The sequence below is a fragment of the Microbacterium sp. NPDC087868 genome (assembly GCF_044900755.1).
GTDB classification, from domain to species: domain Bacteria; phylum Actinomycetota; class Actinomycetes; order Actinomycetales; family Microbacteriaceae; genus Microbacterium; species Microbacterium galbinum.
Genome location: NZ_JBJDNO010000001.1, coordinates 892,813 through 949,893, shown reverse-complemented (window position 1 = coordinate 949,893; position 57,081 = coordinate 892,813). Strand labels below are relative to the sequence as shown.

The following is a 57,081-nucleotide window of genomic DNA, read 5'->3' as shown; positions in this document are numbered from 1 at the left end:
CGTCGAGCGAGGACGCCCCGCAGGAACAGGCGCCCGAGGACGGTCAGCAGGACGGCCAGCAGGGTCCGTTCCAGTTCGATCTGCCCGGCAACGGCCAGCAGCAGACGTCGGAGTCGATCTCGATCGCCGTGATCCAGACCGACGCCGCGATCAACCACGGAAACTCCGGCGGTGCCCTCGTCAACAGCAAGGGCGAACTGATCGGCATCAACGTCGCGATCGCCAGCTCCGGATCGTCGGAGGAGTCCGGGTCGATCGGCCTCGGCTTCTCGATCCCGTCGAACATCGCCCAGCGGGTCTCCGAAGAGATCATCGCCGACGGTGCGGCCACGCACGGCCTGCTCGGGGCGTCGGTGCAGGATGCGGCCTCCGTGCAGGGCGCGGATGTCGCAGGGGCGTACATCGCCGACGTGACCAGCGGGGGAGCGGCGGCAGCCGGCGGTCTCAAGGCCGACGACATCGTCACCGCCTTCAACGGCGTGCCGATCACCAGCGCAAGCGACCTCACGGCCCAGGTGCGCGCCGCGGCCGGGGGCAGCGACGCGAAGGTGACCTACATCCGCGGCGGCAAGGAGTACCAGATCGAGGTGACGCTCGGCGAACTCGCCGGCTGATCCCACCGCCCGGAGAAGGACGCCACCTCCGCGATAGGCTCGCGGGGTGGCGTCCTTCTCTTTCGGGTCCGGCAATGCGGCCAAGCTGCTGAGGATCCCGCTCTCCCTCGCAGGGCGTCTCGGCACGCTCGTCGTACCGCGCGGCGATCGTTGGGTGTTCGGATGCGGTGCCGGGATCGGTGACGGCGCGCTCGCCCTCCACCGTTACGCGACCGCGCAGGGCCACGAGGCGGTCTGGCTGACCCGATCGCAGCGGGAGGACGACGAGGCGGCGGCGCTCGGCATCCGCACGCTCCGACGATCGAGCATCCGGGGCTGGTGGGCGACCGCACGCGCCGGGGTCCTCGTCGTCACGCACGGTCTCGGCGACATCAACCGGTACGCCGACGGGGGCGGGTTCATCGTCCAGCTCTGGCACGGCATCCCCCTCAAGCGCATCGGACTCGACTCGCCGGCGACGACCCAGGTTCCGAACGTCCCGGGGTCCGCGATCCTGCGGCGGGCCATCGCGATCCTGTACCGGGCCGCCGCGCAGAGGATCCGCGTGCTCCCGGCCGCCTCCGACCGCTCCCGCGGGCGCCTGGAGTCGGCCTTCGGGCTGCCGAGCGACCGCGTCGTCGTCACCGGGGAGCCGCGTGTGGACGTGCTCTCGGAGGGATCGCCGGAGGAGCGTCGCGCACGAGCATCCGCCCGACTGCGCACGGCGCTCGATGGCTTGGCCGAAACGTCTCGCGTGGTGCTGTACGCGCCCACCTGGCGCGACGGTGCAGCGGACCCCGCCGTCCCCTCGGCCGACGACTGGGTGCGGATCGTCCGAGTGCTCGAAGAGCGCGATGCGACCCTGGTCATCCGATCGCATCCGCTCGGCGAAGGAGGCTACGTCCCGCCTCTGCCGAGCCGTCGGGTGCGGACGCTCGGCTCCTCCGTGCTCGCGGACGTGACCCCGGTGCTGCCGGCGGTCGACGTGCTGATCACCGACTATTCGTCGCTCGCCTACGACGTCGGACTCCTGGCGATGCCCGTCCTCTTCCTCGCGCCCGACGCGGAGGAGTACGCGCACTCACGCGGCTTCTACGGTCGCTTCCGTGACGTCGCGGGTGCGGATGCCGCGTCCTCCTGGCCGGACGTGCTGGAGCAGCTCGAGGGGCTGCTGTCCGACGAGGCCGCGTTCACCGAGCGGGCCGCCCGTTCCGCTACGCTCAGCGCGGAGATGCACGCCTTCCGCGACGGCCGAAACACCGAGCGGGTCTATGGTGCGATCCGCGCGCGGGGAATCCGCGCACCGAAGGGAGCAGTATGACAACGGCCCGGATCGATGAGTCGGCGCAGACGCTGGTCATCGCAGGAACCGGACCGCGCCCGGCGCACGCCGAGCTGGTCGGCCCGCGCGCGCGGGTCGACGCCCGCCTGTCGGGTGCGGGGAAGACCTGGAAGGCGGTGTTCGCGCTGCAGGCCGCCCGATGGGGCGGTCCCGCACTCCCGCTTCCCGCCGGCGAGTACCGCTTGACGGTCGCCGACACCGCGTTCGACGACATCGACGTCGCTCCGGTGCTGCTGCCCGGGCTCCGCGTCGAGGTGGCCGGGGACACCGTGCGCATCGCCGCACCGATCGATCCCATCTACGAGACCGCCGAGGGGCAGGCCACGCTCGAGGAGCGCTACGTCGCCCAGGCGGGCGGCACGGAGAATGCGGTGTTCTTCGAGAGCTTCTACGGCCGGAGCGTCGGGTGCAATCCGCAGGCGATCGACCGCGAGATCGCGAAGCGCGCCCCCGACGTGCGTCGCTACTGGAGCGTGGTGGACTTCTCGGTCCCCGTGCCGGAGGGGGCGATCGCCGTCGTCGAGGGAAGCCCGGAGTGGTGGCACGCTCGGGGAGCGGCGCGCCTGCTCGTCGTGAACGACTGGCTGCGCCGGAGATTCGCCCGCAAGCCCGGCCAGAAGGTGCTGCAGACCTGGCACGGGACTCCGCTCAAGCGGCTCGCGCTGCATCGTCCGGGATTCGACCCGCGACGAATGGCGGCCGTCGTCAAGGAATCACGGCGGTGGGACGTGCTGCTCGCGCAGAACACCTACGCCGAGCGCATTCTCAAGAAGGCGTATGCGTTCTTCGGGCGTCCGATCTGGGTCGAGGGATATCCACGCAACGACGCGCTCGCGACCACCGATCCGGCCGTGATCCGCGCGGCGCTCGGCATCGGAGCCGACGAGCGCGTGCTGCTGTACGCACCGACGTGGCGCGACGACCGCACCGAGATGGTCGACTTCGTCGACGCCGAGCGGTTGGCCGAGCAGACCGATGCGGTCGTGCTCGTGCGCGGGCACTCCCGCACGCTCGACGCCGGACGCGACCATGCCGGCGCGCGCGTGATCGATGTGACCGGCTATCCCGAGACGGCCCAGCTGCTGCTCGCGGCCGACGCCCTCATCACCGACTACTCCTCGGTGATGTTCGACTTCAGTGTCACCGGCAAGCCGATGTACTTCCTCGTGCCCGACATCGAGCACTACCGCGGAACCCTGCGCGGGTTCTACTTCGATCTCGGCGCCCGGGCTCCCGGGCCGCTCGTGGGGAGTCAGGACGAGCTCGTGCGCGCGCTCGCCGCGCCCGACCACGAGCAGGTGTACGCCGAGCGCTACGACGCATGGCGGCGTCAGTTCAACGCTCGCGATGACGGGCGAGCGGCCGAGCGCGTCGTCGACCGCATCCTCGACCAGGGCTTCCTGACGGCCTGACCCGCGGCCGCAGGTCCTCGGCCCGCCATGGCCGGGGCAGGTCAGGGCAGCGGAGTGTTGCGGGTGCCCAGGCGGGAGGCATCGACGGTGTCGCCGGCTCCACGCAGAACGCCGCCCAGGAAACCCCAGCCCCAGGCCAGGTGCATGGTCGGCAGCACGAGCAACGTCCACAACCGCTGTCGGATGCCGCCACCGCCCGGTGCGGCGGCGACGGCGACGACGAGCAGCGCGTAGGCCGCGAGCGGGGCGTAGACGATCGAGGCGATGAGTGAGGCGAGGCCGCTGAGCACCCCGGTGAGCTGCAGGATGCCGACGATCACCGCGACGATCGTGAGCAGCACCAGAACCGGCGGGGCGAAGAAGCGGATGCCGTTGCGCCGCCCGAATCGCCGCACGAGCTCTCCGCGCCAGGCGCCGGTCGCGCGGAACTGGCGCGCCAGGCGCACCCAGCTCTCGCGGGGCCAGTACGTGACGGCGAGAGTGGGGTCGAACCAGACACGATGACCGGCCTGGCGGATGCGGAGGTTGAGCTCCCAGTCCTCGCCGCGTCGGATCGTCTCGTCGAAGAGACCGACCTCGTCGAGGACCTCGCGGCGCATCACGCCGAGGTACGCGGATTCCGCTTCCCCCTCGTGCGCGCCGCCGTGGTACGCGCCGCCTCCGAGGCCGACGGGGGAGTTGTAGAGGCGCGCGACGGCCTTCTGGAACGGTGCGCGCCCCTCGGCGTGCATCACACCGCCGACGTTGGACGCGCCCGTGCGCTCGAGGGTCTGCATGGCACGGGCGGCATAGCCGGAGGAGAGCTCCGAGTGCGCGTCGACGCGGATCACGGTCGAGTACCGGCCCGCGCGGATCGCCGCGTTCAGGCCCACCGGGATGTGCGCGGCGGGGTTGTCGACGAGGCGGATGCGCTCGTCGTCGGCGGCCAGTCGGTTCGCGATCTCGGTCGTTCCGTCGGTCGAGGGCCCGAGGGCGAGGATCAGCTCGACGGGAACGTCGAGATCCTGGGCGAGGACGGACTGCACAGCGTGCTCCAGATACCCGCGTTCGTTCAGCACGGGCATGACGAAGGAGACCCCGACGGGCGGCGCGTGCGAATCGTCATGCTGCATTCGTCGATCATGTCATGGGGCGTCGGACGTTCGCTGATCGAGATCTCGGCCCTGCTCCCGGCTCGGTATCCTGGAAGGATGGGTGCAATCTCCGACGCGAAGAAGGCGTACCGACTGTTGAAGCGGGCGGTCGCGTCGAGGACGGCCGTGCAGCGCGTGCGCCGCAGCCTCGCGGTCAGTGAGCAGTTCCCCGAAGGGCACTTCAAGATCGCCGTCTACTTCGCCGACGGTGCGGTGAACATGTACCAGATGCGGCAGTGGTACCGGCCGCTCGCCGAGCTGTCGAAGCGCTGGCCGGTCGTCGTGCTCGCGCGGCAGGCGACGGGCGCCGAGAAGCTGCTCGCCGAGGACGCCCCTCCGGTCGCGTTCGTGCCGACCGTGCGCAATCTCGAGAAGTTCGTCGCGCAGCACGACATCCGCATCGTGCTGTACGTCAACCAGAACACCCGCAACTTCCAGATGTTCCGGTACGGACGCCGGTGGCACGTGTTCATCAACCACGGCGAGTCCGACAAGATGTACATGACCACCAACCAGTACAAGGCGTACGACTACGCGATGGTGGCGGGTCAGGCGGCGCGTGACCGTCTCTCGCGCACTCTCTGGGCCTACGACGTCGATCGGCGCACCATCGAGATCGGCCGTCCGCAGGCCGATCACTATTCGGGTGAGCTCCCCTTCACGCCGGACGACCGCACCGTGGTGCTCTATGCGCCCACCTGGGAGGGGGACCGACCGAGCGCGCACTACGGGTCGATCTCCACGCACGGCGAGCGGCTGGTGTCGACACTGCTGGCGACCGGATCTCACCGCGTCATCTACCGGCCGCACCCGCGCAGCGGTGTCGTCGACCACGAGTACGGGGCGGCGCACCGTCGGATCATCGCCGCGATCGCCGCGGCGAACGCCACCGACCCGCGCGCTCAGCACGTGTACGACGACGGCCCCGAGCTCGGGTGGCAGCTGTCGGCCGCCGACGTGGCGGTCGTCGACATCTCCGCGATGGTCTACGACCGACTCGCCTCGGGCAAGCCCCTGATGATCACGCGTCCGGTCGACGAGCGCGCCTCGATCGACACCACGGGCTACCTCTCGGACTGCGAGTGGCTGACCGCGGATGCCGCCGCCGACATCGTGTCGGAGGTCGAGCGGGTCCGCGCCGACGATGCGGCGATCGCGCGTCTGCGCATGTGGGTGCAGCACTACTTCGGCGACACGACTCCGGGCGCCGCGACGGCCAAGTTCCACGCGGGCATCGAACAGCTCATGGCCAAGTGGGACGACTGGGAAGCGCACGAGATGGGTGCCGTCCGGCCGGATCTCGACGACGATGACGAAGAGGGCGACGAGGAGGAGATCTGATCATGGATCTCCCGCTCGCGCGAGACGTCGCCCCCCGGATCGAGTACGTGCCGGCGTCGGCATCCACGAACGCCGATCTGCGGCTGCTGGCCGAGGATCCGCTCCGCTGGCCGCACCTGTCGACCCTGATCACACGGAACCAGACCGCCGGTCGCGGACGGCTGGATCGCGTCTGGACGGCTCCCGACGGGGCCGCGCTGGCGATCTCGGTCGTCGTGCGCGTCTCGGTGGAACCGGCGCTCCGCGGTTGGATCCCCCTGATCGCGGGGATCGCGATGGCGGATGCCGTCGCCGCACAGCTGCCCGCGCGTGCGGTGGGCGTGAAATGGCCGAACGACGTGCTCGTCGACGAGCGGAAGATCTGCGGCATCCTCGCCGAGGCGACGTCGGATGCGATCATCGTCGGCGCCGGCGTCAACACGGCCATGACGGCGGAGCAGCTGCCCGTGCCCACCGCGACATCGTTCGCCGTGGAGGGGGCCGCCGCCGATGAGGATCGGCTGCTCGCCGACTACCTCCGAGGATTCGACGCGCACCTCGCGGCTCTCGCCGAGGCCGACGACGCGGTCTCCAGCGGCCTGCACGCCGCGGCGACGGAGCGGATCACGACCCTCGGTCGCACCGTGCGGGTGTCTTTGCCGGGGGAGCGGACGCTCGACGGCATCGCGCGCGAGCTCGACGACGAGGGGCGTCTCGTGGTGCGTCACGGCGGGGTGGATCATCCGATCTCCGCCGGTGACGTCGTGCACGTGCGCCCTCTCGCGGACTGACACGCCGCCCGCCCGCGCGTCGATGTCGGAGATCACGGGCACAATGGTGGGGTGACGCAGCCTGTGACGCTCAGCGGTCGGCCGATGATGCCGCCGCCCGGTGCGCCGTCCGAGGAGCGTCTGATCGCACGCTTCCGCGGTCACGCCCGTCGCCTCTTCTGGTCCGCGCTCGTGCTGGTGGCCACCTTCGGGGCGACCGCCTACTTCTACGACAACCTTCCGGCGCCGTTCGAGAACTGGATGCTGCTGTCCGCCGCCGGCGGCGTGGTGCTGCTGCTCGTCGTGATTCCGTTCACGGTGTGGCTCGCACGTTCGACGACGGTGACGACCCGGCGGGTGATCGTCCACGGCGGTGTGGGCGCGCGCAACCGCCGCGAGATGTCGCACGCGCGCGGGTACACGATCGGAGTGCGCCGCGGACCGCTGCAGCGGATGTGGGGCACGGGGACGATCACGCTCTCCAACGGTGTCGACGCTCCGCTGCGATTGGTCAACGTGCCGAACGTCACTCTCGTGCACGAGACCCTGGCCGATCAGATCGAGGTCAGTCAGATCCTCGCCCACCGCGACGCCCAGACCGGCACCGAGGGCTTCGCATCCTCGTGACGCGGGCCCGCACTGCCGTGCGCCCGCGATCTCGAGATGTCATCCGCACCGATGACGATGCGCGAGAATGGTCGAGACGAAAGGGAGGCGGCACATGGCTTTGCGTGTGGGCGTGATCGGCGGCGGACAGCTGGCTCGGATGATGATCGCTCCGGCGGTCGAACTGGGGCTCGATCTCCGAGTGCTCGCCGAGGGCGAGGGGATGTCGGCCCAGCTCGCCGCGACCGCCGTCGGCGATTATCACGATCTCGAGACCGTGCGCGCCTTCGTCGCCGACGTCGACGTCGTCACCTTCGACCACGAGCACGTGCCGCAGGACATCCTGCGCGCCCTCGTCGCCGACGGCGTGGCCGTGCACCCGGGCCCCGACGCCCTCCAGTTCGCCCAGGACAAGCTGGTCATGCGCGCGCGCCTGGCGGACCTCGGAGTGCCCCAGCCCGACTGGGCTGCGGTCGCCTCCGAGCAGGAGCTGCAGTCCTTCCTCGACGCCCACGACGGCCAGGGCGTCGTCAAGACGCCGCGCGGCGGGTACGACGGCAAGGGTGTGCGCGTCGTCCGTGCCGCGAGCGATGCCCGCGACTGGTTCGCCGCCGTGCCCGCGGGCGAAGCTCTGCTGGTCGAGGAGCTGGTGCCCTTCGTGCGCGAACTCGCGCAGCAGGTGGCGCGCCGCCCGAGCGGTGAGATCGCGGCCTATCCGGTCGTCGAGACCGTGCAGCGCGATGGCGTCTGCGCCGAGGTGATCGCGCCGGCACCGGCGGCCGCCGAGCGCCTCGTCGAGGTGGCCGAGAGCATCGGCGTCCGCATCGCCGAGGGCCTCGGGGTGACGGGGATGCTCGCGGTCGAGCTGTTCGAGACCGACGACGAGCGCATCCTCGTGAACGAGCTGGCCATGCGCCCCCACAACAGCGGTCATTGGAGCCAGGACGGCGCCGTCACCGGGCAGTTCGAGCAGCATCTGCGCGCCGTGGCCGACCTCCCCCTCGGCAGCACCGCCCCGCGCGCACCGTGGTCGGTCATGGTCAACATCCTCGGCGGTCCCGCCGAGGGAGGGCTCGGGGAGCGCTTCGCGAGCGCGATGGTCGCCCACCCCGAGGCGAAGATTCACACCTATGGCAAGGATCCGCGGCCCGGGCGCAAGGTCGGCCACGTGAACGTGTCGTCGGGCGATCTCGACGACGCGGTCTACGTCGCGCGCGCCGCGGCCGCGCATTTCGCCTGATTCGCCGGACGAGGGTGCCGCTCGGCCGCGTGCCGTGGGGGCAATCTCCAGCACCAGACCGTAGCCTGTTCTGGTGACCGAGCCACTGCACTCCTCCGCCGCGCCCCTGGTCGGCGTCGTCATGGGATCCGACTCCGATTGGCGCGTCATGAGCGACGCGTCCCAGGCGCTCACCGACTTCGGCATCGCGCACGAGGTCGAGGTGGTGTCGGCGCACCGCACGCCGGACAAGCTGATGAGCTACGCCCGCGAGGCTCGTGCCCGTGGCATCCGTGTCATCATCGCCGGCGCCGGCGGCGCGGCCCATCTGCCGGGCATGCTCGCCTCGATGACGCCGTTGCCCGTGGTCGGTGTGCCCGTGCCGCTCGCCTACCTCGACGGAATGGATTCGCTGCTGTCGATCGTGCAGATGCCCGCGGGCATCCCCGTCGCCACGGTATCGATCGGGGGAGCGCGCAACGCCGGTCTGCTCGCCGCTCGGATCCTCGGGACCGCTGATGAGGCTCTCGCCGACCGCGTCGAGGACTACGCCCGCGAGCTCGAGTCCCAGGTCGAGGCCAAGAACGAACGGCTGAAGGACTCCCTGTGACCCTCGCGCCACCGCGGGCGGGTGGGCGGCCGCTGATCGAGACCCGGCCCATGCGGCACCCGGACTCCACCGATGAGGGGGCGATGGCGAAGCGCGGCTGGTGGCTGGTCGCGCTGAACGTGCTGATCCCCGGTTCCGCTCAGATCGTCGCGGGCAACCGTCGACTGGGACGCATCGGTCTGCGGGCGACCCTGCTCGCCTGGCTCCTCGTGATCGTCGCGGCGGGTCTGGCGCTCTTCGCGCGCCCCGTGCTGCTGTGGCTGACCGTAGGCGCGGGATGGTTCTCCGCTCTCATTCTCACGCTCGTGCAGATCCTCCTCGTCGTGTACGTGGTGCTCTGGGCCGTGCTCACCTTCGACGTGCTCCGCATGGTGCGATTGGTGAAGGTGCCGACGGCATCGCGGTTCGCGATCCCGGTCGTCGCACTGATCCTGCTGGGTCTCGTCGGCGGGGGAGCGGCCTATGCGGCGACGGTCGTGGGATCGACCCGCAACACGATCAGCTCGATCTTCGGGCAGAGCGGACCGAGCCTCCCGCCCGACGACGGCTACTACAACATCCTGCTGCTCGGCGCCGACAGCGGTGACGGCCGCGACTCCATGCGCTTCGACAGCATCTCGGTGGTCTCGGTCAATGCCGACACCGGAGCGGTGACGATCACCGGAATCCCGCGCGAGCTGCCGAATGCACCGTTCAGCGAGGGCAGCCCGATGCAGGAGCTCTACCCGAACGGATTCGAGGGTCACGGTTCGTCCAGCTGCGGGTGGAACGGATGGATGAACCACGTCCGCAACGCCGCCGAGGTGTGCCGCGATGACAACGGCACGGGTCTGTACCCGAATGCGCAAGCTCAGGGATCCGAGCCCGGCATCGAAGCGACGAAGGATGCCGCGGAGGGTGTGCTGGGGATCAAGATCCCCTATTACGTCTTCGTCGACATGCACGGCTTCGCCGATCTGGTCGACGCACTCGGCGGTGTCGACATCACCGTGACGGAGCGTCTGCCGAAGGGCGGACCGCCCGAGGGCTGGCACGGGACGGACGTGAACGAGTGGGCGATCGGGTGGATCGAGCCCGGCGCGCAGCACATGGACGGCGACACGGCGCAGTGGTACGCGCGCTCGCGGTACACGACCAGCGACTGGGATCGTATGAAGCGCCAGCGCGAGCTGCAGGCGGCGATCCTCGCGCAGTTCACCCCGCAGACCGTCCTGACCCGGTTCAATGAGGTGGCGGCGGCCGGTACGGCGCTGATCAGTACGGACCTTCCGCAGGACAAGCTTCCGGAGTTCTTCGACCTGATGATGAAGGCCAAGGAGCTTCCGGTGAACACGATCGAGCTCACCCCGGAGCAGGGTGTCGACGAGTTCCAGCCGGACTACGCCTACATCCACGAGATGATCCAGCAGGCGCTTCACCCGCCGACGCCGACGCCGACTCCCGCTCCCTGACGCGGAGGGTGACGGCGGAAGTTCGGCTCCGGGCATGAATGTGCCCACGGCCTCCTCGGGAGAGTGTGGAGGAGGCCGTGGGCTTCCGGTGTATCACCGGATTCGCCAGACGACGGTGATCGGAGGGGGAGGGATCACCGTCGTCCAGTCGACCGCCGCACGAGGCGGCGATCAGATCTAGGCGCGCTTGCGGCGGGCGGCTCCGATGACCACGAGGCCACCGCCGACCGCGAGTGCCGCAGCACCGCCGCCGATCACCCAGGGCGAGATGCTTCCACCGGTGAGCGCGAGTTCGATGGAGCCGTCACCCGTGAGCGGCAGTTCGGTGCCTGCAGCCGCGATGCTCGGGTCGTGGGCACAGCTCGACGTGCCGCTGACCGTGATGACGGCGGTGTACTGGCCGATGCCGGCGACCGATGCCGCTCGAGCCGCGGCATTGGCACCCGCGCCCGTGAACGTGATCGCATACGCGCCGGAGCCGCCGGACGGCGGGCGGAACGAGACCGTGAGGCTACCGTCGGCAGCGGCGGTGTTGCCCGAGATCTCGGACTCTTCGGCGCGGAGGCCGGAGACGGAGACGCCGACGACCTCGGAGGGCTGGAACGATCCGGCCCCGAAGACGATGGTCGAGACGTCGCAGATGTCGATGATCGGGTCGTTGACCGTCACACTCGGCTTGTCGGCATAGGAGTCGGACGGCGCCGCGGAGGCGGCGGTCGGCGCGGCGAGAATGATGACGCCAGCGGCAAGGCTGATAGCAGCCAGTTTCTTCAGCATGATGTTTCCCCAGAATTTCACGCGGAATCACACCCGGATACACCCCTGCATCCGACTGCGTGGACCCTCCCTGCCCCCACGGCAGGTTCTTAGAGCCCAGATATTCCCCAGTGAGATGACGGTACCCCATCCCGGGGAGAAAGTCACGAGGTGCAGCGCAGTTCTTCGCGTGTCGCCGTCGGCGCATCGATCGTGGGCGTCTGCACGACCGAGTCGATGCGCTCTCCTGCGCCGTCTCCTTGGAATTGCACGGTGACGGTGGTGGACTCGCCCGGAGCCAGGAGGACGTTGTGCTGCACGACCGAGCGCGTCCCGAGGAGCGCGGTCTGCACGGGTTCCTCGTCGCCGTCGCGATCGGCGCGCGACAACGTCGCCCCCTCCGGGCCGTAGATCGCGAGCAGGGTGCGGGTGCTGCCCGGGTCGACGCCGAAGTTCCCACCGCCCGTGACGTACGGGGGAAGAGCGGTCGCGGCATCCGCCGGCGCGTCGTTCGTCCACGTCACGCTCACCTGCGTCGTCGGCATGCCCGCGCAGCTGCCGATCGCCGTGGAGACCGTGGCGTGCGCGTAGAAGTCCATCTTTCCGCCGGTGGTGTCGTTGATCAGGACGCCGACGTGCGTCCCGGCATCCGTGTCGACCGGGAGCGTGCCTCCGACCGTCGAGGCGGCGAGAACGCTCTGCTCGTCCTCGTGCGCGCTCCAGATGCGGATACGTCCCTCGTCCGCCGAGGTGGCGAGGGCACCGAGCAGCGCGCGCGGATCACCTCCGGCGAGTGCCGCGCCGAAGAGGCCGGTGGCGGCTTGGGCGAACACCTGGTCCTGGACGACCGGATCCGGGATCGCCGCATAGATCTCCGAGAGCAGGATGCTCACCACGTTCTCCGAGGTCGCGGTGAACGGACCGAAGCTCAGCTCACCGATCGCATCGAGCAGATGCTTCACGACGACCGTGTCGACCGCGATCACCCCGTCGACGGGGCCGCCGAACACGCCTTCCCAGCGGGTGGCGATCGCGGGGCCCGCCTCGGCGAAGTCCGGGATGCTCGTCAGATTCTGCAGATATCGGCCGGGCCCGTCCTCGAAGAGGGCGATCGTGCTGTCGCTCAGGGGGAGAGGATCCGTCAGCGGCGGGAAGTCCAGAGTGGACGCCTGCCGCTCCAGGGAGATCCTGCCGTTCTCGGCCCGCAACAGGGCGATCGAACCGATGATGCCGCCGGACGAGCGGAGTTCGGCGTTGTTCTGCATCGCGAGGACGTAGGTGCGGGGGCCTTCGCCGCCGAGCATCGTGGGGAGCAGGATCGCGGCGCCGTTCAGCGTGCCGACCACGGTCGCCGCCTCGGTGACGTTGGTACGCACTTCTCGCACGGCATCCGCCAGTGGAGGGAGCGTGGCATCGGCATCGATGCCCTCCGCTCGTGCGAGCGCCTCATCGAGCACGTTCGAGGCCTCCGCGAGCGGCTCCCGGATCGTGGCGAACGGGGCCAGGTCGATCGCGCCCCCGGAGAGGCCGAGGCTCGCCAGATCGACCTCGGCGGCGACGTCGAGCAGCGGTGTGAGCGCGTCCGTCCCTACGCTGTCGGCGATGGCGGCGATGTCGCTCACCGCGCGGAAGTTGGGGCCGACGAACGGCACGGCGGCGAAACCCTGCCACACGAAGTCGGAGGTGAGGTCGTTCGCGGATGCCGCGTGCCGGGCGATGCTGCCGGACACGTCCGCGGCCCTGTCGAGGTCACCCTCCGCGATCGCCGCTTTCAGATCCGAGGACTGCTCGGCGACGTGCGTCAGGTTGTCGACCGCCCCGATCCCTCGAATCGTCACCCAGCCGAGGGCGAGGACGAGGAGCGTCAGCACGATGCCGACGGTCCACCCCACCCATCGGCGCCGTCGTGGAAGTCGCCCGTCGCTCACGTGAGCATTCAAGCATGAACGGGGGGTGCGGGCGAGGATGCTGAGCGAACGCTGTCAGTCCGTGCGACGCGTCGGCGTCCTCCGGGCCGGAAGCGGTCGACGGAGATACTCTGAGCGCATGGGTGCTCGACTGCGTGTGGTTCTGGATCAGCTCGTGCAGGTGGTCGACCCGGATCACGCTGCCGCCGCGATCGAACTCACACGCGGACTCGTCGCGACAGCCCCCTCGGGGTGCGATGTCGAAGCGATCGTCGCCGCGGGTAGCGAGGTGTCGATCCCCGGCGTCACCGAGGTGCGGACCCTCGGACTGGCCCGCCGGGAACTGGCGGCGTCGTGGCAGCTCGGGATCGCCGCCGGCGCCGGTGGAGGACTGATCCATTCGCCGACGCTGATGGCACCGCTGGTGCGGCACGACCGTACCCACGACAACGATCAGACGACCGTGACGGTCTGGGGTCTCGAGGCGTGGGACGCGCCGGACAGCCTGTCCCGCGCCGCGGTCGCGTGGCAGAAGGCGATGCTGCGCCGAGCCGCGAAACATGCGGATGCGGTCGTCGTGCCGACGCACACGATCGCGCAACGGCTCCAGGAGATCGCCCGTGTCGGAGATCGCGTGCGCGTGATCGCGGGGGCGGCGCCCGAAGGCTTCGTTCCGCCGTTCGACGCCGCCGAGCGGCGCGGCGGGCTCTCCCTGCCCGAACGTTACGTCGTCGTGCACGGCACCTGGGACTCGGTCTCCGACGGATTCCGCGGCGCGCTGGCGGCCGGGGCGCACGCCGTGGTGCTGGATGCGGCGGAGGGGACGGAGCCCCGCTACTCCGACATCGCGTCCTCCGCGGGACTGGCCGAGTCCCGCGTGCACGTCCGGGGTGCCCTCGACACGTCCGACCGCGCCGCCGTGCTCGCCGGAGCCGCTGCCTACGTCGCGAGCAGTCCGACCGCCGCCTGGCCCTGGCGTGCGGTGGAGGCGATGCGTCTCGGTGTACCGGTGGTGGGCGTCGACTCGGGAACGCACCGGGACGTGCTCGCCGACGGGGGACTGCTCGTCGACCCGGGTGACCTGGCCGAAGCGGTCGAGAGCGCGACCGGGGGCGAAGGAGCGCGACTCTCGGTGCTCGCGGCGGACCGCTCGCGCGCGTTCTCGTGGGCCGGATCGGCCGAGCGCGTGTGGGGTCTGCACGCGGATCTGTGAGATGTGCTGTCCGAGCATCTCGGCAGTCACATAAGATTGGCCATCGTGTCCCAGAACGTTCCGGTTCCTGACCGCGTGAGTCGTGGTCACATTCCTCGCCTGACGTCGCTGGATGGCCTGCGGGGCATCGCTGCCGTCGCAGTTGTGGTCTACCACGCGTTGCTCGCGAGCACGTTGGGCGATGAATTCCTCGACCGGCTGCACGGTGAATCGGGCGCCAACACTGCGCTCGACATAGTCGTCGACACGCCTCTGCGCCTGTTGACCATGGGGCCCGAGGCCGTCGTCATCTTCTTCGTCCTCAGCGGTTTCGTTCTGACCCTCCCGATGCTCGGAGGAAAAGGGCTCGATCTCTGGGCCTACTATCCGAGGCGGATCGCACGGCTGTGGATTCCAGCGGCGGCCTCGATCGCACTGGCGATCGTGCTGATCCTCCTCAGCACTCAGAACGCCGACGATGCCGTGAGCGAATGGGGCGCCCGTTATTCCTTCAGTCTCGATCGCCTGACTGCGCACGAGGTGTTGAAGAGTCTTTTCTTCGTAACGAACTTCCCGGGGCTCAACAACCCGATGTGGACGTTGCAGTGGGAGATGCTGTTCTCGCTCACGCTTCCGGTGGCTTTCCTCTTCGTCGCGCGCATGCGACGCGGATATGTCGCGACCATCATCGGTTCCGCAGTCGTGTCCGGTGGAGGAGTCGTGGTCGATATCCCGTCGCTGGTGTACGGACCCATGTTCGTCGCCGGGTGCGCAGCGGCGAAGATGATTCATGACCGAGGGGATCGTCGGACGTCACCGCTCGCATCCTGGGGTCTCTTCGTCTGCGGGCTCGCACTGATAAGCGTTCCGGATATTCTCCGAGTCGGCTTCGGCTGGCCCGTGAGCACGGGTGCTCAGGGGTTCGTCACGCTCGGCGCGACCGTACTGGTCCTCAGCCTGGTGCTCCCGTCCGCCCTCACCCGGTTCTTCGGGAGCGCGCCGATGAGGTTCCTCGGCCGGATCTCGTTCAGCTTGTATCTGGTTCACGTCCCGGTACTCCTTGCCGCACAGCACTTCGCACCTCGGTATCCGAATCTGTCCCTGGCAGTGGGTGCGATCGCGTCGGTGGCGATCGCGTGGGGCTTCGCACGTTGGGTCGAAGAACCGTCGGCGCGCATCGCCCGCAGGCTCGGTAAGAGGAGCAGTGAACTGCGAATGTCCATCACCGCGTCGTAGCCAACAAATGCGGCCGGGCGAGTGCTCGGTCGTCGCAACGACACGCCGAGAACCAAGCGATATTCCGTAACAGTGGCATGATTCTTGAACTTCCGTCACACTGGTCACATGTCTCGACGTGCCCCACGCTCGCGAAACAATCGAGGGATCGCCCGTCTCCTCACTTGTTTCCTCGCTGTCACCGCTGTCGTCGCCGGAACCGTGCTTCCGGCCGGCGCCGCCTCCGCAGTCGCCCCAGCGAGTGCGACGGTGTCGAGCGCCGTCTCCCAGGCGGTCGGTGACCCCGCGGCATCCGGCGTTGTGAAGAGCACGCTCGTGGGCTTCAATCCGGGAAACATCATCAGCGACGCCGTGTTCACCAATAAGAGCACGATGACCGAGGCGCAGATCCAGGCGTTCTTCAACAGCAAGGTGTCGAGATGCCTGGGCGGCACCGACGAGAACGGCAAGCCGATCGTCTGCCTCAAGGACTTCAAGATCACGTCGGTCACGCGCCCGGCTGATCAGTACTGCAGCGGTTACTCGGGAGCTGCGAACGAGTCGGCGGCGCGGATCATCTATCGCGTCTCGCAGGCGTGCAACATCAACCCGCAGGTTCTGATCGTCATGCTCCAGAAGGAGCAGGGCCTCATCACCCACACGTGGCCGAGCGCATGGCGATACAACATCGCGCTGGGCCAGGGCTGCCCCGACACCGCTCCGTGCGACCCCAACTACATCGGCTTCTTCCACCAGATCTACGGCGCCGCGCGTCAGATGCAGATCTACATGGAGGGGCGCTGGTTCCAGTGGTACGCCCCGGGCAAGACCTGGAACATCCTCTACAACCCCAACGCCAACTGCGGATCCTCTCCGGTGTACGTCGCGAACAAGGCGACGTCGGCGCTCTACTACTACACGCCCTACCAGCCGAACGCGGCTGCGCTCCGTGCCGGATACGGCACCGGCGACGGATGCTCCGCCTACGGCAATCGCAACTTCTACAACTACTTCACCGACTGGTTCGGATCGACGCAGAGTGCGTCCGCCCCCCAGGGGCTCGTGAAAGTCGGGACCGCGGTCTGGCTCGTGTCCGGCCAGAACCGCTACCACATCACCGCCGAAGCATACCCGGAGTACAAGGCCGTTCTCGGGGCGCCGAAGGTCACCACCGCATCGGCGCTCACGCCGTACACGGTCGGCGCGCGCGGTTCGTTCTATGTGAAGAACGCGTCGACCGGTGTCGTAGCCATGCTGCAGGGCAGTCAGACCCATCGTTTCGCGAGCTGCGCGCTGGTTGCTTCCTGGGGTGGCTCGTGCGGTGCACCTCTCGTGACCATGTCGAACGCCCACTTCTCGAAGTTCAAGGTCGGTTCGGAGATGACGAGTTTCGCCCGGGTGGCGAGTGGCGGACGGATCCATCAGTTGTCCGGCAACTCGCTCGTTCCGCTCTTCGATGCGGCCACGGCGAAGGCGAGAAACGCCGGGGTGACTCCGTACGCCGCAGTGATGCCGGCCGCCGCAGTGACTCAGCGAAAGGTTGAGACGCGTATCCGATTCACGCCGGGAACGTTCATCAAGGAATCCGGGAAGGCCTCCGTCTGGCTGCCGGATGACGCAGGGGTGCTCCACCACCTTCCGTCCTGGCCTCAGGCGGCGGAGCTGGGTCTGCCATCCAAGGTCGGCGCGACCGTTTCCGCTGCGGACATAAAGGGCTACAGTGCGACGGACCCGCTGTCCCCCTTCGTCCAGTGCGGCGGGGTGAACTATGCGGCTGCGGGAGGCACCCTGCATGCTCTCGGTGGTGCGGTCCCATCGGGATTCACCGCGACCCGGTTGGACGCGATTACCTGCGGAAAGCTGAAGCTGACCGGGACGAAGCTCAGCGGCACCGCGGTGTTCGTCCAGTTCGGCGGCGTCGGAGAGGTGTTCCACCTCATCAACGGGCAGTATCGCGCCGTCCCGACCGCCGACCAGCAGAAGTCCATCAACGGTGAGGTTGCACCGTCCGTGCTGAAGACGGGCGCGGCCTGGAAGGCTGCAGTCAAGATCGGGGCCCCGTACCCCGGCGGTGGCACGCTCATCCGCGCGAACGGGACGTCGGCAGTGTGGCTCGTCGACGGTGCCTCGCTCGTCCATCTCCCGAACTGGGCGATCGCGGCCGAATACGGTCTTCCCTCGAAGTCGACCGTCGTTGCGCCCGAAGCGATTTCCGGCATGGCACAACGATCGGCGCTCACGCCGTTCGCGACGTGCGCTGGGGGTACCTATGTCGCGGCCGACGGGAAGCTTCGCGCGGTGGCACCCGGACAGCTCGGCGGTCACAGCACAACGGCGCTGAGTGCGCAGGTGTGCGCGGGACGGACGACCGGCACTGCAGTCGACACCCCCGTCATCATCAGCGACGGATCGCAGACCGCGGTCGCGGTCGCCGGTGGCTTCTTGATCCTCCCCGATGCCGCGAGCGTCACTCGCGCCGCTGCCGGGGCCCCGGTGGTCACGCACACCGTGAATGCCGGATACATCAACACGCTCGCGCGGGCGGTCGTACCCGGCGAGGGCGCGCTCGTCCGCGCCTCGAATGAGTCGGCCGTCACCCTAATCAGCGGGGCAGTCCGTCTGATGATCCCGAACTGGGGGGTTGCGGCTGATCTCGGTGTGCAACCGCGTTATGAGATCGTCGCTGCTCAGGCGGTCGCAACGCGCCCCGCGGATCAAACCGGTATCGGAATCTTCGTCCGTTGTGGGCAGACCGATTACATCGCTTCCGGAGGCACGCTCATCGCGGTGACCACCGCGGCGCTCGGTGGGTTCGTGTCGACTCCGTTGACGGCTGAGGCGTGCGCAACGCTGAAGACGAGTGCAGCGGCGCCGCTGAGCACGGTTCTGGTGACCTCGGCGGCGGGCGCGGTGTACAGCCTCGCTGGCGGCGAGTTGGTGCCCTGGACCGGGGGAACGCCGACCGTGAAGCCGCTCGTCCTCGACGACCGGACCATCGCCGGGCTACCGAAGTCGTAGAGGCCGGCGATGCCGCGACGAAGCATCGTCAGAGTGCGCACAGGATCGCGGTGTTGGTGTTCGGATATACTCGCCAGGATGCTTCGCGGTCCCGATTCCGCGCACGTAACTTGGAAGGGCGAATAAGTTGACGTTTGGCACGCCCATCGACTTGGCCGATTTCGATGTACCGGGACGGGGAAGGGGAATCCTCGACATCTTCCGCCGAGGTTATCTCCTTCGCTTGCTGGTCCGAAAGGGAACAGCGACCCGCTACCGCAACTCGGTACTCGGATGGGTCTGGTCGTACGTCAAACCCTCGGCGCAGTTCGTCATCTATTACTTCGTCATGGGAGTGATCCTCAAACTCGATCGAAACATCGAGAACTTCCCGATCTACCTCTTCTCGGGCGTGGTCGCCGTCAACTTGTTCAACGAGGCGTTCGGAAACGCGACAACGTCGATCGTCGACAATCGTGCCCTCGTCAAGAAGATTTACCTCCCACGAGAGCTGTTTCCCGTGGCGTCGGCGATCATCGCGTTCATTCATTTCCTTCCGCAGGCAGCGATCTTGTTGCTCGTCTGTCTCATCGTCGGCTGGAGCCCTACGTTGCTCAGCATTGGCGGTGTGCTCCTGGCGATGCTGATCGTGCTGTTCTTCGCTCTCGGCCTGGGATTGTTCTTCAGCGCGCTGAACGTGCGGTTCCGCGATGCGCAGAACTTCGTCGACCTCATCAAGATGTTCTCGACGTGGACCTCGCCCGTGCTGTACAGCTGGATTCTCGTGCAGGAGGCTCTGGCGAATCACTCCTGGCTCTTCACCGTCTACACGTGGAACCCGCTCACGATCGCGGTAGAGCTCTTCCATCAGGGGTTCTGGGCAGGCACCACTGAGCCCGTCCCGGCCGGTCAACCGGACCCCAGCATTCTCCCCGGGTTCGGTAGTGCCCTCCTGGTTGCTCTGATCATCTGCGTGGCCATGACGATCATCGGGCAGTTCACCTTCCGCCGCTTCGAGCGCTCATTCGCACAGGACCTGTGATGCCCCATATCATCTCTCAGACCGAAGCCCGTCCGAGCATCATCGTCGAGCACGTGTCGAAACGATTCCTGAAGCGAAACACGCACTCCTTCAAGGAGGCGTTCGTCGGATGGATCCGTGGTAAGAAGGTGAGGGCCGACAAATTTTCTGCACTGGACGACATCAGCTTCCAGGTCGGCGAAGGTGAGTCGGTCGCGATCATGGGACTCAACGGTTCTGGCAAGTCGACGACTCTCAAGTTGATCTCCGGTGTGTTGGAACCCGACAGCGGGAACGTCTACACCCGAGGTAGAGTGGCCGGTTTGATCGAAGTGGGAGCCGGATTCCATCCGGAGTTGTCGGGACGGGAGAACGTCTACCTGAACGCCGCGATCCTCGGGATGTCGGAGAGCGAGATCGACGAGCGGTTCGACGAGATCGTTGAATTCTCCGAGATCGGCGAGTACATCGATCAGGAAGTCAAGCACTACTCCTCCGGAATGTTCATGCGCCTCGCGTTTTCGGTCGCGATCCATGTCGAACTCGACATCTTGCTGGTCGATGAGGTTCTCTCCGTCGGAGACGCCCCTTTCCGTGCGAAATGTTCGGCGAAGATCAAGGAGCTCACGTCGCAAGGCGTGACGATGCTCGTGGTCAGTCACAATGCGAACATGGTTCGCGATCTATGTGATCGCGGTGTGGTCATCAAAAAAGGCAAGAAGATCTTCGACGGTCCGGTCAATGACGCCGTCGAGGCGATGACGGCATGATGCAGATCACGTCCGAGCGGATCGTTCTCGACCCCTTCACTCTGTTCGACTCCAAGGTCGTCGATGTCCGGTTCGATGGGCACAGGGTCTGGTCGGCAAGCGTGCCCTACGCGACGGATGGCGAGATCGCACTCCGTTGGCCGAAGGCGCTGCGGATCCGGCTCTCGGGAGTGACGGACGTCTCGATCACCGACTCGGCGACGGGACGGGTCATCGACTCCGCTGAGGCCGTGTCGTTCGGTTCCAGTAAGGACAGGCTCGCGCTCACCGATGCCCGCGGGAGATGGCTGGCGATGACGAAGTGGGATCGGCTCGGCCCGGTCCTCGACGGCCGTTCCGACGATCTCGGCGCGATCCTGCTGCAGAACGGACGTCGGCTGGTCGACGACCTCACGTCGGATGGCCACGAGGTCTACATCGTTGGCGGAACGCTACTCGGAATCGTCAGGGACGGCGGGCTGCTCCCGCATGATGACGATCTTGATCTGGCCTTCTATTGTCACGCGGACAACCCGCTGGACATCGGTCTCGTCTCCTACCGGATGGAGCGCGCGCTCCAGTCCCGTGGATACACGGTCGTGCGGCACAGCCTTGCCCATCTGGAGATCGAGTTCTTCAACAGCGCCGGAGAACCGGACCACTACATCGACATCTTCACCGGGTTCTTCAGAGACGGCCAGTATTGCCAGCCCTTCGCTCTCAGGGGCCCGGAGATCCTGCCGGAGGATCTCGTTCCCACCCGTCCACGAGAGATCGAGGGCGTCGAGCTCCCGGAGCCCGCGAATCCCACCGCGTGGCTGTCTTACGCGTACGGTCCGGGATGGCGTGTCCCCGATCCCACCTTCAAGTTCGTCACCCCGCGATCGACTCGTGCCCGATTCGAGGCGTGGTTCGGGGTCTTCAACCGCGGCCGAGTGTACTGGGACAAGCACTACCTCGGGTACGAGACTCCGATGGGCTTCACGGACGCTCGGCGCCCCGTGGAGCGTTTCCTCGCAGACGTTCCTGCCGGGGCCCGAATCCTCGACCTCGGTTGCGGCGACGGGCGTTGGTCCCATGAACTCGCTTCGTCCGGTCACGCCGTGACCGGCGTGGATTACAGCCATGAGGCGCTCCGCATCGCTCGATCTGCGCAGGGTGAGTCCGAGGTGGATTTCCGTTATCTAAACCTCAATGACCGAGCATCCGTGCTCGAGTTCGGTGCGTGGATGCTGGGTACGGGCCAGGAGTGGTGCGTCTTCGCTCACCACTCGTTGCAGGCGCTCACTAAGGCGAACCGGCAGAACGTCATGCTCCTCCTGGACCTGGTGCTCAGAGGAAGCGGTTTCGCGGATCTCTCCAGCGACGAGAACCTCAGCGGACACTACGAGCGGGGGAAGCCGTCGACGTGGCATCTGCCGCAGCGGTGGTTGGTGGAAGAAGCCGATGGGCACCCGCTCGCGATCGACATCATCGACAGGCGGCGTCGCCGGGATCGTAAAGACACCCGAGAGGTGTACACGGCGCGCATCCGTCGTACCAGCGGCATCGTCCGTGCGGGAGATCAGGCGTTCGTGCGGGAGCGTCGTGAACTGAAGAAGACCGAGGAGTAGTCATGCGGAAGATTCTGAGAAAGCTCGCCATGCTCATCGCGCCGACGGCGTATGGGAAGCTGCAGCGTTTCGACCCCGACAAGCCTGTCGCTGCGAGCGCTGAGGTGAGCGAGGAGCTGATCGCTCGGGTCGCCGAGCTTGAGCTTCAGCTCAAGGAAGTGCGTCAGGACAACCGTCGGGTCGCGGAGCTCTACGATCTCGTCTTCGAACGGCTGCGCGAGGACAACCCTCTCATCCAGAAGTGAGTGGGTGTCGGTCCGGACTCACTTACTCGGATCGCCACTGCGGGACGGTGCGGAGACCGCGTGCGGAGACGCGGTAGTCCCGTGCGCCGCCGGGGAATCGAGCGCCGAGCCGGATGATCGGCTCATCGCCTGCGTCCATCTCCACCCACGCACTGCCGTTCCTGGTCACGAGCAAGGCGTCGACGTGACGACTCGGGGCGGTCTTCTTTCGGAGACCGACCCGGCGGACTGCTGAACTCGGGATGCCGACATCACGGCGATCCCTCACGGGAATGCGGAGAGAGATCGCCGCTGCGCCAGCTTCGATCTCGTCGACGTCGACCTGGATCGACACGCGTCCGCCGATCGATTCGACCGTACCTGTGGGTCGCAGAAGTGCTCCGATATCGGAGGGCGAGAGGTCGAGAACGAGCCGATCGGCACCCACGGCGTACGCCGCCCAGACACCGTCCGCGGACAGACGCACAGCGGGGGGCAGCGCTCCGCGGAGCATCGGCTGACGACGTTGGGTCCCGAGTACGCAACGAGCGGTCAGATCCCAGACATTGTCGTCGAGTTTCCGCCCCAAAGCTGCGTTGGACGGATCGATCACGGCGCTGGCATCGACACCGAAGCCGAACTGCTCTTCCGTTCGCGTCCACATCGTGCTCGAACTCGGCACGAGCCAGCCGATGCGCGTGACATCCGAACGGACGCCGACGGCGACGGCAGCGGAATCGATCTCGTGCGTGACATCGAGCTGATCCGCCGCGAACATTCGTGTGAAGGGCTCGGAGAGGTCCTTGAAGATGCGTTGCCCATCGGAGCGCAGCGAATGAGGGCGACCGTCGGCGCCCTTCCACGTCACGCCGAGATCGAGATGAAGCTTGCCTCCGCTCCACCGCATGCTCGTCGCGCGGGGAACGGGACCGATGACCGGATCCTCGCGGATGAGTCGATCGAGCGCGTGGGGATGACCCGCGCGAAGCAACTCGGCACGGAGACGCCACGTGACATCCAGGCAGGCGTCGTCCTCCTCGGAGAAGTGGTCGGCCTGGATGCGACGCCCGTGCTCGAAGATAAGCTTCCGGATCTCGGGCTTCCGCTCGACGTAGTAGCCGTTGAACGCGTCCATCAGACGCGAACGATACTGGTGCTCGCGCAAGAGCCTCCGCTCGGCCTCGAGGCCGGGGGACGCAAGCCCCTCGTCGATCGCGATAATCACTTCATTGAGCCAGTGCCACCATTCCGGTCGCGCCCGACGGAAGGTCGTCGAGCCACTGCCGGCGGTGGTGAACCAGTGATAGTACGGCGTGGATGCCAACGTCGAGACGACCGTCGATCGCGCGAGCACCTCCACGTTGAAGAAGATGTCTTCCCAGAGGACACGTCCGCCTTCACGGAACCGGATGCCGTGCTCGATGAGGAGCTCGCGACGGTACAGTTTGTGGGGATTCGTCGGGGTGAGCGCACCGTAGGGAAGTCCAGCCCCCAGAACCTGTGGCATGTCTTCGGGAAACTGGTCGATGGCCCAACCTGCGTCGTCGGTTCGGGCTTCCTTGCCGTTGAGCACGTCGGCGGCGTGAGCGTGCGCGTATCCGTATCCGTCTCTCAACGCATCGGGGAACAGTTCGTCGTCGTGGTCCATGAACGCCACGTACTCACCTCGAGCGAGCTCGATCCCAGTGTTTCGAGGCCGGCAGGGCCATCCGGAGTTCTCGATTCGGGTCACGCGGTAGTTCGGTCGTGAACGGGCGATTTCGCCCAGGCGCTCATAGGTATCGTCGGGGGAACCGTCATCGACGAAGATCACTTCCCACTCATCGGCAGGCAGGGACTGCGCATCGAGGGAAGCGACGAGGCGGTCGAGGCCCGCGCCGGAACGATAAGTGGCGACGACGATCGATACCTTCGGCTGTGCCGAGTTCATCTCACTCCACTTCCTCAGCCGCGATCAGATGATCGACGATAAGCCTGGCGGTTCCGAGGTCGTGAGGGGTCGTGATCTTGATGTTGTTGACGTCGCCGAGAAGAATCCGGGAGGGAACCCCCATGAACTCGTGCACCAGATCTGCGTCGTCGCTCACCCGCTGATAGTTCGACTTCACCGCTCGCTTATAGGACTTCTTCAACAGCTTGCGCTGAAACGCCTGTGGTGTCTGGCCGAGCCACGAGTGCGATCGATCGAGTGAGCCTTCGATGAAGCCATCATCACCGACGAGCTTCACCTGCACCGTGCTGGGCGTGCCGAGCATCGCGGCTCCGTCTTCGATCGCCGCATCGAGGACGGAGCGGATCAGTTGCTCCGTCACGAACGGACGCACCCCATCGTGCACGAGGACGACATCCCCGGTCGTCGCTTTGAGCCCCTTCTTCGCACTCAGGTGCCGCTCCTCGCCGCCGATCACGAGCGTCACTGGAAGCTTCGCCTTGTCGATGAGGATCTTTCGATACGTCTCCTCATTCTCCGCGCTGATGGTCACGATGATCTCATCGATGAACGGGAGCGCGACGGCCCGTACCGTGCGCTCGAGCACGGTCATCCCGCCGAGCTCGACCAACAGCTTGTTGCTCCCGAAGCGGGTGCCCTTGCCGGCGCAGGTCACGATCGCCGAAATCGAATGTCCCTTGTACACGGTCAGTCTCTCTTCTGCTTCAGGGATGAGGTGAAGCGTCGCAATGATTCGAGCTCAGCTTCTTCGCTGAGCAGGTAGCCGGCCTCGCCTCCGAAGAGTTCCGAATGGCGAGTTGTCATGTTCCGCGTGTACATCCGCGCGAAGGGCGATTCGGGTTCGGGCGGCACCTGGCCGGAGATGTCACGGCCGAAGACCTCTCGGGCGAGGAGTTCGTTCGAGATCGGCGGCGTGGCGATGTTCACGGCATCAAGGTCGTTCTCGAGGGCGAGAGAGATGTGATCCCAGAGATCGCGAACGTCGTAGTGCTGGAACTCGTTGCCCGGGCGGATGTGCTCGACCCTGTAATCGTTCGCGAGGTCGTAGACGACGCCCTTCTTGAGGTTCGCACCGTACAACTGCGGCAGGCGGATGATCGTCGTGTCCAGTGCCTCCCCGAAGCGTCGTTCCTGGTGGAGCCGATTCGCACCATAGGGGGTGAGACCCGCAGCCGAGAGCGGAGCGGATTCATCGGGCGAACCCCCCTCCGGGTAGACACACACCGTCGAGATCAGGACGAGTTTGCGGATGCGTGCTTGAAGCACGATGTCGATGAGGGTGTCGATCTCGGCGAGATCCGCGGCGCCGTCGGTGTTGATACGGAAGGAGTCGGCGCGATTGGCCGCACTCACGACGACGTCGTACTCCTTGCCTGCGATCTCATCGATGTTCTTGGAATTGTAGAGGCCGTCGAATGAGTGGGAATTGCTTAGGTTCGAACCGACAAACCCCGTGAAACCGATCAGAGCAGACCGCATAAAGACCCTTCTTCAGACGTCGGGACCGTTGTCAACAGTGTACGTGGGCCCCCTGAGTGCCGTTCGGAGGCTGGCCGTACCTACGCGAGCTGGGCCATGTACTCCGCCAGCGACCGATACGCGTCGGCCGGCGCGAATCCGGTCGTCTGGATCTTCGCCAGATCGAGGACGCTGTTGCGGGGGCGAGGGGCCACCGGGCCGGTCGCCGAGGCGAAGTAGTCCTCGGTGCTGACGGCCATCACACGCGCGGGGTCGTGGCCGGAGAGACGGAAGACCTCGCGGGCGACATCGGCCCAGGACCGGGCATCGCCCGATCCGGTCACGTTGTAGACGCCGTAGGCGGCATCCGATGCGTAGAGGTGCGCGATCGCGTCCGCGATGTCCGCGGTGAAGGTGAGGCGCCCGAACTGGTCGCCCACGACCCGCGGGTCGATTCCGCGCTCCGCGAGCGAGTGCATCGTGCGGACGAAGTTGCCTCCGTCGCCGATCACCCAGGAGGTGCGCACGACGTAGTGCCGCGAGGCCGTGGATGCGGCGAGGTCGCCGGCCGCCTTGGTCTGGCCGTAGACACCGAGCGGGCGCAACGGGGCGTTCTCGTCGTAGGCGCCGTCGAACGTTCCGTCGAAGACGTAGTCGCTCGACACGTGCACCAGGGTGATGCCGTGATCGTCGGCGACACGGGCGAGCGCGGCGACTGCGGTCGCGTTCGCCGCCCACGCCTGCTCTCGGCCCTCAGGAGTCTCAGCAAGGTCGACCGCGGTGTACGCGGCGGCGTTGACGATCAGACCGTAGTCGCGCCAGCGCCGAGCGGACGAAAGGTCCGAAGCGGTCACATCGATGTCGTCGCGTGTGGCGTACTCGATGTGGGCGGCATCTCCGAAACGAGCGCGCAACGCGAGTCCCAACTGGCCGGACGCCCCGAGGACGAGGATGCGCTTCGGCGGGATCGGGGTGACGTCGGCGAGCCGAGGGTGCGCCTTGTCCTTCTCCGAGATCTCGACGTCGGCGAGCGGGATGGGCCACGCCACCGCGGCCGTCTCGTCCGCGAGGTTCAGGAAGGAGTACGACGCATCGGGGGACCAGTGGTCGTTGACGAGATAGGTGTACGCCGTGTCAGCCTCGAGCGTCTGGTACGAGTTGCCCACGCCTCGGGGCACGTAGATCGCCCGAGACGGGTCGATCTCCGTGGTGAACACGGTGCCGAAGGTCGGTCCTTCGCGCAGGTCGACCCACGCGCCGAAGATGCGCCCGGTCGCCACCGAGACCCACTTGTCCCACGGCTCCGCGTGGATGCCACGCGTCGTGCCGACGGCGTCGTTGAACGAGATGTTGTTCTGCACCGGGCCGAAGTCCTCGAGCCCGAGCGCCAGCATCTTCTCGCGCTGCCAGTTCTCCTTGAACCATCCGCGCGAGTCCCCGTGGACGGGCAGTTCGAACATGACGAGGCCCGGGATGGGCGTCTCGATCCGTTCGAGCTGCTTCCCGAACGCGGTGCTCACTGGCCCTTGCCCGCGTAGAACGCCTCGACGGCGTCCTTGGACGGCGCCCACCAGGCTTCATTGTCGCGGTACCACTGGATCGTCGAGGCGAGTCCGGCCTCGAAGTCCGAGAACTGCGGAGCCCAGCCGAGCTCGTCGCGCAGCTTGCTCGAGTCGATCGCGTAGCGGAGGTCGTGGCCCGCGCGGTCGGTGACGTGGTCGTACGCGTCCGCGGGCTGGCCCATCTCGGTGAGGATCAGCTCGACGACGGACTTGTTGTCCTTCTCGCCATCGGCGCCGATGAGGTACGTCTCGCCGATCGCGCCCTTCTCGAGGATCGTCAGCACGGCCGAGGAGTGGTCGTCGGCGTGGATCCAGTCGCGGACGTTCTGCCCGGCCCCGTAGAGCTTCGGGCGGATGCCGCGGATCACGTTCGTGATCTGACGCGGGATGAACTTCTCGACGTGCTGGTACGGGCCGTAGTTGTTCGAGCAGTTCGAGATCGTCGCCTGGACGCCGAACGACCGCACCCACGCGCGCACGAGCAGATCGCTGCCCGCCTTGGTGGAGGAGTACGGCGACGAGGGGTTGTAGGGAGTCGACTCGGTGAACCGCTCGGGATCATCGAGCTCGAGGTCCCCGTAGACCTCGTCGGTCGAGATGTGGTGCAGGCGCACGTCGTGGCGTCGTGCCGCCTCGAGCAGCGTGTACGTGCCGATGATGTTGGTGTCGAGGAACGGCCGGGGGTCGTTCAGCGAATTGTCGTTGTGCGACTCCGCGGCGTAGTGCACCACGGCATCCGTCTCGGCGAAGAGGCCGTCGACCAGGCCGGCATCCGTGATGTCGCCGTGGACGAACGTGAGCCGATCCTCGGGGAGTCCCTCCAGCGACCGCCGGTTCCCGGCGTAGGTGAGGGCGTCGAGCACCGTCACGTGATGCTCGGTGTTCTCGATCACGTGGTGAACGAAGTTGGAGCCGATGAAACCGGCTCCTCCGGTGACGAGCAGACGGGTCATGCGTGGCCTCTCTTGAGGATGTCGAGCAGATAGGCGCCGTAGCCGGACTTGACGAGCTTCTCGGCGCGTTCGCGCAGTTCGTCGTCGGTGAGGAAGCCCTGGCGCCAGGCGACCTCCTCCGGCATCCCGATCTTCATGCCCGTACGGCGCTCCATCGTGCGCACGTACTCGGCGGCGTCGGTCATCTGGTCGAACGTTCCCGTGTCGAGCCAGGCGGTGCCGCGCGGGAGGACCTCGACCTGGAGCTTGCCGCGCTCGAGGTACTCGCGGTTGATGTCGGTGATCTCGTACTCGCCGCGGGCGCTGGGCGCCAGGTTGCGAGCGATCTCGATCACGTCGTTGTCGTAGAAGTAGAGGCCGGGAACGGCGTAGTTGCTCTTGGGGGAGGCGGGCTTCTCCTCGAGCGAGACCGCGCGTCCTTCGGCGTCGAACTCGACGACACCGTAGGCCTCGGGCTCGGCGACCCAGTAGGCGAAGACCGCTCCGCCGTCGATGTTCTCGAATCGCTGCAGGCGGCTGCCGAGGCCCGGGCCGTAGAGCAGATTGTCGCCCAGGACCAGGGCGACCGAGTCGTCGCCGATGAAGTCCGCGCCGATCGTGAACGCCTGCGCGAGTCCGTCCGGAGAGGGCTGCTGAGCGAACGTCAGGTTCACACCGAACTGCGATCCGTCGCCGAGGAGGCGCTCGAAGTGCGCAGCGTCGTGCGGCGTCGTGATTACGAGGATGTCCTTGATCCCCGCCAGCATCAGCGTCGAGAGCGGGTAGTAGACCATCGGCTTGTCGTAGACCGGGATCAGCTGCTTGGAGACGCCCAGCGTGATCGGGTGCAGACGCGTGCCGGACCCGCCGGCGAGAATAATGCCTTTCACGCCTCTATGTTGTCATACCGAGCCTGGATCGCCCGTGTCAGGGACGCCCCGGGGTGCGCTCACCGAGATCGCAGCCCCGCCGGGATATCCTGGGTCGGTTGTCGGTGAGAGGGTCTGGAACACATGGAAATGCTCGAACTGCTCTGGCCTGCCGCCGTGCTTCTCGCGCTGTACGCCGTTTTGGGCGGAACGTTGGCCTGGCTGATCGGACTGCGCGGGCTCTGGGCCGTGGCCGCCGCACCGGCGTTCGCCATGACCGTGGTGGGGGGTGCGAGTCTGCTCGCCGGCTTCGCCGGGATCGGCTGGTCGATCGTGCCGTGCCTTGTCCTGGCTGCGGTGATCGGCGTGGGGATCCACCTCGTGCGCCGCCGCGGACGGCGTGGTGCGACCTCCTCGCCGTCGACGTCGAGGTGGTGGACCATCGGCGCCGCTGTCGCCGCAGCGGTGGTCATCGGACTGCAGATCTTCGCCGTGATCGGTCAGCCGTCGGCGATCTCGCAGACCTTCGACAACGTGTTCCACCTCAACGCCATTCGCTACATCATGGACACCGGTGCCGCCTCGCCCCTCGAACTCGGGCAGATGACGAGCCCGAACGGCGGAGTTCCGTTCTATCCGTCGGCCTGGCACGCGACCGCGGCCATCGTGGCGCAGCTGAGCGGGGTCGGCATCCCCGCCGTCGTGAACGCGCAGACGCTCGTGATCGCCGCGGTCATCTGGCCGGTGAGCGCCATGCTCCTGGCGCGGACGCTCATGGGGAAGTCGGCGACCGTCACCGTCACCGCTGCGATCGTGAGCTGCGCCATCCCGATGTTCCCGATCCTGCCGATGGACTACGGCGTCCTCTACCCGTTCCAGCTCGCTCTCGCCGTGGTCCCCGTCACGGTGGCGGCGACGGCATCCGCCTTCGGAATCGGAACATCGGCGAAGGACCTCGCGCCGGGCTGGTGGGGTTTCGTCGCGCTCGGCGCGATCCCCGGCGTCGCCCTCGCGCACCCGGGCGGATTCGTCGCCTGGCTCGCGTTCTCGGTGCCGATCGTTCTCGTCTTCGTGGTGCGCCTGTGGCGCGCGCATCGATCCGGTCGGGTTCGCGCGGCACTCGCCGCCGGCGTCCTCGCTTACTTCGGCGTCGGTGTTCTCCTGCTCATGGTGCTGCGCCCGCCGCTCCCGACCCGCGGGTGGCCGACGGCCCTCACTCCCGGACAGGCGGCGCTCGAAGTCGCCCAGGTGTCGATGTTCTACGGCACGATCGCGATCGGTGTCGCGATCGCCGTGCTCCTCGGCCTCTTCTGGGTTCTGAAGGAGCGCAGTGAGGCGTTCGTGGTCGGTGCGGCTCTCTGGGCGATCGGCGCGATCCTTTTCATCGTCGTCATCTCACTGCCCATCGGTCCCATCCGGGATGCGCTGACGGGGAGCTGGTACAACAACTGGCCGCGTCTGGCCGCGGTGTTCGGGATCGCGCTGGTCCCGCTCGCGACCCTGGGGATCGCGCGCACGGTCGAGGCGATCGGGCGGCTCTGGTCGCGGGCCCAGCCCGACGGACATCTCCTGCGCGTGATAGCCGGCGTCGTCGCTGCCGCGATCGGCTTCGTGGTCCTGCCGCTTCCCGCCATCCCGGCCGCCGTCGCGCAGGCGCAGATCCGCTTCGTGCTGGACGAGGGTTCTTCCCTCATCAGCTCGGACGAGATGGCCCTGCTCGAACGCCTCCCCGAGCACGTCCCCGCAGGCTCCGTGGTCGCCGGTAACCCGTACACCGGCACCGCACTCGCATACGCGATCGGGGGGCGTCAAGTGCTCATGCCGCACATCCTGGTGGACGTCTCCGACGATGCGGCGACCATCAACGACCACCTCGCCGACGCCGAGTCGATGCCCGCCGTGTGCGATGCGGCCGAGGCGCTCGACGTCCGGTTCGTCCTCGATTTCGGGGATCGGGAGGTGCACGGCGGATCGCATCCGCTCGCAGGCCTCGAGGATCTCGAGGAATCGGGAGCGGTGCGCCTGGTCGACAGCCAGGGCGATGCCAGACTGTACGAAGTGACCGCCTGCGGTCTCGGCTGAACACGGAGAGACTTCCCTCATGAGCGACACCACGCGCATCGATCGCGTCCTGGTCCTCGTCCCCGCGTGGAACGAGGAGCGCAGTGTCGGCGACACCGTGCGCGAGATCCGTGCGGCCTCGTCGCGGTACGACGTCGTCGTGATCGACGACGGGTCGACCGATGACACGGCCGAGGTAGCCCGAGCCGCCGGCGCGGCCGTGCTCTCCCTGCCCTTCAACCTGGGGGTGGGCGGTGCGATGCGCACCGGGTTCACCTATGCGGCGCGCGAGGGCTACGGAGCCGCGATCCAGGTGGATGCCGATGGGCAGCACGACCCCGTCGACATCGATCGGGTGCTCGCCGGCCTGGAGTACGCCGACATCTCGATCGGCGCGCGCTTCTCCGACGTCGGCGACTACTCGGTGCGCGGCCCCCGGCGCTGGGCCATGGTCTTCCTCGCCTCGGTGGTCTCGCGCATCGCCAAGACGCGGTTGACCGATGTGACGAGCGGTTTCCGCGCGGCGAACACCCGCGCGATCGCCCAATACGTGCACTATTACCCGGCCGAGTATCTCGGTGACACCCTCGACTCACTCGTCGCCGCGCTGCATGCCGGGCTGACGGTCACGCAGGTCGGCGTCGCGATGCGCCCGCGTGCACATGGCAATCCCAGCCAGGGGCCGCTCGGTTCCACCGTCTACCTGCTGAGGTCGGTGTTCGCGCTGCTGCTCGCCGCGATGCGACGTACGGGCTCACGGCGGCAGGAGGAACGCGCATGATCGTCTTCGTCGGGATCGCTCTCGCCGTCCTGATCCTCGTGATCGTGCTGTGGATGCTCCTCACGCGCAAACTGCGCGAGAAGTACGCGGTCCTCTGGCTGGTGATCGCCGTCTCGGTGCTCATCGTCGGGCTGTTCCCCGGCCTGCTGGGCGGGCTCACGGCGTTGCTCGGTGTGCAGGTCCCCTCGAACCTGCTCTTCGCGACCGCGATCCTCCTGCTCCTCGGCGTCGCCCTGCACCTCTCGTGGGAGCTCAGCCAGGTCGAGGAGGAGACGCGGCGACTCGCGGAGGAAGCCGCCATCCTCCGCACGCAGCTGGAGAGCGTCGAGGGCCGGCTCGCGAAGCTCGAGGCTCCCCGGACGGGGTCGGACGGCGAACCCTCCTGACGGGGCGTCAGCGCCGAGGCGCGGTGACCGCCCGAGCGACGGCGCGCCGGCCACCGCTGAGTGCTCCGCCGATCCAGCTCGCCCGGTACTCCCAGGTGAAGCGCTCGGGGACGATCTCCCGTGCGCGTCCCGCACGGAGCAGCGACAGCGCGGTGCGCAGCCTGCGGGAGCGACCGAAGGCCAGCTCCTGACGGGAATCGGTCGCGGCGTCGGTGCGACGCGCGGCGAGGGTGTCGACCATCAGTTGGCGCCAGCCCACGTAGGCCCAGAACGTCATCCGGAAGATCGACCGCGGGCTGCGTGAACCCTCGAAGCGCTGGGACTGCGCGAGCACGTTGGTGATGGAACTGCGGATGCTTCCGCTGCCCAGCCTGCTCGGGTCGCCGAACACGTTCGCATCGTGCTGGACGTAGTCCTGGACGACGTCGTCGATGATGCGGGTGCCCCGGTGCGCCGACGCGACGACGGCGAGCCAGTGATCGTGCGCGGCCGCCCGAGTCGAAGCTCGGGGGAACGGCAGCGCGGTCGGAAGTACCTCGGGGTGGAACACGCAGAGCGAGCCGGTGAACTCGTTGGAGAGGATCGTGAAGATCGCGCCGTGGTCGTGACGCGTCGTACGGCCCGTCTCCACTTCGGAGGGGTACGAGACGAGCCGGGCCTGGGCCGAGACGAGAGAGACCTCGTCGAGGTGCGGGAGGAGCTTCTCGATCTTGTCCGCGTCCCAGCGGTCGTCCTGGTCGCAGAGGGCGATCCACTCGCTCCGCTCGTCGACGGCGAGGAGGCCGCGTTCGAAGTTCAGGTAGAAACCGAGTCGCGTGCCGTCGCCGACGATGCGGAATCGGGCGTCTCCCTCGGTGATCTCCGCGACCAGCGCGGCGATCGGTTCGGGTTCGCCGTCGACCGAGATCACGCATTCCCACTCGCGGACCGTCTGCGCCTGCAGCGACGTCAGCTGCCGGCGGAAGAGCTCGGGGTCGGGGGAGTAGGCGGCCAGCACGATCGTGCCGAAGGGATGTGTCGACACAGGCGGCCTTCCGGGTCTGCGGGGATTGAACAGCGAATGAAGCTAGTCTAAATCCGCCATGCTCGTGATTCCCTTCTCCGTCCGTCGTCCGGTGCGTCTCGGATGAGTGCTTACCCCGTGTGGGCGGTATTCTCGACGTTCCGTCCCGGTGACGCCGCTCTGGACGCCGTCTCCTCCGTCGCCGAACAGGTCGAGGGAGTGATCGTCGTCGACGACGGCTCGGGGCCCATCGCCGAGGCGGTGCTCGACACGCTCGAGAGCGCGGGGGCGATCGTCGTTCGCAGGCCCGACAACGACGGCATCGCGGCGGCGCTCAATGACGGGATCGCACGCGCGCTCGACGCCGGTGCCGCCTTCGTGATCACCTTCGACCAGGATTCCCGGGTGGCGGAGGGGTTCGTCCGGAACCTCGTCTCCGCCCATGACGTCGCGACCCGTGCCGGTATCCGTGTCGGCCTCGTCGTGCCGGAGTACTTCGCCGGCGTGCGTCAGCAGACGGGGCCTGAGGCGACCTTCGGTGACGCCGCGAACGTCATCCAGTCGGGGATGCTGATCCCCGCAGCCGTGATCGCCGAGGAGGGACCCCTGCGGGAGGATTTCTTCATCGACCTCGTCGATATGGAGTTCGGCCTGCGGATCCGCGCCCGCGGTTGGCGTGTACTCGCCGCAGGAGGGGTGCGGATGGAGCACACGCTCGGCACCCGGTATCGGCGCGAGTTGTTCGGCCGCACGGTCGCGCTCCCGGGGGTCCCCGCGGAATTCAGCCTGAGCACGCCATTCCGTTACTTCTACCGCGTGCGGAACCGCCTGATCCTCAACCGCGAGTACTTCTTCTCCGCGCCGGGACAGATCATCCGGGAAACGCTGCTCGACGGCATCCACTTCGCGAACGCCTGGTGGGTCGCGAAGCCGCGCCGCGCCCTGGCGCGCGTGTACCGGGCCGCTCTCGTCGCCGCCGTGCGCGGTCGCATGGGGCGGATGCCGGACGCACTGATGCCGATCGCGGCCGAGATCCGGTGGGACGCCCCCGTGGTCGCGGAGGGGGAGAAGTGAGCGGGCCCATCCGGACGGCGGTCGGTCGTCTCAGCGGGTTCACGATCTCCGTCGGAGTCGTGACGCTGATCGGGATCGTCTCGATCCCGCTCCTGACCTCGTCCCTCGGGAAGTCGACCTGGGGCACGCTCGCACTCGTGCAGACCGTCTCGCAGTTCGGCGGCATCCTCGTGGCCTTCGGCTGGGGAGCGACGGGTGCGGCCACCGTCGCCGGCATCCCCATCGGGCAACGCCAAGCCTTCTATCGCACGTCGCTGCGCGCCCGCGCGTTGCTCTACGTGCTCGTGCTGCCGGTCATCGCCGTGATCCTGACTCTCCTCACACGCGGCGACGTGCTGATCTCGGTGCTCGGCGCCGCGGTCTACCTGCTTCCGCAGCTCGGGGCGATCTGGTACTTCACGGGCGAGGGGAAGCCGATGCGCCTGTTGCTCTGCGACACCCTCCCGACCGTCGCGGGAGGCATCGCCGGCGTGATCGGCGCCGTCGTCACGGGGGAACTCTGGGTCTACCTCGTCGCGCAGGGCCTCGGCTTCATCGGTGCTGTCGTGCTCGACGCCGTCGTCGTACTGCGAGGGTCATTCGGGGTCGCGCACACTCCGGTTCCCCTGCGCACTGCGCTGAGCGGGCAACGGCACGCCGTGTCGGCGACGTTCGTCAGCGGTCTGTACGTCACCCTGCCGATGGTGGCCGTGCAGGCGTTCCTCCCCGGGCTTCAGCCGATGTACGCGTTCGCCGACCGCCTCTTCAAGTACGCGTCGGTCGCCCTGCTCCCCATCCAGCAGTACTTCCAGAGCTGGGTGCCCGACCCCGAAGCCGACTTCCGTCGCCGTGCCCGGATCGCGACCGTCGCCGCCATGCTCATCGGCGTCGTCGGCGGCACGTGCATCGCGGTGCTGAGCCCCTGGGTCTCCACGCTCCTCTCGGTGGGGGAGATCAGCGTGCCGTGGCAGGTGTCGCTGCCCCTCGGCGTCGCCTTCGTGGGCATCGCCACGGCCGCCATCGTCGGCTACGCGTGCCTGGTCGTCGTCGGGCGCGTGCGCGCGCTCGCCGTGTCGACGCTCATCGGTGCGATCGTCGGAGCGCCGCTGATCCTCGTCTTCGCCGCAGCCGGATCCGTTCCGCTGGTGGCCTGGGCCGTGGCGGTCTCCGAGCTCTGCGTCGGCGGCTATCAGGTTCTCGTTCTGCGGCGGGAGCTGCGCAAGCCGATCACGGAGGTGGCGTCATGAGCGCGGTGCGGGTGAGCGTCTGCATGGCGACGTACAACGGCGAGCGGTTCCTCGGCCCGCAGATCGAGTCGATCCTGCGGGAGCTCGAACCCCAGGACGAGCTCGTCGTCGTCGACGACGCCTCGAAGGACGGAACCGTCGCCGCGCTGGAGGCTTTCGACGATCCGCGTATCCGCGTGCACGCACGCCAGGAGAACCGCGGGTACGTCAAGACGTTCGAAGAGGCTCTGGGGCGGGCGACCGGAGACATCCTGATGCTCTCCGATCAGGACGACGTCTGGGTGCCGGGGCGTCGCGCGCTGTTCGTGGCGGCGCTCGAGGACTCCGCCGTCGCGGCATCCAACCTGGTGCTGCTCGGTTCGGACGAACCGTTGCCGAACCCACTCACCCGTCGCCCGTGGCGGCTGCGCGCCGCGTGGTCCCGGCAGGGCACCCGTAACGCGCTGCGGATCTTCGCGGGCATGGCGCCGTATTACGGATGCGCGATGGCGATCCGCCGCGACGCCGTGGATCGAGTTCTTCCGTTCCCGGACTACCTCGACGAGAGCCACGACCTCTGGATCGCGCTCTTCGGCAACGCCCGCCGCACCATGGCGCACATTGAGACGGCGACGATCCGGCGACGCATCCACGACGCGAACGCATCGCCCTCCCGTCCACGTGGCATCGGAGCGGTGCTCCGCGCGCGCGTGATGCTGCTGCGTGCGTGGGGGAGCGCCCGCCGCCGCTGATCAGCGGAGGATGTGCCGCCAGAGGGCGCGGCGTCCGGCGGCATCGCCACGACGGAGCACCGTCGGCACCGTCGTGAGGGCGTGGAGCCGCGCGAACAGACGGGCCCGGGCGGCTCGGGCCGTCGATGGCCACCCCCGTGCATCCGCTCGACGCGCGGTCTCGAGGAAGAATCGACGGTCGTCGGTGAAGCGGGAGCCGTCGAGGATCGCCTTCTGCGAGGCGCTCTCGGTGTGCCGGCGATAGGCGAACACCTCTTCGTCGATCACGATGAGCGATCCGCCCGCGAACGCGATGTCGAGCAGGATCGCGAGGTCGAGCACGATGGGTAGGTCGTCGCGGAACTCGTGGGCCCGGATCGCCTCGGTGCGGAAGAGCAGCGAGGGCCAGTACAGCCAGTTCCCCCGCGTGAGGCTGGTGGCGAGCCGCTCGTTCGACAGCACGGCGTCGCCCGTTCGCGTGTCGGGGCGGAGCATTCGCTGCTTCACGCGATCGACGAGAGGCAGCGACGGTGCGCCGTTCTCGTCGATGACCCGCACGCCCGGCTGGAAGACGGCGGCATCCGGATGCCGCCGCACGGCGTCGCGCAGGGCGGCGACGTAACCCGGCAGGAGCAGATCGTCGCTGCCCAGCACCACGAGGTGATCAGCCGTCGCGAGCCTCACGCTGGCGCGGAAGTTCTCGATGATCCCGACGTTCACGTCGTTGCGCACGTACCGGACGCGCGGGTCGTCCATCTGCGCGAAGTACTCGGCCACGGAGGGATCGGGATACGCGTCGTCGATCACCGTCAGCCGCCACTCGGGATCGGTCTGCCCGAGCACGGATTCGACCGTCTGCCGCAGGAGCAGGGGGTCGCCCCAGAAGGGCAGCATGATATCGATGGTCATCGTGCCTCCAGCATACGAGCGAGCGGCGGTTCGGCTGCACGGCGCCGTGCGCGGCGAGACGGCGGCGAGTTCTGTCCCGGGTAGCATGGGTACGCTAACGGCCGCCCACCGACGGGTCCGGTCGCGACGGGTCCCTCGACGGGGATCCAGACAGGAAAGAAGAATCCATGGACCTCCTCATCGTCGGCTCCGGTCTCTTCGGACTCACCATCGCTGAGCGCGCAGCAGCCGCCGGACGCAAGGTGACTATCCTCGATCGACGCCACCACATCGGCGGCAACGCTTACAGCGAGGCCGAGGCGATGACCGGCATCGAGGTCCACCGCTACGGCGCGCACCTCTTCCACACCTCGAATACGACCGTGTGGGAGTACGTGAACCGCTTCACCACCTTCACGAACTACGTCCACCGGGTGTACTCCGCTCACAAGGGAGTGGTCTACCCGCTCCCCATCAACCTGGGAACGATCAACCAGTTCTTCCAGGCCGCGTACAGCCCCGCCGAGGCGCGGGCGCTCATTCAGGAGCAGGCGGGCGAGTTCGACCCGGCGACGGCGACCAACCTCGAGGAGCGGGGCATCGGTCTCATCGGGCGCCCGCTGTTCGAAGCCTTCATCCGCGACTACACGGCCAAGCAGTGGCAGACCGAGGCGAAGGACCTCCCGGCCTCCATCATCAGCCGGCTCCCGGTGCGCTACACCTACGACAACCGGTACTTCAACGACACCTGGGAAGGCCTCCCCACCGACGGGTACACGGCGTGGCTCGAGCGAATGGCGGATCACCCCAACATCGACGTGCGCCTCTCGACGGACTTCTTCGACGAGGCCCAGCCCCTCAACAAGGCTGCCGTCGTCGGGCAGGTCCCCGTCGTCTACACCGGGCCCGTCGATCGCTACTTCGACTACACCGAGGGCGAACTGAGCTGGAGGACCATCGACCTCGAGGAGGAAGTCCTCGACATCGGTGATTTCCAGGGCACGAGCGTCATGAACTACCCGGATGCGGACGTGCCGTTCACGCGCATCCACGAGTTCCGTCACTTCCACCCCGAGCGGGCAGACCGGTACCCGAAGGATCGCACGGTCATCATGCGGGAATTCTCACGGTTCGCGGGCCGTGACGACGAGCCCTATTACCCGGTGAACACGGCGACCGATCGCGAGCGACTTCTCGCCTACCGCGACCTCATGGCGGGGGAGAAGGACGTGCACTTCGGGGGACGCCTCGGCACCTACCAGTACCTCGACATGCACATGGCCATCGGCTCGGCGCTGTCGATGTGGAACAACACGCTCGCCTGATCGGCGACCGGACGATGTTCCTCACACCGGGATGAGCGAGACCTCGATCGGCGCGCCGGGTTCGGCGCGGCGCTACCTGCACTCCCTCTGGCTCCTGTCGGCCCGCGATCTCCGCGTGCGCTACGCCACGAGTTGGCTGGGATATCTGTGGTCGGTGCTCGACCCGCTTCTGATGAGCCTGATCTACTGGTTCGTCTTCACCCAGGTCTTCTCGCGCACGGTCGGCGAGCAGCCGTACATCGTCTTCCTCATCTCGGCCCTCCTGCCGTGGGTGTGGTTCAACTCGGCGGTGACCGACTTCACCCGCGCCTTCAGCCGTGACTCCAAGCTCGTGCGCTCCACCGCGATCCCGCGATCGATCTGGGTCAACCGGATCGTGCTGAGCAAGGGCATCGAGTTCCTCTGCTCGCTGCCCGTGCTCGCGGCCTTCGCGATCTTCGCGGGTGCGACGGTGTCGTGGCAGCTGCTGTGGTTCCCTGTCGCGGTGCTCCTGCAGGCGGTTCTGCTGGTGGGCCTCGGACTCCTGGTGGCTCCGCTGTGTGCGCTGTACGCCGACCTCGAGCGCACCACCCGCCTGATCCTGCGCGTGCTGTTCTACGCCTCACCGATCATCTACGCCGGCTCCGACCTCCCGGGGGCTTTCGGCGAGTTCGCTGCGGCCAACCCGTTGTTCGGTATTTTCAGCCTCTACCGGGTCGCGTTCTTCCCCGACCAGTGGAATCCCACGGAGATCCTCGGCGCGGTGCTGGTCAGCGCCATCGCGCTGGTGCTCGGCATCCTCGTCTTCCGGCGTCTCGAGCCCGCCGTCCTGAAGGAGCTGTGATGAGCGCGATCGAGGTCGTCGATCTGGGCGTCCGCTTCCGTCGCAATCGACGGGGCCGCCGAAGCTTCAAGGATCTCTTCGGAGGCAAGGGCCGTGGCAAGCGTCCCGGCGAGTTCTGGGCGCTCCGGGGCGTCTCGTTCACGGTGCAGCCCGGCGAATCGATCGGCGTCGTCGGCCGCAACGGCCAGGGAAAGTCGACGCTGCTCAAGCTCGTGGCCGGGGTCCTCCTGCCCGACGAAGGACGCGTCGACGTTCACGAGGGGGTCGCTCCGCTCATCGAACTCACCGGCGGCTTCGTCGGGGATCTCACCGTGCGCGAGAATGTGCGTCTCACGGCGGGATTGCACGGTATGAGTCGCGCGGAGATTTCTCGTCGTTTCGACGGCATCATCGAGTTCGCCGAGCTGCAGGACTTCCTCGACACCCCGTACAAGCACCTGTCGAACGGCATGAAGGTGCGTCTTGCGTTCTCCGTCGTCTCGCAGCTCGAGGAGCCCATCCTGCTCGTCGATGAAGTGCTCGCCGTCGGTGACAAGGCGTTCCGCGAGAAGTGCTATCGACGCATCGACGAACTGCTCGCCGAGGGGCGCACGCTCTTCTTCGTGAGTCATAACGAGCGGGATCTGCGTCGGTTCTGCGAGCGCGGTCTCTATCTCGACAAGGGTGCGCTCGTGCTCGACGGGCCGATCGGCGACGTGCTCGACCGGTACAACGCCGACAGCACCCAGGCCTGAGCCCACAGCCCCGGCCTCAACGGAATGCCGCGCCCCTCATCAGATCCCGAGGAGGCCTCGGAGCGTCTGGAGTCGCTCGCGAGCCGTCGTCACGGAGTCCGTCGTGCCCCCGCCGCTCTCGGCGGCGGAGCGGACCTCGCTCAGCGCCGCGGAGTACTCCGAGACGGCGGTGAACCAGGAGTCCGAGATCGACGTGGGCGGCGTCGTCTCCGCCAACCGCTGAGCATCCTGCTGCAGCTGATCGACGACTCCGACGGCGTCCTGCCCGCTGAGCTGAGCCAGCATGTCGAGGCCGCGGACGCCGTCATCGAGGCGGGGCTGCACCTGTGCCACGAAAGCGGAGAGGTCAGGCGCGGGCGCGACCGGGGGAGTGCCCGGCTCCTCGGACGGGTTCTCGGAGGCTCCTGGATCGGGCTCACCCGACGGCGACGGGCTCGCGGTCTCCGAGGACGACGGAGACGGCGACGGGGCACCGCCCGGGGTCTCGCCGCGGAGCAGGAAGAACCACAGGAGCGCCGCCACGATCGCGAGGGCAAGGATCACCGAGCCGATGATGATCCAGATGCGCGCACGATTCTTCGGTTTGGGCGGGATGGGGGCCCAGCGCAGTTCCGGCTGAGGGGTGTTCGACATCACGCCTCCAGGGGCGACATCGGCTGCCAGGAGCGATCCCGGGAGATCTTCCGCCCCTCCTTGAGACCGCGGAACAGATTGCTGGTTCCGCGCACGGTGCGCTCGACGAAGACCAGGCGGATCAGCTCCTTGGCGAAGGTCATCGCCGTGCCCAGGCCGAAGAGCACCGGGTTGTAGTTGTCGTGGATGCGGTAGTAGTGCTTGATGTGGGCACGGTTGCGCATGATGTAGAAGCGATAGGCGTTGCTCGACGCGTTCATGTGACGGATGCCCATATCCCACTGCTTGATCTCGCGGGTACGGCGCAGCACGAACTCATCGACGATCACGGCGGTCGTCAGGCGCGATGCCAGCCAGCCGTACATCTGGTCGTCCCAGTAGATGAAGAAGCGATGGTCGGGGAGGCCGATCCGCTTCACGATCGAGCGGTGGATGAACATCCCCTCGAAGCATCCGCTGTTCATCTCCTTGAACCCGGAGGCGTCGAAGCCGGACGGCGCGAAGGGGATCGGGATCCCCATGCGCTCGGCGATCCGGTACTGCCAGTAGAACTCGCTGCCGTCGTAGTCGTAGCGGCGTCCCTGGATGCTCTTGAACCGCGAGGACCACTTGCCCATCTTCGCGAGACCGTCGGGGATGACCTCGACGTCGTCGTCCATCATCCAGATCCATTCGGAACCCAGCTCGTACGCCGTGCGCATGCCTTCGCTGAACCCACCGGATCCGCCGGTGTTCGTCTCGAGGCGGCGGTAGACGATCTCGGTGCCGATGCCCGCCCGGAACGACTCCACGACCTCGGTCGTGTCGTCGGCGGACGCGTTGTCGATGATCACGACGTGGCCCGGCTTCGGGTCCATCGTCGTGATGCTCTCCAGCAACCCGGTGAGCAGGTGCGAGCGGTTGTAGGTGACGATGACGATCGTCGCCGTGGCCGGGTCGAAGGCGACGGATGCCGCGGTCATGCCTGCTCCTCGAAGATCTGCTCCCAGGATTCTGGCGAGACGAGTCCGGGCAGCGCATCGCGGTACTGCTTCTGCAGCTCCGGCCACCTGCGCTGCAGTTCTGCGTGGAGGCGCACGCTCTCGCGCAGCATCCGGCGGTACTTCGCGCGGTCGCGCGTGTAGATGTTCTTCCCCGACCCGTCGGCCGTGCTGACGAGTGCGCTGTCGAAGACCGGAAGGCGCCACCAGTGCGCATCGTCCTTACCGAACTCCACCTCGGGCTGGGCCACGTTGGCGGGATTCGGCTTGTGGAGCCAGTGCGCGATCAGCGTCGTCAGGGTGAACTTGCGCAGCGCCAGGCCGCTCGGGCTGTCGTACTCGTGCCGTGAGCGCTGTCGCTGGAAGACCTGGCGTCCACGACGCGAGTGGAGCACGGCCGTCGGGTCTTTATGGATCACGGTCTCGGGGTACTCCGACGACAGCGCTCGGGCGGCCGGCATCGCGGTCGCGAGCGTGCGCCGCATGTGGTCCGGGCCCGAGAGCACGTCGCGCAGGGCCCGCGCGCGAAGGGCCACGGGGTAGTACTGCATCATCATGAGGTGCTTGAGGTCCACGCGACGGCTGTGACGGATCAGGTGTCCGCCCTTCGGTGCGTTCGAGTGGATGAGTCCTGCCACGATGCGGTTGCGGGCGTGGAAGTACGCCTGCCAGTCGATGGTGTCGTCCTTGTTGACCCATGAGACGTGCCAGAGCGCGACGCCCGGCATCGACACCGTCGGGAACCCCGCTTCGCCGGCACGCAGACAGAACTCGGCATCGTCCCACTTGATGAAGGCGGGGAGCGAGAGGCCGACCTTGCGGATCGCATCGAGGGGGATGAGGCACATCCACCAGCCGTTGTAGGCGGAATCCATGCGCATGTGAAGGAGGGGGGACTGGCGCAGGTTGGAGACACCGAAGTCGTGCGGCATCTCCTCCTGGTAGAGGTTGCGCCACATGAACGGCGCTTCGTCGACGACCTCGGCCCAGCCGTGCAGCTTGGGCCGGTCGAGCAGATCGAACATGTGGCCACCCACGAGCATCGGGTTCGTGGCGTACCGCCCGAAGACGACGGAGCGGCGCAGCGACTCCGGCTCGATGCGCACGTCGTCGTCGAGGAGCTGTACGAAGTCGCTCTCCGGGCGCTGGAGGGTCTCGTGCATCGCCCGGGCGAAGCCGCCGGAGCCGCCGAGGTTCGCCTGCCGAATCACCTGGAGGGTCTCGCCGAGCTCTGCCGCGACCTCTGTGAATCCGTCCTGATCGGCGACGAGCTGGGTGCCCTGGTCGACGAGGAAGATGCGGTCCACGAACTCGAGAGCATCGGGCGATGCGGCCAGGGCCTGCAGGGTCTCGACGCAGTAGTCGGGCTTGTTGTAGGTCGTGATTCCCAGCGAGGCCTTGCCCGTGCGGGCCGGCTCCTGCTCGGTGGTCCACTCGGCGCCCTCGAGAATGACGTTGCTCTCGTCGGCGACGACGTCGAACCAGAGCCATCCGCCGTCGCTGTACTGGGTGAGTTCGAGGTCGAACGTCGTCGACGATTCGCCGGTGACCTCGCTCGTGGCGACGCGCTGACGCACACCGGAGCCGTTCGAGCGGTACACGAGGATGGTGGCGGATCCGCTGGTGCGGACGGTCAGCTGCACCTGGCGGATGCTCGTCCAGTGCTGCCAGTACGAGGCGGGGAACGCGTTGAAGTACGTGCCGAGCGACACTCGTCGGCCAGCGACGATGCGGGCGCGGTGGCGGCCGAGGATGTTGCCGAGATGCGCACGGTTCGAGACGCGCACCGGCTCGTTCTCGATGACCGACCACGTCTCGGGGTCGGCGTACAGCGGGAGGAGGTCGGGGTCGCGATCGAGCGGGAAGACGACGTTCTGCAGGACGTGGGCCACGGGGGAGTTCTCCGGAGGGGTTTGCGCCGACTGCCGCCGGACGGGCGGAGCAGTGGACTCTGCGAGCAGTGAGTAGCCTACCCTCCACCACCTCGGGATCCGCGGAGAGTCGGCGGGTCCCGGGCGGTGTCGAGGGCGCGGGATAGGATGGCGGGCGATGAAGGTATTGATCACCGGCGGTGCGGGATACATCGGATCGACAGTCGCGACGGCATGCCTGGAGGCCGGGATCGAGACGGTGCTGATCGACGATCTGTCGACCGGGCTGCGCGCGTTCGGCGAGGGGCGGGGCCTCTACGTCGGCGACATCGCGGATGCCGAGGTCCTCGACCGGGTGCTGGCCGACCACCCCGACATCGACGCCGTGGTGCACTGCGCCGCGCGGATCGTGGTGCCCGAGTCCGTCGACGATCCCCTGGGCTACTACGACACGAACGTGGGCAAGACGGTGCTGCTCCTCGCACGCCTGCGCGCGGCCGGAATCGATCGGATCGTGTTCAGCTCCTCCGCCGCGGTCTACGCGGCCGAGACCGGCGGCGGGGTCGACGAGTCCGGGGCGCTCGCGCCGTCGAGTCCGTACGCCTCGACGAAGGCCATGGTCGAGCAGATCCTCCGCGATGCGGCGGTGGCCGGCGACTTCCGTGCGATCGCTCTGCGCTATTTCAATCCGATCGGTGCCGACCCCCGCCTGCGCACCGGACTGCAGAACCCGCGTCCGACCCATGCGCTCGGCAAGATCATGCAGGCGAAGGCCGAGGGCGTGCCGTTCACGATCACCGGCACCGACTGGCCCACGCGCGACGGTTCCGGCCTGCGCGACTACATCCATGTGTGGGACCTCGCCCTCGCCCATGTCGCCGCCGTGCAGCGCTTCGACGACATCGTGACGACGCCGGATCCCTACCGGGTGATCAATCTGGGCACCGGCGACGGCGTCACCGTGCGCGAACTCGTCGCCGCCTTCGAGCGGGTGACGGGGGAGACCCTTCCCGTCATCGATGCGCCGCGTCGCGCGGGGGACCAGGCCGGAGCCTTCGCGATCGTCGATCGAGCGCACGATCTGCTCGGTTGGCGCGCGGAGCGATCGACCGACGACGGCGTGCGCGACGCCCTCGACTGGGCGGAGAAGCTGCCCGCCGTGCGCGCCGCCTCCGACGCGCTCTGATCGAGCGTTCGCTCAGCCCTGCGCGCGCAGCGTCGGGATCACACCCGTGTGCGCGGCGTCGATGTTCTCGCGCCACGAGCGCGACTGGCCGGCGCGCAGCGCGCAGAGCACGAGCAGGAACCACCCGGCTCCCACCAGGGTGAAGCTCTCGAAGACCGAGTCGACGGCGAGCGTGATCAGAGTGATGGGCGTCCACGCATAGACGACGGAACGGCGCACGCTCGCCACCAACCAGGAACGAACGAGCGCGACGCCTCCGAGCAGGAGGAACAGCACGAGTCCGGCGGTGCCGAGCTGGAGCAGGACGTCGAAGAAGGCGTTCAGTGCGCTTTGATGACGATCGTCGAGCAGGAAGTTGATGTACGTGAAGGGGTATTCGCCCCGCGCCCATGCCCCGAACCAGCCCCAGCCCTCGATCGGCTTGAGGACGACGAAGTCGAGGATGGTGTTCCACAGGGTGGCGCGGATCGAGAAGTCCGAACCCGCGTCGAGCAGCGCGATGATCTGGTGCCGGAAGGCGAAGGCCACCGCCAGGGCAGCGGTGACGAGCACGCTGAGCGACCATTGCACGATGCTGCGTCGGGCCGGGGGCGAGTGCCGCACCAGGGTCAGCGCCGCGGTCACGATCCCCACCGCGGCGGCGAGGACGAGCACGGTCGGGGAGGACGAGAAGGCGGCGAGGAGTGCCGCGAGAGCGATGGACGGGATGGCGATCGCTCGGCTCACGGACTGGGTACGCCACTCGATCACGAAGGTGATGAGGGCGATCACGGCGACGAAGCCGAGCATGTTCCGGCTGCCGAAGATGCCCTGGACGGGGCCGCCGGCCGCGAGGTTCCCCTGGATCCCGAGCGCGACGAAGGGCACGTCGAGCAGGATGCCGGAGAGGGTCTCGAGCGCGAGGGAGACGACGAGGAGTCCGCGCAGCGCATCGCCGAGAGCGCGGACGGTCTGCAGGGTGTCGCGGATATGCCCGACGGTGAGGGCGAGGAACGCGTAGCCGAACAGCGACGACCACCCCAGCAGCGTCTCGCCGCGGTCGGTCGTCCACACCAGGCTCACCAGCGCCCATCCGAGGAAGGCGTAGAGCGAGAACGGTGCCAGGCGCAGTGCGGAGAGCTCCTCGCGCCGCGCCCACAGGATCGCCGCTCCGAGCAGGCAGAGCACGGCGATGATCGTCGCGAGCGTCACACGCGAGGTCAGTCGCTCGATCGCGAACGATCCGAACACGGCGGTGATCACCGCGAGCGTGAATGCCCTGGCCATCTCGACCGACCCGAGGAGTCGGACCGCACGGGTGGTCGACGTCACGGGATCCGCCGGGCGCGCGCGCCGCGGTCGAACAACTGCTCCCGCTCGCCGACGCCGATCAGGGGCACCGACTTGAGCTTGAACGTGAACATCACCAGCAGCATCCATCCCCAGAGCATGATCGGGGTCGACTCGGAGAGTCCCTGCACCAGCAGCACGATCGTGAACATGCTCGGCAGGAGCGTGATCGGCGAGAAGTTGCGCGAGGAATTGAGGTCCCATCGGGGGCGGTCGACGGCGAAGAACCACGACCGCCAGAGCAGGCTCAGATACGAGATGCCCATCAGGATCACGCCGAGGACGCCGAGCTGCATGAGCACGTCGAGCCACATGTTGTGCGCGTGGAAGACGGTGAGGCCGTGGTCGACGATCCAGCCGTCGAAGGCGGGGTCCCCGGGAATCCACGGACTCGAGAAGCCGTTGCCGAACAACGGATGCTGGGCAGCGCGCTCGAGCACCGCGGTCCAGATCTTGTCGGAGCGCCCCGTCAGGTCGGCGCTGCGTCCGACCAGGCCGAGCAGCGGCTCCCGGAGCAGCCACACGGCGGCGGCGAGCACGGCGGAGCCGCCGATCGCGATCACGTAGATGCGCGTGCGGTCGCCGGGCGTGCGCGCGCGACGCATGACGAGGGCGACGGCCAGCGCGACGCCCACGGCGGCGGCGCAGATGAGGGCGGTGGTCGAGGCGGTGCGCACGAGGAAGAACGCGGCGAGCAGCATCCACAGCGCGAGCGTGGTCCGCCAGCGCGCGCGGGCGGCGAAGAGCACTCCGAAGGTGAGGATCGCGAACAGGGAGATGATCGCGAGGATGTTCGCGTTCGCCACGATGCCCTGGAGCCGACCGCCGTCGAACAGGTTGTCGCGCACCCAGTACAGCTGCGGGTCGATCCCGTCCTCGGGGATGACGGCGAAGTTCGGAAGCAGCGGGCCGTGGATCACCAGCGACACCCACAGCTCGAGCGCGATGGAGAGGCCGAGGATCCACTTGAACGTCGATGAGAGAGCACGCACGATCTCGTGCCACGTCAGCACGTGCGCCACGAACAGTCCGTTGATGGTCACCGCGGCGAGGAGCAGCCAGGTGAGCAACGTCGGCCCCCGCCACTGAGACCACGCGACCGAGACGAGCGCGAGGGTCGTGTAGGCGAGAGCCGTCCACGGCAGGCGCCGCCAGCGGAACGCCTGCGGGCGGTTGCGCGCCAGCATCGGGACGCCGATCGCGACGGTGGCCAGCGTGAACACGACGAGCACGACGGCGGCGCCGAGCATACCGAGGAGGTTGTAGACGGCGGTGTGCGCGAACGTGACGAAGAGCGTGAGGATCACGTAGCCGCGCAACAGCAGATGCCCCGTCGATTCCCGCTCGGGGGCGGTCGGCGGGGCGCTCACCGGATGCTGGGTGTACTGGGCCATCGCGATCAGGGTACCGCGAGGCGGTCACGTGCGTCTGTGAGCGGCGTGGCGCGCTCTACGCTGGGAACATGCTGCTGCACCTCACCAACGCACCCCGCGACTACGCCTGGGGATCGGAGACCCTTCTCGCCGACCTCGAAGGGCGTGCGCCGAGCGGCGCCCCCGAGGCGGAAGTCTGGTTCGGGGATCACCCGGGCGACCCCGCGGATGTGGTGGGCGGTGGCACGCTCGATGCGGTCACGGGCGGAACGCTTCCGTACCTGCTGAAGCTGCTCGCGGCCGCTCAGCCGCTGTCGATCCAGGTGCACCCGACCCTGGCGCAGGCGAAGGAGGGCTGGGAGCGCGAGAGCGGCCTCGCGCTCGACGATCCGCAGCGCAACTATCGCGACGCCAACCACAAGCCCGAGCTGCTGGTCGCGCTGAGCGAGCGCTTCGAGTCGCTCAGCGGCCTGCGCCCGGTCGCACAGACGTTGCAGCTCATCGATGCCCTCGCGCCCACCGCCGCAGTCGGCGCGCTGCGCGAGCGTCTCTCCGCCGAAGGTGACGTCCTGCGCGACACCCTCGAGTGGCTGCTCGACGGGTCGGCGGGCGAGGCCGTCGACGGCGTCATCGACGCGGTCGTCACCGCCTCCCGAGGGGACGCGGGGGAGTGGAGCGACACTCTGCGCGCGATCGCGCGGATCGCCGACACCTACCCCGGTGACCCGGGGGTCGTGGTCGCGCTGCTGATGAACCACCTCGTGCTCCGCCGGGGCGAGGGCGTCTTCCTGCGCGCCGGTCTCCTGCACGCCTACCTCTCGGGCCTCGGCGTGGAGATCATGGCCGCCAGCGACAACGTGCTCCGCGGGGGACTCACGCCCAAGCGGATCGACGTGCCGGAACTCCTGTCGCTCGTCGACACCGCACCCGGGCTCGTCCCGGTGCTGCGCCCTGCCGAGGAGGGCGCGATCACGACGTACGACGTGCCGGTTCCGGACTTCGCGTTGCGCCGCATCGTGCTCGACGGCTCGCCGACGAGCGTGCCCGTCGACGGCCGGACCATGGTGCTCGCCACGGGCGGCACGGTTCGCGTCGAAGGCGCGGATGCCGCGATCGATCTGCCCGTCGGGGCCGTCGCCTATGCGTCCGACGACGAGACCGAGCTGCGTCTGTCCGGCCTCGGCGAGGTCTTCATCGCGTCTCCGGGGCACTGACGCGCGACGTCTGCGCCCGAGTCCACCTTCGGGCGCGCGACACGCCGATATACCGTCAAGAACCTTCAATACATGATTGAGGGTTTACGATCCGCGACTTGACCCGAGCGAATGACACGGGTGTAATTAGTGGTGCACGGCCCGGCGGGGGGCGAGATATGAGGGGTTGGAGGTCGAGATGACGGGATACCGATCCGACGTTCCGGAGAACTGGTTCGTCGACCCGGTCAACCTCGGTGTACCCGGGGTTCGAAAGGTCGAGGCAGACGACGACAACGCTCTCGCCTGGCAGACCGACGCCCTGTGCTCTCAGACCGACCCCGAGGCGTTCTTCCCGGAGAAGGGCGGCTCGACGCGAGACGCCAAGCGCATCTGCACCTCGTGCGACGTGCGCGGGGAGTGCCTCGAGTACGCGCTCAACAACGACGAGCGGTTCGGTATCTGGGGCGGTCTCTCCGAGCGCGAGCGTCGCAAGCTCAAGCGCCGCGCCAGCTGAACGGCGACGCATCCGCCGGTCGACGGTCTCCCGGATGGAATCCGACCGGGACCTTCGCGGGCGCGCCGCACCGGCTGCCTTCTCCCGCGTCGCACCGCGCTTAGGCTGACGATGTCATGCCAGCCCGAGTTCACGCCATTATCGTCGCGCGCCCCGGTTCCTCAGCCCGCGCGCAACTGCTCCGCACCCTCGAGGCGCTGAGATCGCAGACCGCACCGGTGGAAGCGGTCACCCTCGTGGTCTGCGGCGACGCCGCATCGGCTCGTACCAGCGAGGCCGTCGCGCAGACGGTCGAGGGGATCGTCGAGGCCCGGCACTCCACCTCGTTCGCCGAGGCCGTCGAACTCGCGCGTCCCCGGGTCGCCGAGAACAGCGCCGTATGGCTCCTCGCACACGACACCGCGCCGCACCCTCGAGCCCTGGAACGCCTCGTCGGGATGCTCGAGCGTTCGCCGTCGGCCGCGATCGCGGCACCGAAGCTGGTCGCCACCGACAACGATCGTGAGATCGTCTCCCTCGGCATCAGCATGACGAGCCTCGGCCGTTCGGTCGAGCTCTCGGCGGGTGAGCTCGACCAGGGGCAGCACGACGGTCTCGATGAGGCGCTCGCGGCCGACATCCGCGGCATGCTGATCCGCAGCGAGGTGCGCGATGCGCTCCGCCCGGACCCGGCGCTCGCCGGAGCCGATGAGGGCCTCGATCTGGGCGTGCGCGCTCGTCTCGGCGGCGGACGCGTGGTCCTCGCCCCGACCGCGCGGATCTCGGTCTCGCCCGACGGCCCGGCATCGCTCCCTCGCGGCCGCTCCCGGCGTGCCTATGTGATCCGCCTCGCCCAGCTGCATCGCCGCCTCGCCTATGCGCCGGCGATCGCCGTGCCGCTGCACTGGATCGCGCTCCTGCCCCTCGCGCTGTGGCGCTCGATCGCGCACCTCGTCGGCAAGCGCCCCGAGGAAGTCTTCCCCGAGTTCGGTGCCGCCGTGGTGGCGATGCTCCGATTCGGAGCGCTCGCCCGTTCGCGTGCCGCCATCCGATCCTTCCGCACCTCGTCGTGGGCCAGCATCTCGCCCCTGCGCGTCACGGGCTCGCAGCTCCGCCGTCGTCTCGACGACGGCCACGGTAGCGAAGGCGGCGCCGTCAGCGAACTGCACTTCTTCGGCGGCGGTGGCGCGTGGGCCGTGCTGGCCGCCCTCGCCGTGAGCGTCGCGTCGTTCACCTCTCTTCTCGCCTGGCCCTCGCTCGGCGGCGGAGCCCTCCTGCCGCTCCGGCAGACCGTCGCGGGACTCTGGCAGGACGCGGTGTGGGGAGTCCGGGGGCTCGGCCTCGACGTCGTCGGTCCGGCCGATCCCTTCGCCGGTGTGGTCGCCGTCCTCGGCTCGCTCTGGCCGGGATCGCCGTCCTTCGCCCTCGTGCTCCTGTGGGTGCTCGCGCTGCCGCTCGCTGTCCTCGGCGGTTGGTTCGCCGCGACGCGGGTGACGGATCGCGCGGGGCTCCGCATCTTCGCGGGAGTCGGATGGGCTCTGGCGCCGACGTTCCTCACCGCGCTCGTCGACGGCCGCCCGACCGGCGTTCTCGTGCATCTCCTCCTGCCCTGGCTGTTCCATGCGGCGGTCGTCGCGCATCGATCGTGGGGAGCGGCGGGGGCGGCATCGCTGGTGTTCGCCGCCGTGGCCGCGTGCTCGCCGTCACTCGTCCCCGCACTTCTCGTGCTCTGGGTCGTCGGGCTCGGGATCACTCTGGGTACGGCCCAGTTCCGTGGCGCCGTTCGCCTGCTCTGGACCCCCATCCCGGCCCTCGTGCTCTTCGCGCCGCTCGCGTACGCGCACCTCGTCGACGGATCGCTCGTCGCACTCCTGGCCGATCCCGGGGCGATCTGGGCCGGCCCGCAGGCGGCGGCGGATGCCGCAGGGCGCCTCGCCCTCGCGACGGGATATCCCACCGCGGATGCCGCAGGGTGGGCGGCTTTCCAGATCGCGCCGCTCGGTGCCTGGGCGGCCGTGTTCAGCGCGCCTCTCGCCCTGCTCGCGCTCGGTGCGGCCGTCGCGCCGCGCTGGCGTGCGGGTATCACCCTGCTCGTCGTCTCGCTCGCCGGCTTCGCGACGGCGTTCCTGGCCGTGGGCGTCACGGTCAGTTTCGCGCAGGGCACTCCGGTCGCCATCTGGCCGGGAGCCGGGCTCTCGCTCGCGTGGATCGGCATCGTCGGTGGCGCGGTCGTCACCCTCGACACCGCTGTCACGCTGCCGCGACTGCGCACTGCCGTCACCGGCATAGCCGCGATTGCTCTAGTGGTCGGAGCGGTGCCGGCCCTCACGGCTCTCCATCTCGATGCATCCGCGCTGCGCAACGGGCCCGATTCGACGCTTCCCGCGTACGTCGCGGCGCAGGCCTCCGGGGATCAGCCGATCAGCACGCTCGTCCTCACGCCGCAGAACGAGGGCGGACTCGCCGCCGAGGTGGTCTGGGGTGCGAGTGAGACCCTGGGTGCGCAGACCACGATCCTCTCGACAGCGGAGCAGCCGCGAGGGACCGACATCGCCGCCCTCTCGGTCGACCTGCTCTCGGCGCGCGATTTCGATGCGCCGGGGGAGCTCGCCGCCCACGGGATCAGCTACGTGCTCGTCGCGCAGGTGCCGGGCGATGAGGCCGACCAGGCTCGTTCGATGCGGACGTCGGCGATCACCGCGATCGATCAGCGCGCCGGGTTCGTGCACGCCGGCACCACGGATCGCGGCGTTCTCTGGAGGGTCGACACCGACATCGCCGCACCGGCGACTCTCACGAACGCGCAGGAGCATCAGGCGCGACTCGTCGTCACTCTGCAGCTGATCTTCCTGTTCGCCGCTCTGCTCCTCGCTCTGCCCACCCGTGCGTCGCGACGCGCGGCGCGTGCGCAATCCCGCATCGTCGGGCGTGCGCCCGAGGAGCCACTCGTCCTCCCACGGCATCGCGAGGAGCTCGCGGAAGCCTCGATCGTCGAACCGGGTGGAGTGGACGAACTCGCTGAAGCCGCGATCGTCGGCGAGACGCCCGCGGATGCACTCGAGGAGGCCGTCGCACCGGACGGCGAGACCTCGAGGAACGACGTGGAATCACGCGGAGAGGCCGTTGACGCGCCGACAGGAGATGCTGCCGTCGACGATGACGCCGCCGATCCCACCGGGGACCCCGACACCGAGGAGCAGCAGCGATGAGCCGCACGCGAGTCTTCCGAGTGGTCGCCACCGGCGCGCGCGTCGCCGTGGGCGCCGTGGTCGCGGTCGCCTGCGTCACCGGCGTCGTCACCGCGATCCACGCACCGTGGCCCGAGGTCGCGCACGAACCTGCGCAGGTGGAGGTCACGCCGCTTCCCGGAGCGCCGATGCTCGTGTGCAACGGCGACTTCCGCGCGATCGGTCGCGACTCCTCCGACCCGCTGAGCATGCGCTCGGCGGGGTCGCCGTCGGTCACCGTGGACGGGACCGGTGGCGCTCCGGCATCCGCACCCATCGCCGCGCCCGATCTCATCGGCGGTGCCGAGGTCGACCGATTCACCGGAGAGGTCGTCGACCGGAGCGCGCCCCTCATCGCCGCGACCGAGTCGATCTCGGTCTCGGCGACGGATCTGGCGGGCTTCGCCGCCCTGCCCTGCGGGGAGAGCAGGTTGGAATCCTGGCTGGTCGGAGGAAGCGTCGCCACCGGGACCAAGGACATCGTGACCCTCACCAACGCGGCGGCGGTGACGTCCACCGTGACCCTCTCGACGTACGGCGATTCGCGGAGCAACCGCACCGTGATCGTCCCGGCGATGACGCAGGTCGCCCTTCCGCTCAGCTCGATCGCGGCGGGCAATACGACACCCGTGGTCGAGGTCACGGCCGAGGGGGCTCCTGTGAGGGCGGTTCTGCAGTCCTCCTTCGTGCGCACGCTCGACCCGGCCGGCATCGACCTGCAGGAAGCGGTTGCCGGGCCGCAGCGGCATCCGGTGATCGTCGGCGTGCAGTCGTTCGACGGCGACGGTGACAACGCCGACATGACGGTGCTCCGGCTGCTTTCGGCCGGTGCGGACGGGCGAGCCGTCGTCACGGTGCGCGCGGTCGGTTCACCCGAGGTCGTCGAGGAGTTCACGGTGGATCTCGCGGCCGACACCCCGGCGGAGGCGTCGCTCAGCGCCCTCGCGCCCGGGTCGTACTCGGTGTCGATCGAAGCCGACACCCCGGTGGTCGCGGGTGTCCGTCAGCAGAACGGATTCGGCAAGGGCGCGGACTTCTCGTGGATGACACCGGCGCCGGAGATCGGCACGGACGCCCTCTTCGCGGTGCCGAACGGACCCCAGCCGGCGCTGTACCTCATCAACGAAGACGGTGCCGATGCGACCGTCACCCTCGAGAACCTCGGCAGCGGGAACTCCCGCGAGGTCGTCGTGCCCGCCGGCAGTTCGGTGGCGGCGACACTCAACGGCGATACGGTCTATCGGCTCAGCACCTCTGACGCCGTGCGCGCGGCGATGAGCATGTCCGGTGCCGGAGCGCTCGCGACGTGGCCTCTGCAGCCGAGCGCGGGCGCGGAGAAGAGCATCACGGTCTACCCCTAGACACGGGGACGATGCGCTCCGGTCAGTGGTCGTGGCCGAGATCCCACGGCTCGCGGCCGACGTACTCCGCCGCTGCCCGGAAGACGGCGCTCTCGATCGCCATCCGTCGGTGCGCGTTGTCGTCGTGGCCGGGAGGGAGAAGACGCTCGATGGGCAGGCGGAAGAGCACGATGCGTGCGTGCTCGCGATCGAGGTACCAGCGCGGCACCTCGTCACCCGCCTCGAATCCGGGCATCGCACCGATCTCGAATCGCACGTCCTGCAGCTCCGGCCACGTGCCACGGAGGAACTCGACGGCGGTTCCCACCGAGAGGTCGAACCGGTCGAGGCGTCCGTCCAGCGGAGCCAGGGGAGGCCGCACGACCTCGCTGCGGCCGAGACGGCCGTGGCGTCCGTGCCGCGCGCCGCGCCGGGGCGCCTCTGGGGTGCGGGGGGAGCGTCGACGGGGCATGACGAAAGTCTAGGCCGTGTGCGGCGCCGAACGGCGCGGCATCCGTCGTGGACGCGTACCGGACCGTAGCCTGGCACGGATGGACGGACGACTCTGCTCGAAGGTGGGCTGCGCGCGCGAAGCGGTGGCCACGCTCACGTACGACTACGGCGACCAGATGGCCGCGCTCGGTCCGCTCGGACTCGAGCGTCACCCGCACGCTCACGACCTGTGCGCCCAGCACGCCGACCGGTTGTCGGTGCCCGCAGGGTGGATCGTCGTGCGCCACGAGGCGCTGCGCGCCTGAGCGTCAGACCCCGACGCGGCGCCCCGAGAGCCGCTCGGCGCGGGCATCCGAGGCGATGAGTGCGCGTCGCTCCCGCTCGCGACGGATGACCGTGATCGCGACCAGGGCGCGCTCCGGTGAAGCCTGCGGCAGGGGGGAGACGAAGGCGGATGCCTCGGCGAGCAGCTCGTTCGCGACGCGCGCGCGTGCCCCCGGCACGAGCTGGTGCGCCGAGGCGAGGAACTGCGAGATGCGCCGGGCGAGACGGTCGGGCAGACGCGCGACGTCGGCGATCTGCGACCAGCCGAGGAGCTCACCGGGCATCACCGGAACGCTCTGGGCCAGCGCCGGCGTGCGCACGCGCTGGCTGTAGGTGCCCGCCACGAGATCTCCCAGGCGCTGGGACCGTGCGGTGAGGGCGCCTGAGAGGACCGCGAGTCCTCCGAGGGTCATGTAGATCTCCAGCACTCCGAGGAGCGCGCGGATGAACGCGTGACGGAATCCCGTCGCGCCGCCGTCGATCCGGACGATGCGCCCGCCGACGGCCAGCTTGCCGAGGCTGCGGCCCTTCGTCAGCATCTCCATGCTCAGGGGCAGCACGAGGAAGCTCACCGCGAGAGAAGCGATGGTCGCGATTCGGTCGGTCGCCTCGGTGAGAACACCGGCATCGAGCAGCCAGACGCGGAGGAACAGCCACAGGATGAAGACCCCGTAGCCGAGCAGCATGTCGATGAGCGCACCGAGAGAACGCATGAGGAACCCGACCGGCTGGACGTCGATGGCGACGGCTTCTCCGGAGAGCATCTCGTCGGTCGTATCGATCGGCACGGACATGAGTACAGTAAATCAGGTGGATGCCGATGCGTTGACCGATGCACGCCGCGCCGAGTGGGCGCGGCTGGATGAGCTCAGCCGCGCCTCGCTGGACGGGGCGGCAGTCGACGAACTCATCGTGCGCTATCGCGCCGCGTCAGCGGATCTCGCCGAGCTCAAGACGTCGGTCGGCGACTCGCCGCAGGGTAACTACCTTTCGACGATCCTCGTTCGCGCTCGCATGCGACTCACGGGTGCTTCGGACAGCGTCCTGACGCAGGCTGCGCGATTCTTCGCTCGGCAGTTCCCCGCGGCGCTCTACCGTCTGCGGTGGCTCACATTGGCGATCGCCGTCGTGTTCCTCGCGATCGCGATCGGAACCGCCGCCTGGATCGCGAGTGACCCGGCGCTCGTGGCGACGCTCGGCCCACCCGCTGCTCTCGAGCAGTACGCAGACGAGCGCTTCACCGGCTACTACACAGAGAATCCCGCCGCGGTGTTCATGGGCATGGTGTGGTCGAACAACGCGTGGCTGGCAATGCTCTGCGTCATCTTCGGGGTGACCGGCATCTACCCCGTGTACATGATCGTCACGAACGCTATGGCGATCGGGCAAGCCGGCGCGATCATGGCCGCCTACGACAAGGCCGACATCATGGTGCTGTACGTCCTGCCGCACGGGATGCTGGAGATGACGTGCCTGTTCGTCGCGGCTGCCGGCGGGCTACGACTGTTTTGGTCGTGGGTGGCACCGGGGCACCGATCACGCTCGGAATCGCTCGCGCAGGAGGGCAGAGCTCTCGCAACGGTTTCGCTCGGCCTCGTTTTCGCGATGTTCCTCGCCGGCCTCGTCGAGGGCTTCGTGACCGGGTGGGCTCTGCCCTGGCCGCTCAAGATCGGCATCGGCGCGGCGGCGCTGGCCGTGTTCCTGATCTACATGCTCGTCGTCGGCGGACGCGCCTATCGCCGCGGCGAGACGGGTGATCTCGTCGAGTACGAGGCGGGCACCCCACGACTTCTCGCGGGGTGACCGGAGCGCTCAGAGCCGGCCTGCAGCCTTGAGCTCGAGATAGCGGTCGGCGATCCGCGGCGGGAGATCCTCGGGGTCAGCGGAGATCGCTTCGCCGCCCGCTCGGCGGATCGCGTCCGCCACGTTCTCGGCGTCGCGCAGAGTGCGCTCGGCGGCCGCGGCGAGGTAGACCTCCTCGCGCGAACCGCGCTGCTGCGCCAGCTCGACGATCGACTCGTCGGTGACGGAGCCCACGAGGATCGACGTCGCCCGCGAGGCATCCGGAAATGCGCCGAGGAAGCCTCGCGCCGATTCCGCGGCGTCCTGCGCGGTGAGTACGACGATGAGCGAGGGGCGAGTCGTCAGCGTGCGCACGGCTGCGAACGCGCCGTGCCAGTCGGTGTCGACGAGGCGCGCGTGCACCGGGGCCATGGCGTCGGTCAGCGCGGGCAGGAGAGCATTGCCCTCGACACCGGTCACCCGTGCCCGGACGACGCGGTCGTACATCAGCAGGTGCACGTGGTCGCCCGCGCGCGCCGCGAGAGCCGCGAGCAGGAGGGCGGCCTCGAGCGCGGCATCCGCTCGTGTTCCGTCGCCCACGCGGGCCGCCGCGGTGCGTCCGGTGTCGATGATGATGACGACGTGCCGATCGCGCTCCGGCCGCCAGGTGCGCAGCATGGTGGTCCCGGCGCGGGCAGTTGCCCGCCAGTCGATCGATCGCACGTCGTCGCCGCGCACGTACTCGCGCAGCGAGTCGAACTCGGTGCCCTGACCGCGCACCTGGATGCTCGTGTTGCCGTCGAGCTCGCGCAGCCGGGCGAGACGCGAGGGGAGGTGCTTGCGGGACGAGAAGGCGGGGAGCACTCGGATCGCTCCCCGCACGCGGTGGACGGCTTGCCGTCCGGCGAGACCGAGGGGGCCGCGCGAGCGGATCACGACGAACTCGCTCACCAGTTCGCCGCGGCGACGGGGGAGGAGCGG

Annotated in this window: 51 protein-coding genes (2 of these 51 cut by a window edge); 32 read left to right on the top strand and 19 right to left on the bottom strand. The window is 68.2% G+C overall.

The features are described 5' to 3' along the window. The 3 genes in view from ACI2JZ_RS04710 to ACI2JZ_RS04700 are tightly spaced (at most 46 nt apart) and all read left to right on the top strand, a layout consistent with a single transcriptional unit that may run on beyond the window. On the top strand, positions 1-614 hold the 3' portion of the coding sequence (locus tag ACI2JZ_RS04710; protein ID WP_247622921.1) for a S1C family serine protease. 1,000 nt of this gene lie to the left of the window's left edge; 614 of the gene's 1,614 nt are visible here — the last part of the coding sequence; its start codon lies off the left edge, out of view; the stop codon is at positions 612-614. A gap of 46 nt (positions 615-660) precedes the next feature. After that, complete coding sequence (locus ACI2JZ_RS04705; RefSeq protein WP_404596665.1) at positions 661-1,914, top strand: CDP-glycerol glycerophosphotransferase family protein; 1,254 nt, start codon at positions 661-663, stop codon at positions 1,912-1,914. Further along, positions 1,911-3,347 (top strand): CDP-glycerol glycerophosphotransferase family protein, encoded by a 1,437-nt coding sequence (locus ACI2JZ_RS04700; RefSeq protein ID WP_336640650.1) that lies wholly within the window; start codon positions 1,911-1,913, stop codon positions 3,345-3,347. Before ACI2JZ_RS04705 ends, ACI2JZ_RS04700 begins: the two co-directional genes overlap by 4 nt. Positions 3,348-3,388: 41 nt before the next feature. On the opposite strand, the gene ACI2JZ_RS04695 is transcribed toward ACI2JZ_RS04700, so the two are convergent. Beyond that, positions 3,389-4,459 (bottom strand): glycosyltransferase family 2 protein, encoded by a 1,071-nt coding sequence (locus tag ACI2JZ_RS04695; RefSeq protein WP_336640649.1) that lies wholly within the window; start codon positions 4,457-4,459, stop codon positions 3,389-3,391. A gap of 78 nt (positions 4,460-4,537) precedes the next feature. Between ACI2JZ_RS04695 and ACI2JZ_RS04690 the strand changes: the two genes are divergently transcribed. The 6 genes from ACI2JZ_RS04690 (at position 4,538) to ACI2JZ_RS04665 (ending at position 10,456) form a co-directional block, all read left to right on the top strand. Next, on the top strand, positions 4,538-5,821 hold the full coding sequence (locus ACI2JZ_RS04690; RefSeq protein WP_336640648.1) for a CDP-glycerol glycerophosphotransferase family protein: 1,284 nt from the start codon (positions 4,538-4,540) through the stop codon (positions 5,819-5,821). A 2-nt stretch (positions 5,822-5,823) separates the two neighbouring features. Continuing rightward, complete coding sequence (locus ACI2JZ_RS04685; protein ID WP_404596663.1) at positions 5,824-6,591, top strand: biotin--[acetyl-CoA-carboxylase] ligase; 768 nt, start codon at positions 5,824-5,826, stop codon at positions 6,589-6,591. Between the two features lie 51 nt (positions 6,592-6,642). After that, positions 6,643-7,197, top strand: coding sequence for a PH domain-containing protein (locus ACI2JZ_RS04680; RefSeq protein ID WP_404596661.1), 555 nt, complete (start codon positions 6,643-6,645; stop codon positions 7,195-7,197). Between the two features lie 67 nt (positions 7,198-7,264). Further along, a complete protein-coding gene (locus tag ACI2JZ_RS04675) occupies positions 7,265-8,416 on the top strand; it encodes a 5-(carboxyamino)imidazole ribonucleotide synthase (RefSeq protein WP_404596660.1) in 1,152 nt (383 codons plus the stop codon). Between the two features lie 121 nt (positions 8,417-8,537). Next, a complete protein-coding gene (gene purE, locus ACI2JZ_RS04670; protein ID WP_404596778.1) occupies positions 8,538-9,005 on the top strand; it encodes a 5-(carboxyamino)imidazole ribonucleotide mutase in 468 nt (155 codons plus the stop codon). Continuing rightward, the gene (locus tag ACI2JZ_RS04665) at positions 9,002-10,456 is read left to right on the top strand and encodes an LCP family protein (RefSeq protein ID WP_247622913.1); all 1,455 of its coding nucleotides are present in this window, start codon (positions 9,002-9,004) and stop codon (positions 10,454-10,456) included. The genes purE and ACI2JZ_RS04665 overlap by 4 nt, the downstream gene beginning before the upstream one ends. Before the next feature lie 177 nt (positions 10,457-10,633). Here ACI2JZ_RS04665 and ACI2JZ_RS04660 read toward each other — a convergent pair whose 3' ends face one another. Continuing rightward, positions 10,634-11,233: a hypothetical protein gene (locus tag ACI2JZ_RS04660; protein ID WP_404596659.1), complete on the bottom strand. Its 600-nt coding sequence runs from the start codon at positions 11,231-11,233 to the stop codon at positions 10,634-10,636. 143 nt (positions 11,234-11,376) lie between these two features. Continuing rightward, positions 11,377-13,140: a DUF4012 domain-containing protein gene (locus tag ACI2JZ_RS04655; RefSeq protein WP_404596658.1), complete on the bottom strand. Its 1,764-nt coding sequence runs from the start codon at positions 13,138-13,140 to the stop codon at positions 11,377-11,379. A 118-nt stretch (positions 13,141-13,258) separates the two neighbouring features. Between ACI2JZ_RS04655 and ACI2JZ_RS04650 the strand changes: the two genes are divergently transcribed. From ACI2JZ_RS04650 to ACI2JZ_RS04620, 7 genes are all read left to right on the top strand, one after another. Beyond that, positions 13,259-14,332, top strand: coding sequence for a glycosyltransferase (locus ACI2JZ_RS04650; protein WP_404596657.1), 1,074 nt, complete (start codon positions 13,259-13,261; stop codon positions 14,330-14,332). 45 nt (positions 14,333-14,377) lie between these two features. Beyond that, the gene (locus tag ACI2JZ_RS04645) at positions 14,378-15,547 is read left to right on the top strand and encodes an acyltransferase family protein (RefSeq protein WP_404596656.1); all 1,170 of its coding nucleotides are present in this window, start codon (positions 14,378-14,380) and stop codon (positions 15,545-15,547) included. A gap of 249 nt (positions 15,548-15,796) precedes the next feature. Further along, positions 15,797-18,544, top strand: coding sequence for a hypothetical protein (locus ACI2JZ_RS04640; RefSeq protein ID WP_404596655.1), 2,748 nt, complete (start codon positions 15,797-15,799; stop codon positions 18,542-18,544). Between the two features lie 127 nt (positions 18,545-18,671). Further along, a complete protein-coding gene (locus tag ACI2JZ_RS04635) occupies positions 18,672-19,565 on the top strand; it encodes an ABC transporter permease (RefSeq protein ID WP_404596654.1) in 894 nt (297 codons plus the stop codon). Further along, on the top strand, positions 19,565-20,314 hold the full coding sequence (locus ACI2JZ_RS04630; RefSeq protein ID WP_404596653.1) for an ABC transporter ATP-binding protein: 750 nt from the start codon (positions 19,565-19,567) through the stop codon (positions 20,312-20,314). The genes ACI2JZ_RS04635 and ACI2JZ_RS04630 overlap by 1 nt, the downstream gene beginning before the upstream one ends. Next, positions 20,311-21,906, top strand: a complete 1,596-nt coding sequence (locus ACI2JZ_RS04625; RefSeq protein ID WP_404596652.1) for a class I SAM-dependent methyltransferase — start codon at positions 20,311-20,313, stop codon at positions 21,904-21,906. The genes ACI2JZ_RS04630 and ACI2JZ_RS04625 overlap by 4 nt, the downstream gene beginning before the upstream one ends. A 2-nt stretch (positions 21,907-21,908) precedes the next feature. Beyond that, a complete protein-coding gene (locus ACI2JZ_RS04620) occupies positions 21,909-22,151 on the top strand; it encodes a DUF6752 domain-containing protein (protein ID WP_404596651.1) in 243 nt (80 codons plus the stop codon). A 22-nt stretch (positions 22,152-22,173) separates the two neighbouring features. Here the strand turns inward: ACI2JZ_RS04620 and ACI2JZ_RS04615 are convergent, their stop codons facing one another. The 6 genes from ACI2JZ_RS04615 to rfbA all read right to left on the bottom strand — a co-directional run bounded on the left by ACI2JZ_RS04615 (position 22,174) and on the right by rfbA (position 28,923). After that, complete coding sequence (locus ACI2JZ_RS04615) at positions 22,174-24,060, bottom strand: glycosyltransferase family 2 protein (protein WP_404596650.1); 1,887 nt, start codon at positions 24,058-24,060, stop codon at positions 22,174-22,176. Position 24,061: 1 nt separating this feature from the next. Then, positions 24,062-24,736 carry a 2-C-methyl-D-erythritol 4-phosphate cytidylyltransferase gene (locus ACI2JZ_RS04610; RefSeq protein ID WP_404596777.1) on the bottom strand — a complete coding sequence of 225 codons (675 nt, stop codon included), beginning with the start codon at positions 24,734-24,736 and terminating at the stop codon, positions 24,062-24,064. A 32-nt stretch (positions 24,737-24,768) separates the two neighbouring features. Continuing rightward, complete coding sequence (locus ACI2JZ_RS04605; RefSeq protein WP_404596649.1) at positions 24,769-25,560, bottom strand: NAD-dependent epimerase/dehydratase family protein; 792 nt, start codon at positions 25,558-25,560, stop codon at positions 24,769-24,771. An 80-nt stretch (positions 25,561-25,640) separates the two neighbouring features. Next, positions 25,641-27,059, bottom strand: coding sequence for a sugar nucleotide-binding protein (locus ACI2JZ_RS04600; protein ID WP_404596648.1), 1,419 nt, complete (start codon positions 27,057-27,059; stop codon positions 25,641-25,643). After that, positions 27,056-28,054 carry a dTDP-glucose 4,6-dehydratase gene (gene rfbB / locus ACI2JZ_RS04595; protein WP_247632530.1) on the bottom strand — a complete coding sequence of 333 codons (999 nt, stop codon included), beginning with the start codon at positions 28,052-28,054 and terminating at the stop codon, positions 27,056-27,058. The genes ACI2JZ_RS04600 and rfbB overlap by 4 nt, the downstream gene beginning before the upstream one ends. After that, positions 28,051-28,923 carry a glucose-1-phosphate thymidylyltransferase RfbA gene (rfbA, locus tag ACI2JZ_RS04590; protein ID WP_247622902.1) on the bottom strand — a complete coding sequence of 291 codons (873 nt, stop codon included), beginning with the start codon at positions 28,921-28,923 and terminating at the stop codon, positions 28,051-28,053. Before rfbA ends, rfbB begins: the two co-directional genes overlap by 4 nt. 123 nt (positions 28,924-29,046) lie before the next feature. On the opposite strand from rfbA, the gene ACI2JZ_RS04585 reads away from it, so the two are divergent. Genes ACI2JZ_RS04585 through ACI2JZ_RS04575 form a run of 3 tightly spaced genes read left to right on the top strand, consistent with a single transcriptional unit; the run spans position 29,047 to position 32,130 of the window. Then, the gene (locus tag ACI2JZ_RS04585; RefSeq protein WP_404596647.1) at positions 29,047-30,984 is read left to right on the top strand and encodes a DUF6541 family protein; all 1,938 of its coding nucleotides are present in this window, start codon (positions 29,047-29,049) and stop codon (positions 30,982-30,984) included. A gap of 19 nt (positions 30,985-31,003) precedes the next feature. Next, a complete protein-coding gene (locus tag ACI2JZ_RS04580) occupies positions 31,004-31,744 on the top strand; it encodes a glycosyltransferase family 2 protein (protein ID WP_404596645.1) in 741 nt (246 codons plus the stop codon). Then, entirely contained in the window at positions 31,741-32,130 is a 390-nt protein-coding gene (locus tag ACI2JZ_RS04575; RefSeq protein ID WP_247632526.1) for a DUF2304 domain-containing protein, read from the top strand. The genes ACI2JZ_RS04580 and ACI2JZ_RS04575 overlap by 4 nt, the downstream gene beginning before the upstream one ends. 7 nt (positions 32,131-32,137) lie before the next feature. On the opposite strand, the gene ACI2JZ_RS04570 is transcribed toward ACI2JZ_RS04575, so the two are convergent. Beyond that, the gene (locus ACI2JZ_RS04570) at positions 32,138-33,154 is read right to left on the bottom strand and encodes a glycosyltransferase (protein WP_404596644.1); all 1,017 of its coding nucleotides are present in this window, start codon (positions 33,152-33,154) and stop codon (positions 32,138-32,140) included. Positions 33,155-33,256: 102 nt separating this feature from the next. On the opposite strand from ACI2JZ_RS04570, the gene ACI2JZ_RS04565 reads away from it, so the two are divergent. Genes ACI2JZ_RS04565 through ACI2JZ_RS04555 form a run of 3 tightly spaced genes read left to right on the top strand, consistent with a single transcriptional unit; the run spans position 33,257 to position 36,164 of the window. Further along, entirely contained in the window at positions 33,257-34,207 is a 951-nt protein-coding gene (locus ACI2JZ_RS04565; protein ID WP_404596643.1) for a glycosyltransferase, read from the top strand. Then, positions 34,204-35,433 carry a lipopolysaccharide biosynthesis protein gene (locus ACI2JZ_RS04560; RefSeq protein WP_404596641.1) on the top strand — a complete coding sequence of 410 codons (1,230 nt, stop codon included), beginning with the start codon at positions 34,204-34,206 and terminating at the stop codon, positions 35,431-35,433. The genes ACI2JZ_RS04565 and ACI2JZ_RS04560 overlap by 4 nt, the downstream gene beginning before the upstream one ends. After that, a complete protein-coding gene (locus ACI2JZ_RS04555; RefSeq protein WP_404596639.1) occupies positions 35,430-36,164 on the top strand; it encodes a glycosyltransferase in 735 nt (244 codons plus the stop codon). Before ACI2JZ_RS04560 ends, ACI2JZ_RS04555 begins: the two co-directional genes overlap by 4 nt. Here ACI2JZ_RS04555 and ACI2JZ_RS04550 read toward each other — a convergent pair whose 3' ends face one another. After that, positions 36,165-37,052, bottom strand: a complete 888-nt coding sequence (locus ACI2JZ_RS04550) for a glycosyltransferase family 2 protein (RefSeq protein ID WP_404596638.1) — start codon at positions 37,050-37,052, stop codon at positions 36,165-36,167. A gap of 167 nt (positions 37,053-37,219) precedes the next feature. Between ACI2JZ_RS04550 and glf the strand changes: the two genes are divergently transcribed. Genes glf through ACI2JZ_RS04535 form a run of 3 tightly spaced genes read left to right on the top strand, consistent with a single transcriptional unit; the run spans position 37,220 to position 39,913 of the window. Continuing rightward, on the top strand, positions 37,220-38,356 hold the full coding sequence (gene glf / locus ACI2JZ_RS04545; protein ID WP_404596637.1) for a UDP-galactopyranose mutase: 1,137 nt from the start codon (positions 37,220-37,222) through the stop codon (positions 38,354-38,356). A 31-nt stretch (positions 38,357-38,387) separates the two neighbouring features. Further along, positions 38,388-39,179: an ABC transporter permease gene (locus ACI2JZ_RS04540; protein ID WP_404596636.1), complete on the top strand. Its 792-nt coding sequence runs from the start codon at positions 38,388-38,390 to the stop codon at positions 39,177-39,179. After that, positions 39,179-39,913: an ABC transporter ATP-binding protein gene (locus tag ACI2JZ_RS04535; RefSeq protein ID WP_404596635.1), complete on the top strand. Its 735-nt coding sequence runs from the start codon at positions 39,179-39,181 to the stop codon at positions 39,911-39,913. The genes ACI2JZ_RS04540 and ACI2JZ_RS04535 overlap by 1 nt, the downstream gene beginning before the upstream one ends. Positions 39,914-39,952: 39 nt before the next feature. Here the strand turns inward: ACI2JZ_RS04535 and ACI2JZ_RS04530 are convergent, their stop codons facing one another. The 3 genes from ACI2JZ_RS04530 to ACI2JZ_RS04520 are packed head-to-tail and all read right to left on the bottom strand — an operon-like array spanning position 39,953 to position 43,418. Next, positions 39,953-40,546: a hypothetical protein gene (locus tag ACI2JZ_RS04530; protein ID WP_404596634.1), complete on the bottom strand. Its 594-nt coding sequence runs from the start codon at positions 40,544-40,546 to the stop codon at positions 39,953-39,955. After that, a complete protein-coding gene (locus tag ACI2JZ_RS04525) occupies positions 40,546-41,508 on the bottom strand; it encodes a glycosyltransferase (RefSeq protein WP_247622882.1) in 963 nt (320 codons plus the stop codon). The genes ACI2JZ_RS04530 and ACI2JZ_RS04525 overlap by 1 nt, the downstream gene beginning before the upstream one ends. Next, positions 41,505-43,418: a glycosyltransferase gene (locus tag ACI2JZ_RS04520; protein WP_404596633.1), complete on the bottom strand. Its 1,914-nt coding sequence runs from the start codon at positions 43,416-43,418 to the stop codon at positions 41,505-41,507. The genes ACI2JZ_RS04525 and ACI2JZ_RS04520 overlap by 4 nt, the downstream gene beginning before the upstream one ends. A 157-nt stretch (positions 43,419-43,575) precedes the next feature. On the opposite strand from ACI2JZ_RS04520, the gene galE reads away from it, so the two are divergent. Continuing rightward, positions 43,576-44,583, top strand: a complete 1,008-nt coding sequence (galE, locus tag ACI2JZ_RS04515; protein WP_336640617.1) for a UDP-glucose 4-epimerase GalE — start codon at positions 43,576-43,578, stop codon at positions 44,581-44,583. Between the two features lie 12 nt (positions 44,584-44,595). Here galE and ACI2JZ_RS04510 read toward each other — a convergent pair whose 3' ends face one another. Both ACI2JZ_RS04510 and ACI2JZ_RS04505 read right to left on the bottom strand, forming a co-directional pair. Next, positions 44,596-45,894, bottom strand: coding sequence for an O-antigen ligase family protein (locus ACI2JZ_RS04510; RefSeq protein WP_404596632.1), 1,299 nt, complete (start codon positions 45,892-45,894; stop codon positions 44,596-44,598). Beyond that, positions 45,891-47,306: an O-antigen ligase family protein gene (locus ACI2JZ_RS04505; RefSeq protein WP_404596631.1), complete on the bottom strand. Its 1,416-nt coding sequence runs from the start codon at positions 47,304-47,306 to the stop codon at positions 45,891-45,893. The genes ACI2JZ_RS04510 and ACI2JZ_RS04505 overlap by 4 nt, the downstream gene beginning before the upstream one ends. A 68-nt stretch (positions 47,307-47,374) precedes the next feature. Here ACI2JZ_RS04505 and manA point away from each other — a divergent pair, with 68 nt between their 5' ends. The 4 genes from manA to ACI2JZ_RS04485 all read left to right on the top strand — a co-directional run bounded on the left by manA (position 47,375) and on the right by ACI2JZ_RS04485 (position 53,562). Then, entirely contained in the window at positions 47,375-48,499 is a 1,125-nt protein-coding gene (manA, locus tag ACI2JZ_RS04500; protein ID WP_404596630.1) for a mannose-6-phosphate isomerase, class I, read from the top strand. A 178-nt stretch (positions 48,500-48,677) separates the two neighbouring features. Then, positions 48,678-48,995, top strand: a complete 318-nt coding sequence (locus ACI2JZ_RS04495) for a WhiB family transcriptional regulator (protein WP_247622876.1) — start codon at positions 48,678-48,680, stop codon at positions 48,993-48,995. Positions 48,996-49,111: 116 nt separating this feature from the next. Beyond that, on the top strand, positions 49,112-52,183 hold the full coding sequence (locus ACI2JZ_RS04490; RefSeq protein ID WP_404596628.1) for a glycosyltransferase family 2 protein: 3,072 nt from the start codon (positions 49,112-49,114) through the stop codon (positions 52,181-52,183). Then, positions 52,180-53,562 carry a DUF5719 family protein gene (locus ACI2JZ_RS04485; RefSeq protein WP_404596627.1) on the top strand — a complete coding sequence of 461 codons (1,383 nt, stop codon included), beginning with the start codon at positions 52,180-52,182 and terminating at the stop codon, positions 53,560-53,562. The genes ACI2JZ_RS04490 and ACI2JZ_RS04485 overlap by 4 nt, the downstream gene beginning before the upstream one ends. 22 nt (positions 53,563-53,584) lie before the next feature. On the opposite strand, the gene ACI2JZ_RS04480 is transcribed toward ACI2JZ_RS04485, so the two are convergent. Further along, on the bottom strand, positions 53,585-54,013 hold the full coding sequence (locus ACI2JZ_RS04480; protein WP_404596625.1) for a hypothetical protein: 429 nt from the start codon (positions 54,011-54,013) through the stop codon (positions 53,585-53,587). A 79-nt stretch (positions 54,014-54,092) separates the two neighbouring features. Between ACI2JZ_RS04480 and ACI2JZ_RS04475 the strand changes: the two genes are divergently transcribed. Then, a complete protein-coding gene (locus ACI2JZ_RS04475) occupies positions 54,093-54,299 on the top strand; it encodes a DUF3499 family protein (protein WP_247622872.1) in 207 nt (68 codons plus the stop codon). 3 nt (positions 54,300-54,302) lie between these two features. Here the strand turns inward: ACI2JZ_RS04475 and ACI2JZ_RS04470 are convergent, their stop codons facing one another. Beyond that, positions 54,303-55,112, bottom strand: a complete 810-nt coding sequence (locus tag ACI2JZ_RS04470; protein WP_404596624.1) for an RDD family protein — start codon at positions 55,110-55,112, stop codon at positions 54,303-54,305. Positions 55,113-55,128: 16 nt separating this feature from the next. Between ACI2JZ_RS04470 and ACI2JZ_RS04465 the strand changes: the two genes are divergently transcribed. Continuing rightward, a complete protein-coding gene (locus tag ACI2JZ_RS04465; RefSeq protein WP_404596776.1) occupies positions 55,129-56,121 on the top strand; it encodes a stage II sporulation protein M in 993 nt (330 codons plus the stop codon). Between the two features lie 9 nt (positions 56,122-56,130). On the opposite strand, the gene ACI2JZ_RS04460 is transcribed toward ACI2JZ_RS04465, so the two are convergent. Next, positions 56,131-57,081, bottom strand: the 3' portion of a protein-coding gene (locus ACI2JZ_RS04460; protein WP_247622870.1) for a DUF58 domain-containing protein. The gene runs 357 nt beyond the window's last position; the window shows 951 of its 1,308 coding nt (coding positions 358-1,308); its start codon lies beyond the right edge, outside the window — the gene reads right to left on this strand; its stop codon occupies positions 56,131-56,133.

Bases quoted from the DNA above. Each gene is read 5' to 3' on its own strand.
- ACI2JZ_RS04700 (WP_336640650.1), top strand. From the start codon at position 1,911: ATGACAACGGCCCGGATCGATGAGTCGGCGCAGACGCTGGTCATCGCA.
- ACI2JZ_RS04695 (WP_336640649.1), bottom strand. From the start codon at position 4,459: ATGCAGCATGACGATTCGCACGCGCCGCCCGTCGGGGTCTCCTTCGTC.
- ACI2JZ_RS04690 (WP_336640648.1), top strand. From the start codon at position 4,538: ATGGGTGCAATCTCCGACGCGAAGAAGGCGTACCGACTGTTGAAGCGG.
- ACI2JZ_RS04685 (WP_404596663.1), top strand. From the start codon at position 5,824: ATGGATCTCCCGCTCGCGCGAGACGTCGCCCCCCGGATCGAGTACGTG.
- ACI2JZ_RS04675 (WP_404596660.1), top strand. From the start codon at position 7,265: ATGGTCGAGACGAAAGGGAGGCGGCACATGGCTTTGCGTGTGGGCGTG.
- purE (WP_404596778.1), top strand. From the start codon at position 8,538: ATGGGATCCGACTCCGATTGGCGCGTCATGAGCGACGCGTCCCAGGCG.
- ACI2JZ_RS04660 (WP_404596659.1), bottom strand. From the start codon at position 11,233: ATGCTGAAGAAACTGGCTGCTATCAGCCTTGCCGCTGGCGTCATCATT.
- ACI2JZ_RS04650 (WP_404596657.1), top strand. From the start codon at position 13,259: ATGGGTGCTCGACTGCGTGTGGTTCTGGATCAGCTCGTGCAGGTGGTC.
- ACI2JZ_RS04630 (WP_404596653.1), top strand. From the start codon at position 19,565: ATGCCCCATATCATCTCTCAGACCGAAGCCCGTCCGAGCATCATCGTC.
- ACI2JZ_RS04625 (WP_404596652.1), top strand. From the start codon at position 20,311: ATGATGCAGATCACGTCCGAGCGGATCGTTCTCGACCCCTTCACTCTG.
- ACI2JZ_RS04620 (WP_404596651.1), top strand. From the start codon at position 21,909: ATGCGGAAGATTCTGAGAAAGCTCGCCATGCTCATCGCGCCGACGGCG.
- ACI2JZ_RS04615 (WP_404596650.1), bottom strand. From the start codon at position 24,060: ATGAACTCGGCACAGCCGAAGGTATCGATCGTCGTCGCCACTTATCGT.
- ACI2JZ_RS04605 (WP_404596649.1), bottom strand. From the start codon at position 25,560: ATGCGGTCTGCTCTGATCGGTTTCACGGGGTTTGTCGGTTCGAACCTA.
- rfbB (WP_247632530.1), bottom strand. From the start codon at position 28,054: ATGACCCGTCTGCTCGTCACCGGAGGAGCCGGTTTCATCGGCTCCAAC.
- ACI2JZ_RS04585 (WP_404596647.1), top strand. From the start codon at position 29,047: ATGGAAATGCTCGAACTGCTCTGGCCTGCCGCCGTGCTTCTCGCGCTG.
- ACI2JZ_RS04580 (WP_404596645.1), top strand. From the start codon at position 31,004: ATGAGCGACACCACGCGCATCGATCGCGTCCTGGTCCTCGTCCCCGCG.
- ACI2JZ_RS04575 (WP_247632526.1), top strand. From the start codon at position 31,741: ATGATCGTCTTCGTCGGGATCGCTCTCGCCGTCCTGATCCTCGTGATC.
- ACI2JZ_RS04565 (WP_404596643.1), top strand. From the start codon at position 33,257: ATGAGTGCTTACCCCGTGTGGGCGGTATTCTCGACGTTCCGTCCCGGT.
- ACI2JZ_RS04555 (WP_404596639.1), top strand. From the start codon at position 35,430: ATGAGCGCGGTGCGGGTGAGCGTCTGCATGGCGACGTACAACGGCGAG.
- ACI2JZ_RS04550 (WP_404596638.1), bottom strand. From the start codon at position 37,052: ATGACCATCGATATCATGCTGCCCTTCTGGGGCGACCCCCTGCTCCTG.
- glf (WP_404596637.1), top strand. From the start codon at position 37,220: ATGGACCTCCTCATCGTCGGCTCCGGTCTCTTCGGACTCACCATCGCT.
- ACI2JZ_RS04540 (WP_404596636.1), top strand. From the start codon at position 38,388: ATGAGCGAGACCTCGATCGGCGCGCCGGGTTCGGCGCGGCGCTACCTG.
- ACI2JZ_RS04535 (WP_404596635.1), top strand. From the start codon at position 39,179: ATGAGCGCGATCGAGGTCGTCGATCTGGGCGTCCGCTTCCGTCGCAAT.
- ACI2JZ_RS04530 (WP_404596634.1), bottom strand. From the start codon at position 40,546: ATGTCGAACACCCCTCAGCCGGAACTGCGCTGGGCCCCCATCCCGCCC.
- ACI2JZ_RS04525 (WP_247622882.1), bottom strand. From the start codon at position 41,508: ATGACCGCGGCATCCGTCGCCTTCGACCCGGCCACGGCGACGATCGTC.
- galE (WP_336640617.1), top strand. From the start codon at position 43,576: ATGAAGGTATTGATCACCGGCGGTGCGGGATACATCGGATCGACAGTC.
- ACI2JZ_RS04505 (WP_404596631.1), bottom strand. From the start codon at position 47,306: ATGGCCCAGTACACCCAGCATCCGGTGAGCGCCCCGCCGACCGCCCCC.
- manA (WP_404596630.1), top strand. From the start codon at position 47,375: ATGCTGCTGCACCTCACCAACGCACCCCGCGACTACGCCTGGGGATCG.
- ACI2JZ_RS04495 (WP_247622876.1), top strand. From the start codon at position 48,678: ATGACGGGATACCGATCCGACGTTCCGGAGAACTGGTTCGTCGACCCG.
- ACI2JZ_RS04490 (WP_404596628.1), top strand. From the start codon at position 49,112: ATGCCAGCCCGAGTTCACGCCATTATCGTCGCGCGCCCCGGTTCCTCA.
- ACI2JZ_RS04485 (WP_404596627.1), top strand. From the start codon at position 52,180: ATGAGCCGCACGCGAGTCTTCCGAGTGGTCGCCACCGGCGCGCGCGTC.
- ACI2JZ_RS04480 (WP_404596625.1), bottom strand. From the start codon at position 54,013: ATGCCCCGTCGACGCTCCCCCCGCACCCCAGAGGCGCCCCGGCGCGGC.
- ACI2JZ_RS04475 (WP_247622872.1), top strand. From the start codon at position 54,093: ATGGACGGACGACTCTGCTCGAAGGTGGGCTGCGCGCGCGAAGCGGTG.
- ACI2JZ_RS04470 (WP_404596624.1), bottom strand. From the start codon at position 55,112: ATGTCCGTGCCGATCGATACGACCGACGAGATGCTCTCCGGAGAAGCC.